Below are 57671 nucleotides of genomic sequence, written 5' to 3'. Positions count from 1 at the left end.
CGACGGCACGCTGCTGCCGCAGGGCGCGATCCAGCTGCGCAACGACTACGGGACGGTCGGCTTCGGCGGCGCCGCGCCGCCGCGCGGCGATCGCACGCATCGCTATATTTTCCGGCTGCATGCGCTGAAGGTGCCGCATCTGCCGGTCAGCGCGGAAACCACCAACGCGGTCGCGCGCTTCATGACGCATCTGAACGAAATCGACTCGACGACCCACACGGGCCTCTACGAACTCAAATGACGCGAGCGCGGCGCCGGCGTCCTGGCAACGGTGGCGCCGCGCCGACCGATGCGCCCGCAGCGGCCAGCGCGTGAGCCGCGCACAGGCGCGGCAACATCTCCGACAAATCGAACAATCGATGCACGCACCCTCCCCGCGCACGGATGGCCCGACGCCCTCCACTCCCCGCTTCGAAGGCAAGGAACTGGGCCTGCCGGTTCCGCAACGCTATTGGGCGATGCTCGTCATCGCGCTGTCGCTGACGCTCGCGGTGCTCGACAGCGCGATCGCCAACGTCGCGCTGCCGACGATCGCGCGCAACCTCAATGCGAGCGCCGCCGCGTCGATCTGGGTCGTCAACGCGTATCAGCTCGCGATCACGATCTCGCTGCTGCCAATGGCGTCGCTCGGCGACCGCATCGGCTATAGGCGCATTTATCTGTCGGGTCTGATCCTGTTCACGGTCGCGTCGCTCGGCTGCGCGCTGTCGAACTCGCTTGCGACGCTCGCGCTCGCGCGCGTGGTCCAGGGCTTCGGCGCGGCCGGCATCATGAGCGTGAACACCGCGATCGTGCGCATGATCTATCCCCCGGCGCAGCTCGGGCGCGGCGTCTCGATCAATGCGATGGTGGTGGCGGTGTCGTCGGCGGTCGGGCCGACGGTCGCGTCGGGCGTGCTCGCGATCGCGACGTGGCCGTGGCTGTTCGCGATCAACGTGCCGATCGGGATCGCGGCGATCGTCGGCGGCTTCAAGGCGCTGCCGATGAACCCCGGCCACGAATCGCCGTATGACTATCTGAGCGCGGTGATGAACGCGATCGTCTTCGGCCTGCTGATTTTCGCTGTCGATGGCCTCGGCCACGGCCAGCGCTTCGGCTACGTGACGCTCGAAGCACTCGGCGCTCTGGTGGTCGGCTACTTCTTCGTGCGCCGGCAACTGACGCGGCCCGCCCCGCTGCTGCCGATCGACCTGCTGCGTATTCCGGTGTTCGCGCTGTCGGTCGGCACCTCGGTCTGCTCGTTCTGCGCGCAGATGCTCGCGTTCGTGTCGCTACCGTTCCTGCTGCAGGAAACGCTCGGTATGTCGCAGGTCGAAACCGGTCTTCTGATGACGCCGTGGCCCGCGATCATCATCATCGCGGCGCCGATCGCAGGGGTCCTGTCGGACAGGATATCGTCCGGCTGGCTCGGCGGCGTCGGGCTCGCCGCGATGACGGTCGGCCTGCTGCTGCTCGCGACGCTCGGGCCTCACCCCGACGCACTGCAGATTTCGTGGCGCATGGCGCTGTGCGGCGCGGGCTTCGGTATCTTCCAGTCGCCGAACAATCGCACGATGCTGTCGTCCGCGCCGCGCGAACGCAGCGGCGGCGCGAGCGGCATGCTCGGCACCGCGCGCCTGACCGGGCAAACGCTCGGCGCGGCGCTGGTCGCGCTGATCTTCGGCGTCGCCCCGCAAAGCGGGACGGTCATCGCGCTGTATGTGGCCGCGGGGTTTTCGGCGGTCGCGGCGGTCGTCAGCACGATGCGGGTCGTGCAGAAGGCGACGCAGCCGGCTTGAGGGTTGTGGCCGCGTTGTGGCCGTTGGACGTGCAACGCATCCACGAAAAAGGGCGCGCATCGCACGACGCGATGCACGCCCTTTTTGCTTCGATCTTCGTTGTCACTTCATTCACGACGTGACCGGCCCACGCGTCGCCCGCCCGCGCGGGCCGCGACTGTCCGCTCAAGACGATGCCGTCACGTCAGCGAGCTTTACCGCTTTCGCCGTCACCGAAGAGGCGGTCGCGACGTGGCGCAGATCGTCGAGGAAGGTATCGCGCCAAACGGACAGATTGTTCTCGCGCATCGGCTCCATCATGTCCGCATGACGCGCCTGACGCTCGGCGAGCGGCATCGACAGCGCGCGTTCGAGCGCTTCGGCCATCTGCGACAGATCGAACGGATTGACGACGAGCGCGCCCGGCAGCTGCTCGGCCGCGCCCGCGAATTGCGATAGCACGAGCACGCCCGGATCGGCCGGGTCCTGCGACGCGACGTACTCCTTGGCCACCAGGTTCATCCCGTCGCGCAGCGGCGTCACATAGCCGACCTGCGACTGGCGGAATAGCGCCATCAGCAGATTGCGCTCGTACTTGCGGTTCAGATACTGGATCGGCGTCCAGTCGAGCTGCGCGAACCGGCCGTTGATGCGGCCCGCTTCGCCTTCGAGCGTCTGGCGGATGCGCTGATAGGTCTGCACGTCGGCGCGGGTCGGCGGCGCGATCTGCACGAGCGACACGCGGCCGTGCCAGCCGGGCGCGTTCTGCAACAGCCGCTCGAATGCCTGGAAGCGCTCGACCAGCCCCTTCGAATAATCGAGCCGGTCGACGCTCATGATCAGCTTGCGCCCGCGCATGCCGTCGCGCAGGCTGCGCACCGCCTTGCGGTCGGTGAACTGCTCCGCGGCTTTGGCGATCGCATCGGGATAGATGCCGATCGGGTACGCGCCGACCTTCAGGAAGCGGTTATACGCGTGCACCATGCCGTCTTCGCTCGACGTGCCGTGGTGACCGCGCTCGATATAGTCGACGAACGACTGGCGATCCGCTTCGGTTTGAAAACCGATCACGTCGTAGCTGCACATCGCCTTGACGATCTCCTCGTGCGGCGGAATCGTGCGCAGTACCTCGGGCACCGGAAACGGAATGTGCAGGAAGAAGCCGATCGGGTTCTTCACGCCGAGATCGCGCAGGCAACGCGCGAACGGCAGCAGATGGTAGTCGTGCACCCAGATGATGTCGCTGGGCTTGAGCAGTTCCTTCAACTGCTTCGCGAGCGTCGCGTTGACCCGCTGGTAGCCCGCGTAGTCCTCGCGGTCGTAGCGGGACAGGTCGTTGCGATAGTGGAAGGTCGGCCACAACGTGGTATTCGAAAACCCGCGGTAGTACTCGTCGTAATCGCGCTTGGTGAGGCCCACCGTCGCGTAGGTGACGTTGCCCTGCTTCTCGATCACGGGCGCGGATGGCTCACTGACCGTTTCGCCGCTCCAGCCGAACCAGACGCCGCCGGTTTCCTTCAGTGCGTCCAGCACGCCGATCGCGAGCCCGCCCGCTGCCGGACGCGCTTCCTGAATCGGTGCGACACGATTCGATACCACGATCAATCTGCTCATTAGTGCTCCATTGTTTCGTTGTATGCGGAATTGCGCCAAAACGGTGCATGCAAGCAGCGTGCCGATATTTGAGATATCGGAAATAAAGTTGTATGGAAATGTGACAAACGAGCTAATCCCCGCAATCATCGCTAATTGCGAAGAAAATTTTTCTGTTAAATCAGACCAAAGCGAAGGTCTTTCTTACCGGCAACGCAGCCGCCGGAACACCCGCCGGGTACTGCGCTGCGTCAGGCGTCCTGTTCCGAGCCCAGATCGCGCTGGTATTCGAGGCCTTCCTGACGCACCCCGCCCTGGTTGTGCTCGCCGTCGGGCGGCGTATGCGGGGCGATCCGGTTCTGCGCGGCCGGGTCCGGCGACTCCGCCGGCTCGGTCTTGACATCGGCCGGCCGTGGCCCGCGCTTGGAGTGCCGCGCGGAACGTCGCAATGCGGGGTGTCTCATGATCGTGCCTCCGGGGGAAGCCCGCCGCTTGTTGCGGCATCCCTACAGTCTAGGGGGCGAAACCGTAAATTGCCGGTAAAACATGCGCCGGCTTTGTAACAAGTACAGCAATGCACTGCGCCGGACCGGGGCCACGGTCCGCTGCAGTGCGGAGATGTTTGTATCGAGTGCGCGGCTGTATGACGGCATCGAGGGTCGCATCAGCATTGCAGCGCTCGCGACTGACGATCGGCGGCCTGAGGCGTCTGCGTTGGCTGCGGCGGCGGATCGCCGATCGGCGGCGTGACCGGTTCCACGGGTTCGACCGGATCGGGGGTCGGGCCGGGGATCGTGTCGGGTTCGGCCGGGTCCGGCGGCGTGGTGGGAGGCTCGACCGGTTCGGGCCGGTGAGCGTGCAACGGCCCGGACGGCGGGGAAACGGCAGCGTAATGCGGCAGGTGCGGCGGCAGGTGCGGCATGTCGGTGACCTCGTTTTGCGTTCCACTGGAGCGCAGCAAGGCCTGTGCCGTTCGGATCGCCCGCCCGCAAGCGCGGGCGGGCGATCGCTGATGATGCAGACGACGCGCGAACGAGCGCGGATCAGGCGTCCGCGCCGCCGAGCGCGCGTGATTCGTCGGTGGGATCGCCGTCGTCGCGCGCATCGTTGCCGTACTCGACGAGCCGGTTGTACAGCGTCTTCAGGCTGATGCCGAGAATCTCCGCGGCGCGCGTCTTCACGCCGCCGCATTGCTCGAGCGTCGCCAGGATCAGCTGACGGTCGGCTTCCGCGAGCGAAGTGCCGAACGGGATCGTGATCGCGGTGCCGGTCGCGGGCTTCGAAAGCGTGATCTGCAACGGCACGGTCGCCGTGGCATCCGAATCCGCGCTCGACATGATGTGCGCGCGCTGCACGTAGTTCTTCAGCTCGCGCACATTGCCTGGCCACGGATACGACAGCAGCATTTCCTTCACCGCGACCGGGAAATGCTTCTTCGTGCCGTGACGCTCGTTGAGCTCATCGAGGAACGATTGCGCGAGCAGCTCCACGTCCTTGCCGCGATCGCGCAGCGGCGGCAGGCTGATCGGAAACACGTTCAGCCGGTGGTAAAGGTCCAGCCGCAGCTTGCCTTCGAGCACCGCCTGCTCGGGATCGCGATTGGTGGCCGCGATCAGACGCACATCGGTTTCGATTTCCTTGGTCGTGCCGACACGCATGAACATGCCGGTCTCGAGCACGCGCAGCAGCTTCACCTGCAGCTCGATCGGCATCTCGGTGATTTCGTCGAGGAACAGCGTGCCGCCGTTCGCGCGCTCGAAATAGCCCTTGTGCTGCCGATCCGCGCCGGTGAACGAACCGCGCTCGTGGCCGAACATTTCCGACTCGATCAGATTCGGCGAAATCGCCCCGCAATTGACCGCGAGGAACGCGTGCTTGCGGCGCAGGCTCAGCTCGTGCAGCGTCTGCGCGGCGACTTCCTTGCCGGTGCCCGATTCCCCGACCAGCATCACCGAGGCCGCCGTCGGCGCGACGCGGCTGATCTGGTCGTAGACCTCCTGCATCGCCGGCGAATTGCCGAGCATCAAACCGAAGCGGCCCATGCGGCGCAACTCGCCGCGCAGCGTGCCGATCTCGGCCTTCAGGTCGCCGGGGCGCGGCAGGCGCGACAGGATCGCCTTCACGCGCTGCATGTTGATCGGTTTCACGAGGTAGTCGGCCGCGCCCATTTTCAGCGCGCTGACCGCCGACTCGACCGTTGCGTGACCCGTGATCACGATCACTTCGACGCCGGAGCGCGGATCGAGATCTTCGAACAGATCGACCCCGCTGCCGTCGGGCAGCTTCAGGTCGGTGAATACGACGTCCGGCACCTGCCGGATCAGTTGAATACGCGCTTCGCGCAGATCGCCCGCGGTGGCGGTGGTCAGCCCGTCTTCCCCAATGATGGCGGAAAGCGCCTCGCGGGTACCTGCGTCGTCATCGACAATCAGTACATGTGGCATCGCGTTTCGAAAGCCTGCAAGCGTGGGTCAGAAAATATGCGGATCATCCCCATGGGCATGCCGCTGGATCGAGTCGGCTGCATGACGCGGATTCGAGTTGTGTCCCGCGCCGCCGACCATTTGATGAAAAATTGCAACAATGACGGCAAAATGCCCGCCGATTACCGCATCATTGTTGTCTATTTACCTATTATACGGGTTTATAGAATCCATTTAACAATCGCTTCCAAGCGCCGACCGCCGAGCTGGCTCCACCCCTGCCGACCCTGGGATTCGAGCGCCGTGCTTCAGCCACGCGGAAATGGCCATGCGCGGTGTTCGCCGTCAGCCTGCCCTGAACCGTTGGTGCTCTGGGACGCGGGCGCGAACTCGGTCGACGAGGTTGCCGGCGCCGCGACCGCACCACCCTCGTTTTCCCAGCGGCTCAGCTCGCGGGCCGGGGAAATCTGGCCGGTGCGTTTGTGTTGCACGTAGCGAACCGCCAGAAAGCCGCCGAGTGCCATCAATGCGCCAAAAAAACCAATCGTGGGTCGTGTCATCATGAACTCCTTGGATCGTGATGCGGATGAGTGCCGGCCGTGCCAGACGAGCCCCGCGCCTTCCAGCGGGCCGAGGCGAGCGTCGCTCGCCGCGCCGCCTCTATCGTGCGACCAGCACGCCGAGCAGAAATCCGGCGCCCGCCGCGAGCGCGAGCGAGCGCCACGGGTTACGGCGCACATAGTGCTCGGTGCTGACCGCCGCCTCGCGATAGCGGCGATGCACGTTGCGTTGCGCATCGCCGAGCGCCGATTGCAGCGTTTCCACATGCGTGCCGAGCCGGTCGCGCAACGCATCGACGCTTTCGCCCGGCACGTTGGCGGCGAGCCGCAGCATTTCCTCCGAGTCCCTCAGCAGCACCCGAAGATCCTCGACGATCTTCTGTCCGCCGAGTGCAAGTTGTTGCGTGGTGTCGGTCATCGTTCACTCCTCGTCTGATTCGGCGTTCGTGGCCGCGCGATGCGGGTTGCCGGGTTGCCGACCTACGCTCGCCAGCGCCGCCGCGGCGTAGCCGTCAAAAGCTCGCACGACTCGGTCAAACGGTCAATGATGCAATGCATGTGCCCGGTATATTTACCGCTTCAGCGCGCTGAAAAAGGCCAATTTCGAGCACTTTCGACCGATTGCGCGCACGACTGCCGCAGCGGCTGCCGGTTCGATTGCCGGAATCCGTGTCGAAGTGGTTAAATCGTCTTTTATGAGATAGTGGCTGTACGGTCTCCCGCATTCAAGGCCTGCGCGCCGCATCACGAACTTCATTTGCACAGGACTCCCCCTTTTATGGCGTCAATCGATCTGGACTCGCCCACCGTGTCCGCCGGCGGCAATGCTTCGCCACAAGCGAAGCAGCGCGTCGGGGACGCCGTCGCGGGACTGAAATCGTACGGGCTGCTGTACGGCTCGTCGCCGGTGATGCTCGATCTGTACGAGCAGATCGAACGCGTCGCCGATACCGACGCGACTGCGCTGATCATCGGCGAGTCGGGCACCGGCAAGGAGCTGATCGCCCGCACCATCCACGAGCGCAGCGGCCGCAAGGACGGCGCTTTCGTCGCCGTGAACTGCGGCGCGATTCCCGATGAGCTGATCGAAGCCGAGCTGTTCGGCCACGAAAAAGGCAGCTTCACCGGCGCGGTCCAGGGCCGCATCGGCTACTTCGAACATGCGAACGGCGGCACGCTGTTTCTCGACGAAATCACCGAGATGGCGCCGGTGCGCCAGGTCAAGCTGCTGCGCGCGCTCGAAACCGGCACGTTCTATCGGGTCGGCGGCAACGAGCTGATCAGCGGCAACGTGCGCGTGATCGCCGCGACCAATCGCGACCCGGCGGTGGCCGTCAAGGAAAACGGCTTGCGCGAGGATCTGATGTACCGGCTCGCGGTGTTTCCGCTGCGCGCGCCGCCGCTGCGCGAGCGCGAAAACGATCGCGAGCTGCTTGCGCAATACTTCCTCGCGCAGTTGAATCAGCAGGAATCCACCAACAAGAGCTTCAGCAAACGCTCGATCGAAACGCTGCGTTCGTGGTCCTGGCCGGGCAACGTGCGCGAGTTGAAGAACGCCGTGTATCGCGCGTTTATTCTCGCGGAGAAGACCGTCGAATTGCCGCATCCGCATCTTGCGTCGCGAGTCAAGAAAGCGGTCACGCAAGGCGACGCGATGAGCGTGTGGATCGGCACGCCGCTCGCCGACGCGCAGAAGCAGATCATTCTCGGCACCCTCAAGTACTGCGGCGGCGACAAGCGGCGCGCGGCCAAAGCGCTCGGCGTGAGCCTCAAAACGCTGTACAACCGGCTGAGCGCATACGGCGACGAAGGCGGCGAAGACGAAGCCGACTCGTAGGCACGCTGCAACATAGGCCGTTCGCCGCTGGCGGCGGCCTCCCAAATACCTGGCAGAGCCAGGCAAGCCATTCCGCCCATGCAGCAGAATACATCGCGGCGCACGATGTTTTGCAATTTCTTGCATTTTTTCGCTGCCAATTACAAAACGCATCCTGCACAATGCGGCAGCGTAATAAACGACGTGTCCTTCGTTTACACGCGCGACGCGTGAACGCAGGCACCTGTACGGGCAGGGACGGGAGAAATGCAAAAGAACATGGTGTGGGCCGACAACGCGAAGTCCGTTGTCGCAGCCAAACGCCCCCACGTAACAGCGCTGCTCGCGCTGGCGCTGGCGGTGTCGTCCGCATTGAGCGGCTGTAGCTCGTTGTACTCGGAAGGCGCGGTTGCGGGCGCCGGTATCGCGGGTGCCGCGGTCGCGGGCAAGGTCACCAGCAATGCGGCGGTCGCGACCGGTATCGGTCTTGGCGCGGTCGCCGCCGCGCGCGCCGGCGTGCAGTACTCGGAGCGCGTGGTCCACACGAATACGCAGAACAGCATCGCGCAGGCGGCCGGTCCGCTCGAGGTCGGCGCGGTCGCTCCCTGGAGCATCACCCACTCTTTCCCGATCGAAGACGACGAGCACGGCCGCGTGACCGTCAGCCGCCTGATCAGCACCGGCGCGCTCGACTGCAAGGAAATCGTCTTTTCCGTCGATCAGAACGCAACACGCGACAAGCCCGCTAGCAGCGCGTTTTACATCGCGTCGGTTTGCCGTGACGGTAAGGACTGGCGTTGGGCATCGGCCGAACCCGCCACCGAGCGCTGGGGTGCGCTGCAATGATATTGCGTTCGCCTGGCGTTCCGATGGGTGATCGGCTACGGCTCATCGCGGCCGGCGCGCTATGCGTCGGCGCGAGCCTGCTGGCGAGCGGCTGCGCGTCGATCGGCGCCGCGAGCGGCGCGGCGGCGGGTGTCGCTTCGGGCATCGTGACCAGCAATCCGGCCGTCGCGCTCGGCGTCGGCGTGGCGGTGCAGGCTGCCACCGACGAAGCGGTCGCGCGCTACATGCGCAGCATGCACAAGGATCAGCAGGATCTGATGGCGGCGCTGGTCGGGACGATGGCGGTCGGCGAAACGAAACCGTGGTCGGTCAAGCACACGTTGCCGATCGAAAACGGTCACGGCCAGGTGCGCGTGACGCGCGCGGTCAACTCGGCGCTCGCGCTGTGCAAAGACTTCGTGTTCTCGGTGCAGGACGGCGACGGCCCGAACGCGCCCGAGAGGTGGTTCACGGCGAGCGCGTGCCAGCAGGACAAGGGCTGGAAGTGGGCGACGGCCGAGCCGGCGGTCGCACGCTGGGGCAACCTGCAATAAAAAAAGCGGCGAAGTTTTCCTCGCCGCCTTTTTGTCTGAACCGCGGTCGCTTCCGCGGCAACCCGGGCTCAAGACTCCACGTCTTCCAGACTGAAGATTTCCGTCTGATCGTTATACGAAAAGATCTCGCCGTAACGGCCCCAGTTGATGACCGCGTCGAGCGTCTCTTCCGCCGCGCTGTCCGACAGGAAGTCTTCCAACTCCTGCTCGAAGCGCACGCGCGGCGCGCGATGCCCCGGCCGCTCGTTCAACACCTTCTTGATCCGCGCCGCGAGCGGCACGTGCCGCAGCAGATGCTCGGCGAACATCATCTTCCGTTCCTGGGTACCGAACTCGGAGAACACGCGCGCCGGCGGCGTCAGGAAAATGTCGCCCTCGCGCACGTCGGCGAAACCGAGGTGCTGCAGCACTTCGGCGATCGGGAACAGATCGTCGACCTCCAGATGCAGCGAGCGCGCGATTTCCGGCATGTCCGCGCGGCCGTGATACGGCGCGGCGGCGAGCGTCTCGATCAGACCGGCCATCAGGTTGGTCGACACGTGCGGCAGCCAGCTACCGAGCTCGAGCCCCTTCTTGGTCTTCTCGTCGGTCTGGCGCGCGGTCATCTTCGCGTAGATCTCGTCGACGAGACGACGGAACGCCGGGTCCAGACGATTGCGCGGATGCTTGAACGGCACCTTGATCTCGGCGATCACGCGGCCCGGGTTCGACGACAGCACCAGAATGCGGTCGCACATGAACACCGCTTCCTCGATGTTGTGCGTGACGATCAGCACCGCCTTGATCGGCATGCGGCCCTGCGTCCACAGATCGAGCAGGTCGGTACGCAGCGTTTCGGCGGTCAGCACGTCGAGTGCGGAAAACGGCTCGTCCATCAGCAGCAGTGTCGGATCGACGACGAGCGCACGCGCGAAGCCGACGCGCTGACGCATGCCGCCCGACAGCTCGCGCGGATACGCGTTTTCGAAGCCGTCGAGACCGATCAGGTCGATCGCCGCGAGCGCGCGAGTGCGCCGCTCCGACGCGCCGACGCCTTGTGCCTCGAGACCCGCTTCCACGTTCTGCAGCACGGTCAGCCACGGAAACAGCGCGAAGGTCTGGAACACCATCGCTACGCCCTTGGCCGGGCCTTCGAGCGGCTTGCCCATGTACGTGACTTCGCCGTCGGTCGGCTCGATCAGGCCGGCGATGATACGCAACAGCGTCGACTTGCCCGAGCCCGAACGGCCGAGCAGACCGACGATCTCGCCCTCGCGCAGCGACAGATTCGCGTCGTCGAGGACGAGCAGTTCACCCTGAGTCTTGTTGAAGCCGCGGCACACGTCCTTGACGCGCAGGATTTCCTCGCCGAGGCGCGGGGGCTTCGGCGGCGTCTGGATCGGCGCGGCGGTCATAGCAGCTTTAGGATTTTGCATCGCGTTAAGCCTTCATTTCTCAATCTAGACGGAGCTTGCCTTCGGCGTAGGCGTACATCGGACGCCACAGCAGACGGTTGAACAGGGTCACGAACAGGGACATCACGGCGATGCCCACGATGATCTTCGGATAGTCGCCCGCCGCGGTGGTCTGCGCGATATAGGCGCCGAGGCCATGCGCGGCGACCTTGGTATCGCCCCACTGCACGAACTCGGCGACGATGCTCGCGTTCCACGCACCGCCCGACGCGGTGATCGCGCCCGTCACGTAGTACGGAAAAATGCCCGGCAGCATCGCCTGACGCCACCACTGCCAGCCGCGAATGTGAAAATTCTTGGCCGCCTCGCGGTAGTCGTTCGGATACGAGCTTGCACCGGCAATCACGTTGAACAGGATATACCACTGCGTGCCGAGCACGATCAGCGGTGACAGCCAGATGTCCGGATTCAGGTGAAAGCGCACGATGACGATCACGAACACCGGGAACAGCAGGTTCGCCGGGAACGCCGCGAGGAACTGCGCGAGCGGCTGCACCTTTTCCGCGAGCGCCGGGCGCAGGCCGATCAGCACGCCGACCGGCACCCAGATCACGGAGGCGATCGCGATCAGCACCGCCACGCGCAGCAGCGTGATCAGGCCGAGCACGAACACGTGGCCGATCTCGTCGAGCGTGACGCCGGTGCGCACATACAGAAACACGCGGTACACCACGTAGACCGTGGCGAGCAGCACGATCGCCGCCCAGATGATGTCGCCGAGCTTGGAGTTCTTCTCGCGCTGCGGGATGTGAAAGCGCGGCGCGCTGAACGCGGGCAACTGGAAGCGCACGCGCGCCGCGCGCGCGAACATCCAGCCGAGCGGCACCAGCAGCCGGTGAATCAGACGCGTGCGGCGGATCAGGTCGAGCAGCCACGATTCCGGCGCATCGCCCGAACTCGTGGTCTCCATGCGGAACTTGTCGGCCCACGCGACGAGCGGACGGAACAGCAGCTGGTCATAGGCGAGGATCACGACCGTCATCGCGAGGATGACCCAGCCGATCGCGTGCAGATTCTTGTCGCTGATCGCCTGCGCGAGGTAGGCGCCGATGCCCGGCAGCGTAATCGTGTTGTTGCCGACCGTGATCGCTTCGGAAGCCACGACGAAGAACCAGCCGCCCGACATCGACATCATCATGTTCCAGATCAGGCCCGGCATCGAGAACGGCACTTCGAGCTTCCAGAAGCGCTGCCACGACGTCAGGTGAAAGCCGCGCGACACCTCATCGAGGTCGCGCGGCACCGTGCGCAGCGACTGGTAGAAGCTGAACGTCATGTTCCACGCCTGGCTCGTGAAGATCGCGAAGATCGCGGCGAGCTCGGCGCCGAGCACGCGGCCCGGGAACATCGCGAGGAAGAAGGTGACCGTAAACGAGATGTAGCCGAGCACCGGCACCGACTGCAGGATGTCGAGAATCGGCACCAGCACGAGGCCGGCGCGGCGGCTCTTGGCGGCCAGCGTGCCGTAGACCAGCGTGAAGATCAGCGAGGCGACCATCGCCGCGAGCATGCGCAGCGTGGTGCGCATCGCGTACTCGGGCAGGTTGGCCGGATCGAGCGAGATCGCCTGGGTCTTTAGCGTCGACATCGGCGCGAGCGTCTCGTGAAAGCCGATCGACGCCATCGCGATCAGGCAGATGATCAGCGGGAACGCGACGAAGTCCCAGCGGTTGGGCAACACCCGCCATGCCGACGCATTGGCGGTGCGCTTCAGGTTGAAGCTGAAATCCATCAGATGCCCTCCCTCTTGAAACAGGCATTCGAACGCTCGAAGGAGGCCGCGGCTCCGCGGCGGTCTATGGGTCGGTCCGGAAAGCGGAAATCAGGCATGGCAAAACGCGCGTGCGTGGTAAATCGTTAGCGTTGGAGACACATGGGCCGGCAATGGGCAGTTACGTGGACGCGTCGCCCACGACCACAACCATCACGCCGAACTCCTGTCGCCGCGTGCGCCGCCCGAGGGCTGGCGGGCTTTCCTCGTTTTGGACGGCACGACACTACACCATCCTATGTTTCAGGCACAACCTTTCGCCGCAAATCGCGAGACGGCGTCGCACGCCCGTGGCGTAAGGCTTCAGCAAGCCCCGGCCCGCGTCAACGCGCCGCACTGTACCCTGCTCGCGCGTACTTCGGCGTGACACGTCGCGAGGCTGTCTCGCGGCGTGGCGCGCAAGCCACATCGGCGCGTCGCCGCAGCCGCCGCCACTCATTCGCTCCATCTGCCCGCACAGCTATCAAGAATCCCGCGCGGCTGCCGTTAAGAATCTAATCGGCGCGGCATATGCAGACAGCATCCCAGCAATAACGGTGGCAACGTGCTTCGCGACGGTTAAAATCGGGAAACGACGTACCTGTTTATCAGCGATTCATTCCGGGCATGGCGACGGCGCAGCGCGCGTCGCTCGTGACGGAACGAAACCGCAGCTGACGCAGATAACGACACAGCGTTGAGAGCGCGCTGCCCACCAACAAGCAAGTTGCATGTCACAGCCAGACGGATCAGAGGGTCGATGAACAGGACAACCTTGCGCCAGGTAGCCGGGCCGGTCAGCTTCGTGCTGATCGTCCTCGTCTGCTGGTTCGTGGCTGGCATGGTCGCGGACCGGATGGTACAGCAAGAGCTGGACGCGGCGTTGCACACGCAGCGGCAAATGTCCACCTCGATCGTCGACAACATGGCTGAAGTGATTGCCAGCGACCTCGCGATGTCCCGCGCCATCCCCGCAACCATGGCCGAAATGGACGTGGTCCAGCGTGCCCTCGTGCGATCGCAGAATTATGCCGTGAACGGCGAGGCGGCGGAACCCGCGTTGCGGGCCGCGTTGCTGAAGGACCCGCAGATGGCCGCGGTCAGCAGGTTCCTGCATGAAGCGCAAGGCTTCTCCGGGCTCGACCAGGTCTGGATCGTCAACGCGAACGGCATCTGCGTCGCCTCCAGCAACACGATGTCGAACCCCGAGGGCGCGCAGCAATCGTTCGTCGGCATGGATATGCGCGCGCGCGGCTATCTGACGAGCGCACTGCTCGGCGCGTTCGCTGAAGCCTACGGCGTCGGTCGCGCGAGCGGCGAGCCGGGCATCTTCATCGCCGCGCCGGTGTACTCGGACGGCCTGCTGGTCGGCGCGGTGGTCGCCAAGGTCGGCATCGCGCGATTGCGCCACTGGGTCGCGCACGCGGGCACCTTCGTCTCCGACGAGAACGGCGTCATCATCATGGCGCACAACAGCGCGCTCGAAGGCCACGCATTGCCGAACTCGCGCGTCACGCAGATGAGCCCAGCCGAGCGGCGCATCATCTACCGCCGCGAGACCTTCCCCGACATGCTGATCCGCGAAGACACGCAAGTGCGTGAGCAGGCGCCGTGGGTGCCGGCCTCGGTCGCCGCGCAGCTGTTCGGCATGATCGAGCAACCGGCCCCGGCGCTCTATCAGAACCGCGGTGGCCTGAACTCCGGACTCTCCGCGCATCTGGTCGATCCGCTCGCCGCGTGGCCGGAACTGCTGCGCAACCACAAGCGCGACCATCTGCTGGTGTTCCTGACGCTGTCCGGCACCGTCGCGCTCGCGTGGGTGATCACCGTGTCCTACGTGCGCGAGCGGCGCCACCATCGCGCGACCCGCGATCTCGCCGAGCAGTTGCAGTCGGCCAATACGCTGCTGTCGGCCGAGGCGCGGCACGATGCGTTGACCGGCGCGCTGTCGCGGCGCTATTTCCTCGACCTGCTGCGCCACGAGATCGATCGCGCGCACGCGGGCCGCGAGCCGCTGTGCATGGCGATCGCCGATCTCGACCACTTCAAGCAGATCAACGACCGCTTCGGCCACGCCGCCGGCGACCGCGCGCTCGAACATTTCGTCGATACGTGTCGCGCCGAGCTGCGCAGCTCCGACGCGATCGGCCGGCTCGGCGGCGAAGAGTTCGGCCTGCTGCTGCCGGCCACCGATCTGGCAGGCGGGCGCGAGGTGGTCGAGCGTCTGCGGCTGCGGCTGAAAGCGATACCCTCGCCGAAGCTGCCGGCCGCGGCGGGGCTGAGCGTGAGCATCGGCATCACCGAGCTGTCGCCCGACGATCTGCCCGAGCGCCTGATGAGCCGAGCCGATACCGCGCTGTACGCGGCGAAAACCGGCGGGCGCGACCGCACCGAAGCGCTGCCGCCCGACGATACCGCACCGTCTGCGCGCACGGCGGTGAACGCATGGTGAATGCCCGACGCTAGCCGGAGTACTCAGCGCGACGGTATCGCCCTCTCCGCTTAGCCGACCCACGCCAACACCCTGCCCGCGCTAAAACGACGCCGAGCTTCCCGCAACGAAGCAGGTATCATCAATCCTGATATCGGAGTGTCACTACCGCACTAACGGGAGATTCGCATGAAGGGAAATCTGGTGATCGTCTGTCGCGATCAGGACGCTGAGGCATTCGACCATCTGCTCGCCGAATACGGCGCGTTCCAGACGCGTCTGTCGTCGACCGCGTGGTATCTGAAACTGGAGGTCGCGCCGGAATTGATTCAGGAGGAAATACTCGCGCGGCTCGGCAAATATACGACGCACTATATTTTCGAGGCGGAATCGGTGACGTGGAATACCGTCGATAGCGAAACGGCGAATGCGTTGAATACGCTGTTTTCGGACTGACCCCTCGCCGCTCGCGATGCCGACGCCCCGCGCGCGCATCGCGACTCCAATACCCCGCTCCTACCACGCATTTTCCGAGGCCGTCGCGACCCGCGGCAGCACTTCGAACGGAAAGCTCATCAACACCCGCAAACCGCGGCCGTCGTGATTGCCGATTTCCCATTCACCGCCCGCGCGCCGCACCAGCCGCTCGACGATCGCAAGGCCCAGCCCGCTGTGGCCGTTGCCGCCGCGCGCCGGATCGAGCCGCACGAACGGCCGGCTCGCGCTGATCAGATCCTGGGCGGCGATGCCCTTGCCGTTGTCGCTAACGGATAGCGTAAAGCCCTGCGGTGTGCGCGCAGTCGCGACGACCACCGGCGGCGCGCCATACGCATGCGCGTTGTCGATCAGGTTCGACAGGATCCGGTCGAGCGTGGCGGCGGGCAGCTGAAACGACGGCCCGGCGTTCAGCTCCGTGTGTACGATCGGCGCGCCGCTGGCCACCGCCCGATAACTGCGCACGACACGCTCGCACTGTGCATCGACTTCCACGGGTTCGCTGCGGTCCGCTCCGTCGTGCGCGAACAGCAGGAACTGCTCGACGATATGCGTCATCGAATCGACGTCGCGCACGACCCCGTCGCGCGTCTTCGCGTCGTCCATCATTTCGGCGCGCAGCCGCAGACGTGCGAGCGGCGTCTTCAGGTCATGCGCGACACCGGCCAGCATCACCGCGCGATCGTTCTCGGTGCGCGCGACTTCCTGCACCATCTGATTGAAGCCATGCGTGAGTTGCCGCAACTCGCGCGGCCCGCGCTCCGGCACCGGCGGCACCGGCAGCCCGCGGCCGAAGCGCGCGACCGCCTGCGCGAGCAAGCGCAGTGGCCGCTGGAGAGCCCAGGCGGCGAACAGCGCCGCCATCACCGCGAACGAGAAAATAATGACGAGCCACGACACCGTGCGGTCGAGCGAGCGCGGCATGCGCAGCGGTTGAACCGGCACGACGATCCAGTTTCGATCAGTCGCGGCGCGCACCCATAGCGTGGGCGGTCCGCCGGGCGGACTGATGCGCACCTGGGTGTCGGCCGGCATGCGGTCGCGCACGTCCTCGACGAAACGCTCGAGCGGCGGCGGCATGTTCGCGCTGGCTGCCGGTACATCCGGGCTGGCCGGGTCGACCAGCTTCACGCGCGACGGCAACGGTTGATCCGGTGTGCGGGCGACGTGCTGACGCACCGCGTCGACGAGGAAGGTCGCTTCCTCGACCGCGTAGCGCGTTTGCAGTTGCGAACGTTCGAGCCGCATCAGCGCGTACCACGCGAAATGCGACAACATCAGCACCGCGACGACGAGCAGTGCGAGCCGCCCGAACAGCGAATCAATGGGCCGACGCATGCTGCTCGCCGTCCGGCACGAACACGTAACCGCGGCCGCGCACAGTCTGGATGAAGCGCGGTGTGGATGGATCGGTTTCGAGAATGCGACGCAGGCGCCACACCTGCACGTCGATGCCGCGGTCGGTGCCGTCGTACTCGGGACCGTGCAGCAGTTCCAGCAGGCGCTCGCGCGTGAGCGTGCGCATGGGGTGATTGACGAAGATCTTCAGCAGAGCGAACTCGCTGCCCGACAGCGTGAGCGGCTTGTCTTCGAGATGCAGCGTGCGTGACTGGAAATCCAGCGTGAAGCGGCCGAAGCTGAACGGCTCGCGCTGCTCGGGCGCGGCCGCCGACGGCAGCGTGCGGCGCCGCCGCAGCACCGCCTGCACGCGCGCGAGCAGTTCGCGCGGATTGAACGGCTTGCCGAGGTAGTCGTCCGCGCCGAGTTCGAGGCCGACGATACGGTCGACGTCGTCGGCGCGCGCGGTCAGCATGATGACAGGGATATCGTCGCCCGATGCGCGCAGCTTGCGCAGCGCGGTGAGGCCGTCCACGCCGGGCATCATCAGGTCCAGCACGATGAGGTCGGGGCGCTCGCGCTCGAGGCGCCGTTCGAGTGAGCCCGCGTCGTGCAGCACCGAAACTTCGATGCCCTGACGGGCCAGATAGTCGCGCAGCAGATCGCGCAATTCGACGTCGTCGTCGACGACCAGGATTTGAGTAGCCATGAAATGAAGTTTAACGCGCGGCAGAAAGGGATTTCGTTTTCCAAACGGTCTGAAGGGTTACCGGGTGTTACGGTGAAAGCCGCGCGTAATTGCTGGTAATAGCGGCGTCCTGGCGCGTAACACAGCGGCGCACGCGGTTCTCTACGCTGTGCCTTACCGAGTGCAGGCAGTCCAAAGACCGGTTGCATCGTCGGCTATTCCATTACAAGGAGCCTCATATGTCCACCAAAAAGATGTCGCGCGTTCTCGCCGTTGCTGCCACCGCTCTCGCCATCGGCGTGGGCGCCGCTTATGCCGCTCAACCCGCCGCTCAACCCGCCGAGCAGGCGCACGGCGGCCCCGGCGGCTGGCACGGCCACTTCATGAAGGAATTGACCCAACTCCACGATCAGCTGAAGCTGAACGCCGATCAGGAAAAGCTGTGGCAAAGCGCGCTCGATACGATGAAGCAGAATCACGAAGCGATGCGCGCGAACCACAAGCAGGCTCACGACCAGTTCAAGGCCGCGCAGCAGCAGCCGATCCTCGATCTGAACGCGATGGCCGCGACGCATCAGCAGATCGAGCAGAAGGACGCGCAACTGCGTCAGCAAACCACCGACGCATGGCTCAAGTTCTATAACGGCCTGAACGACCAGCAGAAGACCACTGTCAGCACGGCGATCAAGCAGCGCTTCTCGCGGATGGAACAGCGTCACGAGAAGATGCGCGAGCGTTGGGAGCATCACCAAGGCGCGGCGTCGGCGCCGGCCGCTAATCAGTAAGCGGCGCGTTGCATCCGCGAGGCGTGCCAGGGAGGGCGCCTCGCAAATAGAAAAAACGCCACGGAAGAGGTTTTCCGTGGCGTTGTCGTTTGGCGCTGCTCGCGGCTCGGTCCGCGGTCCGCGGGCCGCGCGAACCAACCGTTCGGATCAGCCGTTCAACTGGCCGAGATCGAACAGCAGCACTTCCGCGTCGGCGCCCTTTTCGAGCGTCACCGTGTCGACGTCGCTGAGCTTCGCGGCATCGCCCGCTTCGAGCACCGTGCCGTTCACGCTCAGCGTGCCGCGCGCGACGTGCAGATAGGCGAGACGCCCCGCCGGTATTGCGAAGGTCGCGTGTTCGGCGCCGTCGAACAGTCCCGCGTAGATCGACGCGTCCGCATGGATCGTCACCGAGCCGTCGTGGCCGTCGGGCGACGCGATCACGCGCAGGCGGCCGCGCTTGCTGTCGGCGTCGAAGCGCTTTTCCTCGTAGCCGGGCTGATCGCCCGCGCGGCGCGGAATGATCCAGATCTGCAGCAGATGCGCGGGTTCGTCGCGCGACGCGTTGAACTCGCTGTGCTGCACGCCGGTGCCCGCACTCATGCGCTGCACGTCGCCCGGACGGATCGTAGAGCCGTTGCCCATGCTGTCGCGATGCGCTAGCGCGCCCTCGAGCACGTACGTGACGATCTCCATGTCACGATGCCCATGCGCGCCGAAACCTTGGCCGCCGGCGATGCGGTCTTCGTTGATCACGCGCAGCGGTCCGAAGTGCACATGCTCGGGGTCGCGGTAATCGGCAAACGAGAAGCTGTGATACGAGTCGAGCCAGCCGTGGTTGGCGTGACCGCGTTCTGCGGAGCGGCGAATCTCGATCATGGAAAGTCTCCCGGTAAGTACTCAATCAGAGCGATGCGAGGAATGTAGGGGCTGCGTGCCCACTAAACAATCGTGCGCGACCGCACCGCAGCGTTCCATCGCTGCATGCAATCGCACGCACGGCGCGGCCGGCGAGGTGACCACGCGGAAAGGCGGGCGCCCGGCTGCCCGGCGCCCGGCTGCCCGGCGCCCGCAAAACCGCGCCGGCGTCGCGCACGCACCACGCGCTGCGCGGCGTCTTGCCGCTCGCTGCCGCCCCGCACTGGCAGCTTGCCGCTCTTCGGGTAAAATACCGCGCTTTTCAAGCCGCGTGGACGTCCAGCGGGACGTGCAGGCCGCGCCGGCAAGCCTCGCCGGGCCGGCCGCAACCGGTGCGCGACGGACTCCTACTCGGCGCCACACCCGCGCGAGGGCACGTCCGGCAAGCACCGCACGCACCGGAACAGCGCACCACGTCGGACGAACCGCCCGCGCAAGAACGACGAGCGCGCGGCGACAATCCCTGCGGCACGGCAATTTTGACCGCCTAGAATAGCGACCGTCGGCACTCGGCCGGCGCTCGTCGGGTCGAGTCATCACGACGATCAGTTTGGTTCAGGAGAAACATGAAGAAGTTCGCACTGTGCGTGGCTCTGGCAGTCATGGCCACCGGCGCGATGGCGAAAGAATGGAAAACGGTGCGCATCGGGGTCGACGCCAGTTATCCGCCATTCGAATCGAAGGCGCCTAATGGCGACATCGTCGGGTTCGATGCCGACCTGGCCCGCGCGCTGTGCGCGAAGATGAACGTGCAGTGCGTATGGGCCGCACAGGATCTGGACGGCCTCATTCCGGCGCTGAAAGCTCGCAAGTTCGACGCGATCGTCTCCTCGCTCAGCGTCACCGACAAGCGCCGCGAGCAGATCGACTTCTCCGACAAGATGTTCGACGCGCCCGCCCGCATGATCGCGAAGACCGGTTCTCCGCTTCTGCCCACCCCTGAATCGCTGAAAGGCAAGCGCGTCGGCGTCGAGCAGGGCTCGACGCAGGAACAGTACGCGAAGGTCTGGTGGGAACCGAAGGGCGTGGTCGTCGTGCCGTACCAGAATCAGGACCAGGTGTACGCGGATCTCGCATCGGGCCGTCTCGACGCCGCGCTGCAGGACGAAGTGCAGGCCGACGCCGGCTTTCTGAAGACACCGCGCGGCAACGGCTTCGGTTGGGCCGGTCCGGAAGTGAAAGATCCGAAGACGATCGGCGAAGGCACCGCGATCGGTCTGCGCAAGAGCGATGCCGAGCTAAAGGCGAAGTTCAATCAGGCGCTCGCCGAGGTTCATCGGGACGGCACGTTCAAAAAGCTCGAGAAGCAGTACTTCGACTTCGACATTTATCCTGGCCGTTGAGCAAAACAGGCAGGATACTGAGTGGTAAGCCGGCTCGGGCCGGTGGCGATGGCAGTGCAAGTGGCACCGAAGGTGACAACCGAAGGTGGCAATACCAGGCAGTAGATTCAAGACAATCCGAGACGAAAGTCCCAAAAGCGCGCTGCAGGAGCCACCAACGTTTCTGCGGCATGATTTGCACAGCGGCACGCTGTGCGCCGCGGATCACGGCGAGCCAGGCGCTCGACCCCGACGCGGCGCATCGCGGGCCGCGTCTTTCGCGGTGCGCGAGAAACGCATCGTCGAGGACTTCCTATGTTCCTTCAAGGCTACGGCCCGCTACTCCTCAGCGGCACCTGGCAAACCGTCAAGCTGGCGGTGTTCTCGCTCGCGCTCGCGTTCGTGCTCGGCCTGCTCGGCGCGGCGGCGAAATTGTCGAAGAACCGTCTGTCGAACGGCATCGGCACCGTCTACACGACGCTCGTGCGCGGCGTGCCCGATCTCGTGCTGATGCTGCTGCTGTTCTATAGCATCCAGATCTGGCTTAACAACCTGACCGACGCGATGGGCTGGGACCAGATCGACATCGACCCGTTCGTGGCCGGCGTCGCGGTGCTCGGCTTCATCTACGGCGCGTACTTCACCGAGACGTTCCGCGGCGCGTTTCTCGCGGTGCCGCGCGGCCAGCTCGAAGCGGGCGCGGCCTACGGCATGACGAGCTGGCAGGTGTTCTCGCGCGTGATGTTCCCGCAGATGATGCGCTTCGCGCTGCCGGGCATCGGCAACAACTGGCAGGTGATGGTCAAGGCGACCGCGCTCGTGTCGATCATCGGTCTCGCCGACGTCGTCAAGGCCTCGCAGGACGCCGGCAAGGGCACCCTGCGGTTCTTCTTCTTCACCCTGCTCGCGGGGGCGATCTATCTCGTCATCACCACAGTGTCGAACTTCGTGCTGATGTACCTCGAAAAGCGTTACTCGACCGGCGTGCGAAAGGCGGATCTATGATCGAGATCATTCAGCAATACTGGCGCAACTATCTTTTCACCGATGGCTATCGCTTCACCGGTGTCGCAATCACGTTGTGGCTGCTGGTCGTGTCGATCGGCCTCGGCTTCTGCCTGTCGGTGCCGCTCGCGGTCGCGCGCGTGTCGAAGAAGAAATGGCTCGCGGGCCTCGTGTGGCTCTATACCTATATCTTCCGCGGCACGCCGCTCTATGTGCAACTGCTGCTGTGCTACACGGGTCTCTACAGCCTCGAGATCATCCGCAACAACGCGCTGACCAACGCGTTCTTCCGCGACGGCATGCACTGCACGCTGCTCGCGTTCACGCTGAACACCTGCGCGTATACGACCGAAATCTTCGCGGGCGCGATCAAGGCGACGCCTTACGGCGAGATCGAAGCGGCGCGCGCGTACGGCATGTCGTCGTTCACGCTGTACCGGCGCGTGATTCTGCCGTCGGCGCTGCGCCGCGCACTGCCCTACTACAGCAACGAAGTGATCCTCATGTTGCACGCGACCACGGTCGCGTTCACGGCCACGGTGCCGGACATCCTGAAGATCGCGCGCGACGTGAACTCCGCGACGTATCAGTCGTTCAACGCGTTCGGCATCGCCGCGCTGCTGTATCTGTGTATTTCTTTCGCGCTCGTGTGGCTGTTCCGCCGCGCCGAGCGTCGCTGGCTCGCTTACCTGCGGCCGCAAGGCAAGTAACTGCGCGTCCATAGACAAGCAAGCTCGTTAAGGATCCTGATGAACTCCAAGAAGCAGAAGCTCTTCGTCGACGAGCTTCACAAAAAGTACGGCGACAACGAAGTCCTCAAGGGCGTGTCGCTGAAAGCCAATGCCGGCGACGTGATCAGCGTGATCGGTTCGTCCGGCTCCGGCAAGAGCACGATGCTTCGCTGCATCAACTTTCTCGAACAGCCGAACGCGGGGCGCATTTTCGTCGACGGCGAGGAAGTGCGCACGCAGACCGCCAAAGACGGCGCGCTGCGCGTGTCGGACCCGAAACAGTTGCAGCGCGTGCGCACCAAGCTTTCGATGGTGTTCCAGCACTTCAACCTGTGGTCCCACATGAACGTGCTCGAGAACATCATCGAGGCGCCGGTGCACGTACTCGGTCTGAAGCGCAAGGAAGCCGAGGACCGCGCGCGCGAATATCTGGAGAAGGTCGGCCTCGCGCCGCGTCTCGAGAAGCAGTATCCGTCGCATCTGTCGGGCGGCCAGCAGCAGCGCGTGGCGATTGCGCGGGCGCTGGCGATGCACCCGGATGTGATGCTGTTCGACGAACCGACCTCGGCGCTCGACCCAGAGCTCGTCGGGGAAGTGCTGAAGGTGATGCAAAAGCTCGCCGAGGAAGGCCGCACGATGATCGTCGTCACACACGAAATGGGCTTCGCGCGCAACGTGTCGAACCATGTGATGTTCCTGCATCAGGGCCGCGTCGAGGAAGAAGGCCATCCCGACGAAGTGTTCAAAAACACGAAAAGCGAGCGTCTGAAGCAATTCCTGTCGGGCAGTCTCAAGTAATAAAAATTGCCCGCGACTTACGATGCGAATAACATCGAAAATGTAGTCAATGTAGTTTTACAAGGCGCTTACGAGCGCCTTTTTCATTCTTACCGCGTCCTTCGCCCCGGCCATTCGAACGACGAAAAAGCGCGGAAAATCCCACAAAACGGGCTATTCCGGCCTGGTTTTCGCCCTAACCTGCCACTTTTGACTCGTCAATAGTGACAATCCTTAATGCGCCCCCTTCCGAGCCGCGCTTCCCTTGCCGGACAAGGCTCTGCGCCATTTTCCGAGGGGTTCCTCCGGGTTCCCCCGCACATTCGTATTGCAATTTGGCGACACCGCCTGTGGACGGTACTAATTTCTTCTCCCAGTTAAAGTTATTTTTGATAAATTGGTAACCAAAGTAGCAAAACAAAGTTGATTAAAAGTAGTTTCACTTCAAAACACAGAGGAGAACCGGTCGGCGTGGGATCGGCATGACGCAAAGATAGCTCGACGCTACATGTCATGGCAGGAGCACCCCTATCCCCCCGCCACTCTCCCCTGGTACCGCTTTCTGTTCGGCGCTGATCGCGTCCGAACACCACTCGCAGTACTGGGTTTCTTTTTTTGACAGGGTATGGAGGAGAAGATGAAGAAAGCTTTGCTCGTCGCTGCGCTGATGTCGGCCGGCGTTGTTGCACACGCTCAGAGCAGCGTCACGCTGTATGGCCGTTTGGATGCAGGTCTCGAGTACATGTCGGGCGTCCCGACCGGCGCTAACGCCAACGGCGCGGCCAACACCAGCTCGAACCGCTTCAAGGCGGAAAGCGGCGACTGGGGCACCAGCCTGTGGGGCATGAAGGGTGTCGAGGACATCGGCGCTGGCAACAAGATTCTGTTCCAGTTGGAAGGCTCGTTCAACACGATGACGGGCGCGGGTCCTGGTGGCGGTGGTCTCTTCAATCGCTGGGCAACGGTCGGCATTTCGAACGACCAGTTCGGTACGTTCACGATGGGCCGCATGCTCTTCATCTCGAACGGCGTGTGGGACTTCGACCCGTTCGGTCAGTCCAACTGGTCGTCGGCATCGCTCGTGCGTGGCCGCAACTGGCCGCAGTCGAGCAACAACTTCGCGTACCAGTCGCCGAAGATCGCGGGCTTTGACTTCTACGGTCAATACGCGCTGTCGAACGCGACGAGCTGGAACGGTAACGGCACGACGCCGCAAGGTCGCGAAGCTGGCGCGCAGGTCACCTACACGACCTCGCTGTTCCAGATCCGCGGTCTGTACGACGAAATTCGCAACCCGACGACCGGCGGTTTGTGGGGTGGCCCGGTCGCCAACAACGGCATCAATACGGCTAACACGAGCAACGGCGTATTCGCGGCATCGCGCGAGTACTCAGCTCTGGTGAACGTGTTCCTCGGCCAGTTCAAGATTCAGGCCGCATACCAGGCAGTCCGCTCGGCAGGTGCGACGAACGTTGCTCCTGGTCAGCCGACCACCCTGGATCACGAATGGGGCGGTGTGACGTGGCAGGCAACGCCGGCTGCAGCGCTGATCGCGGCCGTCTATCACGTGAACGGCAACAACGGCGCGGGCAATGCGACGATCTACACGGTCGGCGGTTCGTACAACCTGTCGAAGCGCACGCTGCTCGACCTGCAGGCGGCAACGGTGCGCAACAGCCGCAATGCTAACTTCGGTCTAAACGCGAACAATGCGGGCTTCGCCGCTGCAACGGACAACCCGCTGCAAGGCCGCCAGCAAACCGGCGTGTACGCAGGCATCCAGCACTCGTTCTAATCGAACGGTGCGCCCCGAGGGTCACACCTCGGGGTGTAACACAGGTTTCTTCAAGAGAATCTTTTTCACGCTGCTGCGAGAGGCGCGTATCGGTGCAATATCCGCAAGGGTATTGCACCGTTTTTTCTTCGGCGGCCGAATTTGAGTTCTTGCGCGCACCGGGCCGGTGCGTGCTTGCGCGGCTTTAGACGGCCGCTTCGTTCTCTTCGCCGGTACGGATGCGGATCACGCGCTCGACATCCGCGACGAAGATCTTGCCGTCGCCGATCTTGCCGGTGCGCGCCGCGCCGATGATCGCGTCGATGACCTGATCGCACTGGCTGTCCGCGACCACGACTTCGATCTTCACTTTCGGCAGAAAGTCGACCACGTACTCCGCACCACGATACAGCTCGGTATGCCCTTTCTGGCGGCCGAACCCCTTGACCTCGGTAACGGTCAGGCCGGTGAGGCCGACTTCCGCGAGCGCCTCGCGCACTTCGTCGAGTTTGAACGGTTTGATGACTGCGGTGATGCGCTTCATGGCGACCTCGTCTCTTGATGGGAAGAGTGAAAAGGGAAAGATGATTTTTATTCTACGCCGCGCCGGATGCATTGCGGCATCCGCGCGCGGGTGCCGTCTTTCACTCCACCGGTTCGGTGTAGCGCGACGTGATCGGATAGCGCCAGTCGCGGCCGAACGCACGATGCGTGACGCGGATGCCGATCGGCGCCTGACGGCGCTTATACTCGTTGATCTTGATCAGGCGCGTGACCCGTTTCACGTCGTCGACCCGATAACCCGCCGCGATAATTTCCGCAAGCGAACGGTCCTCCTCCATGTACATGCGCATGATCGCGTCGAGTACTTCGTATTCGGGCAGGCTGTCCTGGTCGGTCTGGTTCTCGCGCAGCTCGGCGGACGGCGCACGCGTCAGGATCCGCTCGGGAATCACGTCGCGCTTCGCAAACGTCGTGGCCGCGTTGCGATAGCGGCACAGCCGGTACACGAGCGTCTTCGCGATGTCCTTGATCACCGCGAAGCCGCCGGCCATGTCGCCGTACAGCGTGCAGTAGCCGACCGCCATCTCGCTCTTGTTGCCGGTGGTCAGCACGATCGAGCCGAATTTGTTCGACAGCGCCATCAGCAGCGTGCCGCGAATGCGCGCCTGAATGTTCTCTTCGGTCGCGTCTTCGGCGCGGCCCGCGAACTCTTCGGCGAGCGACGCGCGAAACGCATCGAACATCGGCGCGATCGCGATCTCGTCGTAACGCACGCCGACGCGGCGCGCCATCTCGGCGGCGTCGGTCGTGGAAATGTCGGCCGTGTAGCGCGACGGCATCATCACCGCGCGCACCTTGTCGGCGCCGAGCGCGTCGCACGCAACGGCCAGCACGAGCGCCGAATCGACGCCGCCCGACAAACCGATCAGCGCGCCCGGAAAACCGTTCTTGCCGATGTAGTCGCGCACGCCCATCACGAGCGCCGCGTACACCTGCGCTTCGATCGACTGCTCCGGCGCGATCGCGGCCGGCAGCGGCTTGCCGTCCTCGAACTCGACGATCGCCGTGGCTTCCTCGAACTGCGCGAGCTTCGCGACGAGTGCGCCCTGCGCGTCGAGCACGAACGAACCACCGTCGAACACGAGTTCGTCCTGCCCGCCGACCATATTCACGTAGACCATCGGAATGCCGGTCTCGCGAATGCGCGCGCGCAAGATCTCGAAGCGCACCGCCTCCTTGTTCAGGTGATACGGCGAGCCGTTCGGAATCAGCAGCACCTGCGCGCCCGCGGCCTTCGCCATCTGCGCGGCCGACGCATGCCATGCGTCCTCGCAGATCACGACGCCGTACTTGATCCCATCGAGTTCGAACACGAACGGCTGCGGGTCCGCGGCGAAGTAGCGCTTTTCGTCGAACACCTCGGTGTTGGGCAGATCCTGCTTACGATAGGTGCCCTTCAATTCGCCGTCGACGATCAGAGACGCCGCGTTGAAGGTATCGACCGGCGGCACGCCGCGCTCGATCGGCGCGTTTGCATTAACATGGCCGTTCGCCGCGTTGTGCACGAGCTTGTGCGCGAGGTTGTCCGACCCGTCGCGCAGCGGATGACCGACGATCACATGCAGACCGGTGAACGGCTTCAACTGCGCGGCGAGATCGGCCAACGCGGCCGCGCTCGCGGTATAGAACGCGGGGCGCAGCAGCAGGTCTTCGGGCGGATAACCCGACAACGCGAGTTCAGGCGCGACCAGCAGCTTCGCACCATCCCTGTGCGCGGCGCGCGCGGCGGCGACGATCTTCGCGACGTTGCCGGCGAAGTCGCCGACGGTGACATTGATTTGAGCAAGAGCGATTCGGGTCTTCATGGCAGGATCGACAGGCAAGCCTTCACGGCTCGCGGTACCGCGGCTCGATGGCTCGACGGAATTGAACAAACCGGATAAACGAACTCAACGAACGACGTGGCAGCTTCAGCTTCAGCTTCATCGCGCCGCGCCGGTCATTGCAAACAGTCACTCAGATTGAACCAGCAACGTATCGATTATCGCACGGGCATTCTGGCATCGCCCTCCGAGGTGGACGCCGCCGAGTGGAACGCCCTCCTTGCCGCGCAGCCGCAGCCCACGCCGTTTTTGCGGCACGAGTTTCTGAGCGCGCTGAACGCGACCCAATGCGCGGTTCCCGACACCGGTTGGGCGCCGCAATTCGTCACGCTGACCGACGCGCGCACGGGCCAGCTCGCGGCGGCGGCCCCCGTCTATCTGAAGGGTCACTCATACGGCGAGTACGTGTTCGACTGGGCCTGGGCCGACGCGTACAAGCGCAACGGCCTGCCCTACTACCCGAAGCTGCTATGCGCGGTGCCGTTCACGCCGGTGCAGGGCAACCGCCTGCTATCGGCGAACGAGCACGCGTTGCGCCATCTCGCGGCCACCTTGATGGCGTTCGCCGAGCAGGCCGAGGTGTCGTCGCTGCATGTGCTGTTTCCGACGCAGAGCGAAGCCGACGCGCTCACCGATATCGGCATGATGCAACGCGAAGGCGTGCAGTTTCACTGGCTCAACGACGGCTATCGCGACTTCGACGACTTCCTGTCGACGCTCGAACAGAAGAAGCGCAAGAACATTCGCGCCGAACGTCGCAAGGTGCACGAGGCCGGCATCACCATGCGGCGCATCCGCGGCGAAGACATCAAGGATGCCGACTGGCGCTTCTTCAGCAAGTGCTATCGGCAAACCTATCGCGAGCATTTTTCGAGTCCGTATCTGAACCTCGATTTCTTCCGGATGATCGGCGCGTCGATGCCGGAGAATCTGCTGCTGGTGATCGCCGAATATGAAGGCAAGCCGATCGCGAGCTCGCTCGTCGTCTATCAGCGCGACGACAAAACCGGCGGCACCTTGTATGGCCGCTACTGGGGCGCGCTCGAACACGTGCCGTGCTTGCACTTCGAAACCGCGTACTATCAGCCGCTCGAATTCTGCATCGAAGAAAAGCTCGGCGCATTCGAGGGCGGCGCGCAGGGCGAGCACAAGATGGCGCGCGGCTTTCTGCCGACGGTCACGCGCTCCACGCATTGGCTCGCGCATCCGGCGTTCGCCGATGCGGTCGGCCATTTCCTCGACAACGAAAAGAACAGCATTCACGCATACGTGGACGAGCTGCGCGAACACAATCCGTTCAAAGGCTAGAAGCGCGGTTATGGCGTGGTTTCTCTATCTGCTCGAATGCTCGGACGGCAGCGTCTATACCGGCATCGCGACCGATGTCGCCGCCCGCTTCGACAAACACGTGAGCGGCACGGGCGCGCGTTATACGCGCTCGCGCAAGCCGGTGCGGGTGCTGGCGTCGTTCGAGCTGGCGGACCGCTCGAGCGCGTCGAGCGCCGAGTATTGGGTCAAGCGGCTCACGGCCGCCGATAAGCGGGCGCTCGCGGCCGGGGTGTTCACGCTGCAGTCGGTGTTGCCGGCGGTGGCAGTGAACGACGCCGCTGACGACGGCGCGAGCTCCGACGGCTGAGTCGCGCTACCCCCTCGCCTCGCGCATCCTCTCCGTCAGCAGCCGATGCACGCGCGCGAGCTCGCCCACCACATCCGCTTCCAGCGACGTCAACCGCTCGCGCGCGGGCAACTCGAGCCGTACCGGCCGCAACGTGCGGTTCAGCGCGGCCTCGATCGCCTCGCTCATCGCCACGACCCATTCGTCGAGTTCGCTATGCATGTCGCGACGGTTCGCGGTGAGGCGCAACTGCGTAGCGGTGCCGGCCATCCGCCGCAGCAGACTCAGCACGGTCAGCGTGACGGTGTCGGCCATCGAGTCCTCGAGCTTTTCCAGCCGCACGCGGCCGATCGCTTCTTCCGCGTTGTTGCTGGTGAGACCCGCGGCGCGGCGCAATTGCTCGATCTCCTTGCCGCTGTGCCGCGGCGCTTCGAGCGACGCGCGCAGATACGCGAGATTCGCGCGCACCGCGTCGCCGAGATAGACGCGCAGGTCGAGCTTCTCGCGCGTCGGCCACAGAAGGAAGGTCGCGAGCAGCGCGAGCACGCAACCGAGCACGTTGTTGCCGAGCCGCGTCAGCGCGAACGACAGTTCGTTGGCGCCCGGCGTCGCGAAGTCGGCGACGAGCACGAAGGTCGGCGTCAGGAACAGCACGAACAGGCTGTAGCTGACGGGGCGCAGCGCCATCGTCGCCATCACGAGCGGGAACACCGCAAGCGAGATGCCGAGCGGCGAATGAATCGCGTAGCCGATCGCCGCCGCGAGCACGCCGCCGACGATACTGCCCGCCGCGCGTTCGATGCTGCGCGGCCAGGTCGCGGCGATCGACGGCTGCAGGATCAGAAGAGTGGCCATCGTCGCCCAATAGCCGAACGGCAGACCGAGCGCCCGAATCACGACGAAGCCCGCGGTCGTCGTCACGCCGACACGCGCAGCGTGGCGCAAGCCGACCGACTGCCACGACAGGTTCGCCTTCAGCGTCGACCATGCGCGCGCCGTATAACGTGCGACGCATGCGCTCCACGGCTCCGCATGCACCTCACGCGGCGCGAAATCGACGAGCTCGAAACCGGATTGCAGCTTCACCGGTTCGAGCAGCGCGCTTTCGAGCCGATGCGCGAGACGTCGCAGACGCGCTTGCGGCTCCGCGAGACGTTCCCAACGCGCGTCGCCGGTAGCGCTGCCGATGTCGCTCAGCACTTCGCCGATCGCATTGAGCAGGCGCACCGCGCGTTGCGTGCGGCGCGGATCGTCGGGCACCTTCTCGCCCGCGCCCGACACCGCGATCAGATAAGCGAACAACGCTTCGCCATCGGTCAGCAAACCGAGCAGCGTGTCGTAGACGGCCGCGCCGCCTGCTTTCGATGCGGGCACGTTCGCGAGCGCGTCGCGCGAGCGTTCGAGCGACGCGCGCGCATCGGCACGAAAGCGCGCGGCATGCGTGGCCCACTCACGCGGCGCGGCCCGTGCGCCGACGAGCCGTGCGCTATCGAACGATATATCGGCGAGGCGCAGATACACCGCGCGCAGCGACGCGCGGCTCGCGCCGAACGGATGGATGCGCCACACGGTCAGGCTCAGCACGATCGCGAACAGACAGCCGAGCAGATAGACGCCGAGAAACTCGACACCGGCTCGCGCGTCGTGCATCGGCCGATCGACCATCACGACGCAGGCGGTCGCCGCGAGGATCGTCACCTGCGACGTGGCCGCGCCCCAGATGCGGCCGAACGCGCCGAGCGTCGTGAACGCGAGCACCGCGAGCGCGGCCCAAGCGGTGCCCGACGCGGATGCGAACGCGGCGATGCCGCCGCACAGCGTCGACAGCAGCGCGAAGCCCATCATCGACATGAAGCGCGCGCGGTTCGAGCCGGCCGCATCGGCGAGGCAGGTCCAGAACGCGCCGATCGCGGCCCACGCGAACACCGGATCGTGCAGCACGTTGCCGAGCGCGAGCATCGCCGTCGATGCGCACGCGGCCCTCAAGCCCTCCGACAGATTCGCCTCGCTCGCCGCGAACGACACCATCCAGACCGGCCGCTTGCGATAGATCGCGGTGACGACCGAATTCAGCCGGGTCGACCAGCGCGGCGATGTCGAGTGGGACTTGCTGCGGTTCATCATCCGGACAGTGCTTGTTGAAGTGATGGAAACGCGCGTCGATGCCGTGAGTTCGCGCGCGAGGTCGTGCGGCGAATGATAAGGGTTTACACCTAAATATAAAAATGCGTTCCGTTCATCGAAGCGATGCGTTCAGGTTATGCGCGCCGCAAAGCGCATAAAAAAACCGCGCGGTCCTTGCGGACTGGCGCGGTTTTCGTACTGCATGCAGCGAGCGGATGAACCGTGGTGCGCTTACTTCTTGTAGTTCGCCACGCCTTCGCTGATTTCCTTGTGGGCGGCATCGACGTCGGCCCAGCCTTCGACCTTGACCCACTTGCCCTTCTCGAGCGCCTTGTATTGCTCGAAGAAGTGCTTGATCTGGTCCTTCAGGTAAGCAGGCACATCGTCGACCGACTTCAGGTTCGCCGTCATCGGGCAGATCTTGTCGTGCGGCACGGCGATCAGCTTCGCGTCGACGCCCGATTCATCGGTCATCTGCAGCATGCCGAGCGCGCGGGCACGCACGACCGAGCCTGCCAGCAGCGGGAACGGCGTGATCACCAGCACATCGACCGGGTCGCCGTCGCCCGACAGCGTCTGCGGAATGAAGCCGTAGTTGGCCGGATAGCGCATGCCGGTGCCGATGAAACGGTCGACGACGAGCAGGCCCAGCTCCTTGTCGGCTTCGTACTTCACCGGGTCGCTTTGCGCCGGGATTTCGATGATGACGTTGAAATCGTGCGGAAGGTCTTTGCCTGCGGGAACGTGATTGAAGCTCATGAGCGCTCTCTGAAGGGGATGGAAATCGGAAGGCGGCGAACGGCGCGCGGGCTGCGGATGCGGTGCGAACTGCGTGCGAACCGCGAACGCCAGGCCCTGAAGCCCTCTCGCCCCGAACGACGGGGCCGCGCACCGGACCGTACGGAATGCGCCATTATAGCCAATCGGCAGGTGGCATCCGCGGTCGGATCGGCGCGATAATCGTCTGGCGAGTCTCGCTTCGCGTCTCTACCGTTTTGTGTCTCCCCTTCGAACCCGCGCCGCCGCACGCCGGCCGCACGTCATCAAGGAGCATGCATGGAAGAAGCACGGCATTTCATCGGCGGCGAGTGGTGCGCCGCTTCCGGCGGCGAATCGATCGCCGTACTCGATCCATCGGACGGCCAGCCGTTCACGCGCATCGCGCGCGGCACCGAGGCCGATATCGACACCGCCGTGCACGCGGCGCGCCGCGCGTTCGACGGAGCCTGGGGCGCGCTCGCCGCCGCCGAGCGCGGCCGCGTGCTGTACCGGCTGTCGCTGCTGGTGGCCGCGCGCCAGGAAGACCTCGCACAGCTCGAAGCGCGCGACACCGGCAAGCCGCTCAAGCAGGCGCGCGCCGACGCCGCTGCCCTCACCCGCTACTTCGAGTTCTACGCCGGCGCGGCCGACAAACTGCACGGCGAGACCCTGCCCTACCAATCCGGCTACACGGTGCTGACGATCCGCGAGCCGCACGGCGTGACCGGCCACATCGTGCCGTGGAATTACCCGATGCAGATCTTTGGGCGCAGCGTCGGCGCGGCGCTCGCGACCGGCAATGCGTGCGTGGTCAAACCGGCCGAGGACGCGTGCCTTTCCGTACTGCGTGTCGCCGAACTCGCCGCCGAAGCCGGCCTGCCGGCCGGTGCGCTGAACATCGTCACCGGCTACGGCCACGAAGCGGGCGCCGCGCTCGCGCGTCATCCGGGCATCGATCACATCTCGTTCACTGGCTCGCCAGACACCGGCAAGCTCGTCACGCAGATGGCCGCCGAAAACCACGTCCCCGTCACGCTCGAACTCGGCGGCAAGTCTCCGCAAATCGTCTTCGCCGACGCCGATCTCGACGCCGCGCTGCCGGTGCTGATTTCCGCGATCGTGCAGAACGCCGGGCAAACCTGCTCGGCGGGCAGTCGCGTGCTGATCGAGCAGGCCATTTACGAGCCGCTGCTCGACCGGCTCAGCAGCGCCTTTCAGGCACTGCGCGTCGGGCCGTCGAAAGCCGACCTCGACTGCGGGCCGCTGATCAGCGCGAAACAGCAGCAGCGCGTGTGGGACTTCCTGTCGGACGCGCAACACGACGGCATCGCAATGGCCGCGCACGGCGAAGTGATTCCCGAAGCGCCTGAAAGCGGCTTCTACCAAGCCCCGACCTTGCTGCGCGACGTCCCCGCGAGCCACCGCCTCGCGCGCGACGAAGTGTTCGGCCCGGTGCTCGCCGCGATGTCGTTCCGCGACGAAGCCGAAGCGCTCGCGCTCGCGAACGGCACGCAGTTCGGGCTCGTCGCCGGTATCTGGACACGCGATGGCGCGCGCCAGATGCGGCTCGCGCGACGCGTGCGCTCGGGCCAGGTATTCATCAACAACTATGGTGCGGGCGGCGGCGTCGAGTTGCCGTTCGGCGGCGTCAGGCATTCGGGGCATGGCCGCGAGAAAGGCTTCGAGGCACTGTATGGCTTTACGGTGCTGAAGACGATCGCGATCCGCCACGGCTAGCGAATCCGGCAGGGCTCGCTCGCGATCAGCGCGACCAGCGCGTTACATGCAGCAACGCATCGCTCTATCCATCACAAACAACGGAGACATCATGCGGTTGACAGGTAAAACGGCCATCGTCACGGGCGGCGGTTCGGGTTTCGGCGAAGGCATCGCGAAGACCTTTGCGCGCGAAGGCGCGAACGTCGTGGTCAACGACCTCAACGGGCCGGCCGCCGAACGCGTCGCGAGCGAGATCGCGATTACGGGCGGAAAAGCGATCGCGGTGCCCGGCAACGTCGCGCATCGCGACGACTGGCGCACGCTGCGCGAAGCCGCGCTCGAAGACTTCGGCAGCGTGCAGATCGTCGTCAATAACGCGGGCACTACGCATCGCAACAAGCCGGTGCTCGAAGTGACCGAGGCCGAGTTCGACCGGGTCTATGCGGTGAACGTAAAGAGCATCTACTGGAGCGTGCAGGAGTTCGTGCCGTATTTCCGCGAGCAAGGCGGCGGCAGCTTCATCAATATCGCGTCGACGGCGGGCGTGCGGCCGCGGCCGGGGCTCGTCTGGTACAACGGCAGCAAGGGCGCGGTGATCGTCGCCAGCAAGTCGCTCGCCGTCGAACTCGGGCCGCAGCGGATTCGCGTGAACTGCGTGAATCCGGTAATCGGTGAGACCGCGCTGCTGTCCGAGTTCATGGGGGTCGAGGATACGCCGCAGAATCGGCAGAAGTTCCTCGCGGGGATACCGCTCGGGCGGTTTTCGACGCCGCAGGATATTGCGAATGCGGCGCTGTATCTGGCTTCGGATGAGGCGGAGTTCATTACCGGCGTGTGCCTCGAAGTGGATGGCGGGCGCTGCGTGTAGTGATGGGTCTGACGCTGCGCACGCGCTGCGTGCGCATTCAGTGTTTTCCCCCAATATCGATTCGTCGTGCAAATGGCCTGGTGCGGATAGAATCGACCGGCGGGTGGCATTTCAATTCCATAACAAGAGGAGACACAGTCATGGCTAGTCCTGCAGATCCGCTCCACCATCCCGGCGCTGGCGCGCCGCCTTCGACCTTCGAAGAGGCGACTTATCGCAAGGTTACCTGGCGGCTCGCGCCGCTGTTGATGCTGTGCTACATCGTTGCGTATCTGGACCGTGTGAACGTTGGCTTCGCGAAGCTGGGGATGAGCACGGATCTTGGCTTGAGCGATGCGGTGTACGGCTTCGGCGCGGGGATTTTCTTTATCGGCTATTTCATCTTCGAAGTGCCGAGCAACGTGATTCTGCATAAGGTCGGCGCGCGTGTCTGGATCGCGCGGATCATGGTTTCGTGGGGCGTGATATCGATGCTGACGATGTTCGTCACCACGCCGACGATGTTTTACGTGATGCGCTTTTTGCTCGGGCTTGCCGAAGCGGGGTTCTTTCCTGGGATTATTTTGTACCTCACCTACTGGTATCCGGCGCATCGGCGTGGGCGGATGACGACCTGGTTTATGACGGCGATTGCGCTGTCTGGGGTGATCGGCGGGCCGGTGTCGGGGTACATCCTGAAGAACTTCAATGGCGTGAACGGGTGGCACGGGTGGCAGTGGCTGTTTCTGCTCGAAGGGATACCTTCGGTGCTCGTTGGGATCATCGTGTTCGTGGTGCTCGACGATCGGATTTCGAACGCCAGGTGGCTTACCCGGGAAGAGCAACAGTTGCTCGAGAGTCAGGTGTCGGCCGAGGAAGCGACCAAGCACGATATGCCGATTCGGCAGGTACTCACTAACGGACGGGTGTTGATGTTCAGCCTCACCTACTTCTCGTTTGTGATGGGGCTTTATGGGGTGAGTTTCTGGTTGCCGACGATCATCAAATCGACCGGCGTTACCGATGCGTTTTTGATCGGCTTGCTGTCGGCGGTGCCGTTTGCGGCGGCTGTCGTGGCGATGGTGTTCGTTGCGCGGAGTGCGGACCGGTCGAGGGAACGGCGGTGGCATATTGCGGTGCCGGCGTTTCTTGGTGCTGTGGGGCTCGTGCTTTCCGTCGTTTGGACGCATAACACCGTGCTTGCTATGACCGGATTGACGCTGGCTACGATGGGCATCCTCACTACCCTGCCGTTGTTCTGGAGTTTGCCTACGGCGATTCTTGCTGGGACCGGGGCGGCCGCGGGGATCGCGATGATTAATTCCATTGGGAACCTGGCGGGGTTCCTTAGTCCTTATGCTGTGGGGTGGTTGAAAGAGGTTACCGCGGCTAATGACTCAGGGATGTATATGCTCGCGGCGTTCATGGTGCTCGGCGGTTTGCTTGCTATTAGTGTGCCGGCGAGGATGGTTAATAGATGAAACAGACTCGCAGATGAGCAAAGCCCTGGCGGTCTTTCTGCGCCAGGGCTTTTTGTTGCCATGGGTGCGAGCTTCCAACCATCGAATGGCCTGCCAGATCAGTCGTCATCGTCCCCGTGATGACGGTGCTCCGAGCCCCTGTGCCAGCCATGGTCATGGCGCCAGTGCCTGTCACGGTCGTCGTTGTACTGGTACCCATAGCCGTAACCGTAGCCATAGGCCGGAGCAGGCACGTACGTCACGGGTGGCGCCTCGTAGACCACCGGAGGCGGCGCGACATAAACCGGCCCCGGCGCGCCAAGATAAACACCAAAGTCGACATGAGCCAGCGCAGCGCTGGAAGCGCACGCAGCGCAAACGCCTGCAATCCACAAAATGAAGCTGCGCTTCATGTTTCTCTCCCTGTTCGCTGGCATCGGTTGTTGATGCGATTTAGCGATATCGATTGTATGTGTAGCTCTGGTTGGCAAATAAACGTGAAGTGTCAGTCTGGTAACCGTTTGTAAGGCCTCGTGCCCTCCAGTTCTCTGCGTGCTTACGAAGCACTCAGAGAATCGCCATAGACATGCACCCGCTCACCAGCCTGAACGGGAGGCTGATTGTCGTAGTTGAAGTTTCGATAACTGCCATCCTGCATCCTGACCTGCACCTGGTAGGTGGCAGCTTTGCGTACCGCATGTTCGATGCCGTTACCGGCAAGGCCGCCGCCCACCGCACCCGCTATCGTCGCCAGAACACGGCCGCGACCTTGACCAACCTGGTTGCCCAGCAGCCCGCCCGCCACCGCACCGCCTACCGCACCGAGTCCGGTGGTCGGCTCCTGCGTTTGGACCGCGTTGACCGCGACGACTTCACCTGCATCAGGGTCGACGGCAACGGGTCGAGATGGCGGCTGCGTGACATCACGGTAACTATCGTCATGCGCGTATCTGGGCGCGGGCGACGACGCACTGCTGTGGTGGGGATGAACATGGGATTCGCTCACCGTGTTGGTCCGCGTGCCTTGTTGCTCCGCATACGGTTTAGCCGAGTCGAGCGGCGTGCTGGCCGGCTTCACCGCAACCGATGCAGTTTGCGACGGCGGCGGTGTTAGCGCTCGGGATGTGGGAAGCAGACCGGTCATTGCGGCAATGCCGGTGCCGCTGGCGAGAATCACAGCAACGGCAGCTCCGGCGACGAGAGGATGAATGCGGCTGCGCGCGGATGAATCGGAAGGCAGGTTGGTGGTCATTGCTGGCTCCGTGGTATGTGCCTGCAAGAACGCCGATGCCATCGAGTCGGTGGACCCGGCTATTGTGAGATGTGTAAGCAGTTGTAGTTCGCCGGGACACGCTGGCATCCAAATCGACTTATAGAAAAAACAATGGCCGGTCTCCCGGCCATGATCGATTGGGCCCGCGAAAACTTCCGCGTCAATCCTTTTCCGCGCTCCGTCCCGACTGCGACTGCGCCGCTGGCATCCTCCGGTAAATGGTGTTGCGCGACACGCCAAGCGCACGCGCCGCCGCCGAAACGTTGCCGCCGTACCGCGCCAGCGTCATCGCGACGACTGATGCGGCGACATCCTGCAGCCGCGCGCCGTCGCGCACCGACGCTTCGCCTGTGGCAAGCGCGTCCGCATTCGCAACGTCGGCGACGGCCGATACGCCAGAGTCACCTTGACCTGCGTCGTCGCCGCCACAACCCGCACCACGAACATCCTCCAAAAAATCATCCGGCAAATGCTCCCACCGGATCACCCCGTTCTCTTCCACCATCGCCGCCGCAGTCCGCAGCAGATTAGCCAGTTGCCGGCAGTTACCCGGCCACGCATGCCGCCCGAACGCCGCCATCACATCAGCCGCAACGCTAAGCGCCTGTCGCCCCCCGCTTTCCACTGATTCCCACTGCAGCATCTTTTGAACGACGACCGCCAGATCGCTCCGCTCACGCAACGCCGGCAACCGAACCGCAAGCCCGTTGATCCGATAGTAGAGATCCTCACGAAACTGATTCCGCGCAATCATCTCGCGCAAGTTGCGGTGTGTCGCGCAAATAACGGAGACATCGACAGGAACCGACAGCATCGCCCCAAGCGGCGTCACCATCCGCTCCTGCAAAACACGCAGCAACCGCACCTGCAACGAATACGGCATATCCCCAATCTCATCGAGAAACAGCGTGCCTCCATTCGCTTGCATCAGCCTGCCGATCGCCCCTTTGCGCCGCGCGCCGGTAAACGCCCCCTCTTCATACCCGAACAGCTCGGATTCGATCAGCGACTCTGGAATCGAAGCGCAGTTGACCGCAATAAACGGCCCATCACGTCGCGGCGAATCGTTGTGAATCGCCTGCGCGAGCAACTCCTTGCCGGTACCGGTCTCGCCGGTGATCAGAATCGGAATATCCTTGCCGAGCACCTTGCGAACCTTCGCAATCAGTGCGGACACACGAGCATCACCGGTATCGAGATCGCTCAGCCGCGATAGTCCCGCGGCCGGTTGACGCGCCTTCGCACACACCGGTCGCGGTGCGGCTGCACGCTGCACCTCAACGGCCCCGCGCTCCAGCCCAAACGCCGCCCGCCTGAACTGCCCACGTGCGCAAACCACCGCACCGTTGTGCAGATTCAGCATCAGATGCGGCGCAACGCCATGCGTCAAACGGTCGATCAGTTGCGCATACGAGATCTGAAACAGCGACGACAGCGTATGCGCGCGCAACGCAGCGAGCGACAAGCCCAACTGAAATTGCGCACTCCGGTTCGCGGACAGAAAGCGACCATCATCGGTAAACGCAATGATCCCTTCCATCAGCGTGCCGAGAAACTCCGGCCGGCCGTGAAAAGACACTTGCAGCACGTCGCGAAACGCAGTCGAGAACAGATGGTTTTCGATCATCTGCACCGACATCTTCGCGAGCGCCATCGTGTGCTGGTGATAGCTGCGGTGGTCGCCCGTCACGTCGAGCACGCCGATCAGATCTCCATACGGATCGAGAATCGGCACACTCGAACAGGTCAGGAAGCGGTTCGCCGCCAAATAGTGCTGATCGCCATGAACGACCATCGCACACCCCTCGGCGAGCGAGGTACCGATCGCGTTGGTCCCTTGACGATCCTCGGCCCAGTTCGCGCCAGGCCGCAGCGCCACTTTTTCCGCGCGATGCAAAAAGTCGTCGTCGCCGATCGAATGCAGGATCAACCCTTCGGCGTTGGTCAACACGATCATGCTTTGCGTATTGACGATCTGCTCGCGCAGCGTCTCCATGACCGGCATCGCATGCGCGCACAGCACCTGGTTCTGCTCGCGCTTCAACGCGAGGCCAGTATCGGACAGGATGTCGTAATCCGGCCGGAACGATGCGCGCAGGCCGAACGTCTCGGAGCGTTCGTGCGCTTTCTGGATCGCCGGGGCAGGCCACGCTTTGGAGCGGTTAGCCGCCGCCGGGCTGACCGGATGAACGTCGTCGCGCATTGTCTCCTCCTGAATGCGCCCGGGTCGTGCCAGACGCTTTGATGCATGTCGACAGAATACTCCGTTTGCCAGTCCGCCCGACGCCCGCCGTGACCCCGCGCGGGCCCGCATCGTTGATCTGCATCAGCGTCGGCCGAATCTGCGGCGATTCTGAACAACCGCTGCCCGCGCATCTGTTCCGAAACGGAACACTTCCGCTTAATAGCCCAGCCCGATCCCTGAAATTTCGCATGTCGATGCATTGGTATGGTTCCTGCCTGATGTGGTCCCGCGCAGTCACCCGATCACCATCACAAAACGGAGACAAGTGATGAATCCATTTGACCTGAAAGCTCTTGGCATCGACATCGAGTATCCCTATCGCCAGCGTTATGAAAACTACATCGGCGGCAAGTGGGTGCCGCCGGTCGGCGGCGACTATTTCGACAACGTGTCGCCGATCAACGGGCAGCCGTTTTGCCGCGTGCCTCGCTCGGCCGCCGCGGACATCGACCTCGCGATCGACGCCGCGCACGCGGCGCGCCGCAAATGGGCGAAGACGTCGGTGACGGAGCGCGCGAACCTGCTGCTCGCGGTGGCCGAGCGCATGGAAAAGAACCTGAAGCTGCTCGCGGTCGCGGAGACAATCGATAACGGCAAGCCGCTGCGCGAAACCATGGCCGCGGACCTTCCGCTCGCGGTCGATCATTTCCGCTATTTCGCGGGCTGCATCCGCGCGCAGGAAGGCGGCATCTCCGAGATCGACGACAACACGGTCGCTTATCACTTTCACGAGCCGGCTGGCGTGGTGGGCCAGATCATCCCGTGGAATTTCCCGCTGCTGATGGCCGCCTGGAAGCTCGCGCCCGCCCTCGCGGCCGGCTGCTGCATCGTGATGAAACCCGCCGAACAGACGCCGGCTTCGGTACTCGTGCTGATCGAACTGATCGGCGATCTATTGCCTGCCGGGGTCATCAATATCGTCAACGGCTTCGGCAGGGAAGCGGGCGAAGCGCTCGCCACCAGCAAGCGCATCGCGAAGATCGCGTTCACCGGCTCGACGCCGGTCGGCAGGCGCATCCTGCACGCCGCCGCGGACAACCTGATTCCGTCGACGGTCGAACTCGGCGGCAAGAGCCCGAACATCTTCTTCGCCGACGTGCTCGATCGCGACGACGCATTCCTCGACAAGGCGCTAGAAGGTCTCGCGATGTTCGCGTTGAATCAGGGCGAGGTTTGCACGTGCCCATCGCGCGTGCTGGTTCAGGAGTCGATTTACGAGCGCTTCATCGAGAAGGCGATCGCCCGTGTGGAACGCATCAAGGCCGGCCATCCGCTGAACCTCGAAACGATGATCGGCGCGCAGGCCTCGCAGCAGCAGCTCGACAAGATCCTGTCGTATATCGACATCGGCCGGGACGAAGGGGCGCAGTGCCTCGTCGGTGGCGAGCGCGCCACGCCCGGCGCCGGTCTCGGCGAGGGCTTCTACGTGAAGCCGACAATGCTGTTCGGCAACAACGATATGCGCGTGTTCCAGGAGGAAATCTTCGGGCCGGTCGCTTCGGTGATGACGTTCAAGGACGAACAGCAAGCGATCGAACTCGCGAACGACACGTACTATGGCCTGGGCGCGGGCGTATGGACGCGCGATGGGACGCGCGCTTACAAGATGGGACGCGAGATCGAGGCGGGACGCGTTTGGACCAACTGCTATCACCTGTATCCGGCGCACGCGGCATTCGGTGGCTATAAGCAGTCGGGGATCGGGCGCGAAACGCACAAGATGGCGTTGTCGAATTATCAGCAGACGAAGTGTCTGCTGGTCAGCTATCAGGCGGAGGCGCTTGGGTTCTTCTGAGCGAAGGGCGCGCGTCGTTCGCTGACGACGCGCGCTCTACCCCCGCGTGCCCCAGACGTTGAGTAGTCGCGGGGGCAAGCAATTGCGCTGGCATCCCACCAGTCGTTCAGATCACGCCTTGTGCCAGCATTGCGTCGGCGACCCTCACAAAGCCGGCGATATTCGTCCCGTTCACATAGCTGACCGAACCGTCGTCGCGACGGCCATGTCGCAGGCAGACTTCATGAATGCTGCGCATGATGTCGTGCAGACGTGCATCGACTTCTTAGCGCGGCCAAGAGATGCGCATAGCGTTCTGACTCATTTCCAGACCCGACGTGGCGACACCGCCGGCGTTGCTGGCCTTGCCGGGGAATACGGAACGCCGTTGCTTTCGAAGCACTTCGCCCGACGAATCAAATTTATTGCCTAGTCACGCTAAAAATTCATCCAATTCCGATCGCCGCGGGCCATCTCCGTCCCGATACTTGTCGTTCGCACATAACAAGGAACGACGATGACGAACGGCAACGGCCGGCCAATGATCCGGCTCGCAGGCAATGGCACGGGCTGCGGCGCGATTCTGACTGCATCGTGAGCGTGCCAATTGCGAGAACTTGCTCACCCCCGTGAACACATCCTGGGTCTTTCCTCTGACGCACTACCCACATGGGGCAATGCGCCTGTGCTGGTGCCGCTCCGTCTGCGCGGCGCCGAAACCCTGGGCAAACTTTATCGATACACGCTCGATGTCGCGACGATCGAAAGTCCGACGCTCGGAGTGTGGCAAGCACAGGAACTCGTCGTGCCTGATCGCCTGATCGGCAAGGTCATCGACATTTCGATCGCTTTCGACGGCAACGGATTGTTCGGTCGTCATGGGTTGGTACGCGGCGACGTGGCACACGCGAGCGCCGGCCGCCGCACGATGTCGGGCCTCATCACAGGCATCAAACAGATGGGTACCGATGAACGGCGCGCCTATTACCGCCTCGTCGTCCGCCCCTGGCTGTGGCTGGCCACGAAGAACTGCGACAGCAGGATCTTCCAGGACGCCAGCGTGGTGGACATCACTGACCGGGTACTCAAGGAGCGATATCACTTCCCGGTCGTGATGGAACTCGGCGCGCCCGGCCTGCGCAACGGCTACCCGAAGCGGGACTATATCCGGCAGATGTGGGAATCCGACTTCGATTTCCTCACGCGGATCTGGAGAGAATGGGGAATCTACTACCTGTTCGACGGAATGACGCTGGTACTGTGCGATTCGCCCGGCTCGCACAAACGACACGACAACGCATACGACACGCTGCGCTACCATGCGCCCGACAGCAGGCACGTCGACGAGGAGCACGTTCACAAGCTCGAGGTATCGCATCAGATCACGCCAGGCAAGGTCAGCCTGATCGATTACGACTACACGCGCCCCGCCGCGCGCTTCGAGGGCGAGTACGAGAGCCACAGTGAGCAGGCCCACGACAACATCGAGCAATACGGTTGGGGCGACTATTCGCAGCCGCTTGCGGGTGCGACGGGACTGTCAGGTGAGCGGAGCGACTTCCGCGATGAAGCCGGGCACCTCGCGAGCGTGCGTGTCGATGCAATGCGCGGTCATCGTCTGCGGCTGAAGGGTCAAGGGAATCTGCGCGGTCTGACAACCGGGAAAACATTCTGGCTCGACAACCATCCGCTGCGGGAAGTCAACGCCGAGTACCTGGTCGTATCGACGACCCTCGATATCCGTAATGCACCGCAGAACACGCAGTCACCCGGCGCGGACACGAACGATGCGCTGCACCAGTGCGCGACCGACTTCGTGCTCCAACCCGCCAATACGTTCTTCAAAAACCGTCCGAAGAAAAAGCCGCGTTGCGCGGCGGAAACGGCAATCGTGGTCGGCCCCGAGGATCAGCCGATATGGGTCGATGGATATGCACGCGTGAAGGTGCGCTTTGCGTGGGAGCGGCTTGCCCCGAAGAACGACAGCGCCAGTTGCTGGGTGCGGGTGTCGTCGCCGTGGCAAGGCAACGGCTTCGGTGCGATCTATCCGCCGCGCATCGGTCAGGAGGTCACGGTCAGTTATCACGAAGGCGACCCGGACAAGCCTTACGTGTCGGACCGGATGGTCAACGGCCAGAATCAGCCGCCCTGGAGGCTGCCCGACAACCAGGCGCTCTCGGGCATCCTTAGCAGCGAGCTCAAGGCGGGCTGTGCGAGCCAGACCAATCACGTCGTACTGGATGACACGCCGGGCCAACTGCAGGCACAGATCGCCAGCGACCACGCCCAGTCGCGCCTCGTGCTGGGCTACAACACGCATGTCGTGCGCGACGCAGGCCGGCAGCAGGCACGCGGTGAAGGCTGGGAACTGGCGACGAACGCATGGGGTGTCGCGCGAGCCAACCGAGGCATGCTGATCACCACCGAGGCACGTCACGGCGCTAGCACCCCGGCAAAGGATGCCGGCGAGACCGTGGCGCGCCTCACTCAGGCGCGCGACACCCACGAGAACCTCGCGAGTCTCGCGCGGCGGCACGAGGCACAGGAACAGCAGACTAGTCAAAGCGAAGTCGCGCGGGCCATCAAGGCGCAGAACGACGCGATTCGCGGCGGCAAGGCAAGCGCGGAGCTTCCCTTTCCGCAACTGACCCAGCCCGACCTGGTGCTGGCCAGCGCGGCGGGTCTCGGTCTCACGGCAGCGCAAAGCACGCACGTGGCGAGTGCCGAACACATCGCGCTCAGCGCGGGCGGACACGTCAGCGTCGCGGCGGTGAAATCGCTGCTGGCGTCGGCGGTCAACGGCGTGCGGGTGTTTGCGCAACATCTCGGCATCCGGCTCAAGGCCGCATCGGGCAAGGTGCAGATCGACGCGCAAAACGACGACGTCGAGATCATCGCGCAACGTGTCGTCAACATCATCAGCAGAGCCGATTCGATCAATCTGATGGCCAGCAGGGAAATCGTCTTGCATGCTGGTAATACGAAAGTGGTCATCAATTCGGACGGGTACAAGGTCTATACGGGTGGCGAGCATCGGGTCCATGCGAGCGGTCATCGGACCGACGGGCCAGCGGCACGGCCTGTCAGTCTGCCCGTCACGCCAGAGAGTCCCGGCAGGCTTGCGGCGCATCATGTGCTGATCGAACACGATTCCGGCTTTGCGCTGCCGAACCAGCCGTACCGGATCACGCTCGACGATGGTCGGCTGATTCAGGGTGTGACCAACGCGCTTGGCGAGGCGAGTCTCGTCACCAGCAACATGCTTGCGTTCGCGACGGTAGAACTGCTTGCCGCGAGCGAGCCGGATAAAGTGATTGCGGTTAGCAGAGGCGCGGTGATCAGGGCGGCGAACGAGTCATTCGCTGGCGCTGTACCCAATGCCGAGAAACGCAGTGCCACGGTCGCAGGAAAGGCCGTGGCCTCTCCGAACGAGAGCGCGACGACGGAAGATAAACGACCCGAATTCGTCTCGTGCGATCCGATGAACTTCGGGCTGCGGTTTTATCACTTCGTCAACGGTGCGACCGAGGGTGACACGCCCGCCGGTATGTCGATGCGCAAGGGTGTCGAATACCCGGTGACCAAGGCTTATGCGGCTGCGATCAAGGCTGCGCTGCAGGGGATCGATTGGGGCGGGGTGGCGTGGCCGTTGACTGCCGATTCGATAAGAATGATTCAAAACGCGGTCATGCCGAAATTGGAAGACGCGCTTGGTGCCGGGCCCTTTGGATTACCACGACGCGATGCCGCTAGTCCGGAAACTAGTGATGGCATGCCACAGATCGTGATAGCCGATCCAGAGCGGACAACGCAGTACAACCTGCGACAGGACGTCAGTGCCGCGTTCATCGGGAAGTACTGGCTTATCGCCGTCAACGAGAGCGAGATCGCGCACATCGTCGAACTCAAGCACCAGCCGACCTTGCTGGATAACCGCCTCAAGGCATTTGCCGACACGCTGTATCACGAGTCTCGCCACTGCCAACAGTACTTTTGGATGTTTTCTTTGCTTCAGCACTTTCCAGACGACTACAAAGACCTGCCGAATGTCCAGAGGTTGTATTGGTCGACGATGCTAAAAGAAGCCTATACAGCGGCTGGAAACACGCCACTACCTGACGATCGCCGCGTTCACATCGGTCTGCACAGGATGCTTGTCTTCCACTACTACTGGCTGGTCTCTTACATGCGGGACATGCCCGGTTGGGAGTATCTCAGCCGAGATCTCCCGCTTGCCGAAAGGAAGGTATGTGACCTGCTGAACGTATCTCCTGAAACAGCACAAAAAATGGTGCAATTCGAAACCGGCTATAGGAGCCAACTTCATGAAGAAGATGCCTATGCCTGCGCGGAAGTGGTCCAGGCCTACTGGCAAAATCCTCGTGATCCTCTCGTTCGCAATCCCGGTACATGCACAGCTCAGTACACCGACGCCCTCAGGATCGTCGGGGCCAGGAGTTGAGATGAGACCGACTGTGACCGACGCCCAGCGCGATATGGCATTCAGCATTTTGACCACTGCAATAGCGATCCTGCGGGACGACCAGCCATTCGATCCCGCTCATACGATTTTCGGCCGCATTCTTGCGGCTGACCCTCTGCGCGGCAAAGGAGGTGGGACGGAGTATTCCTTCGTGAATCCGGCTTTCCCGCGGACGCAAATCATTCTCTATGTGGTACCCGATCCGCTTGCTCCCTCCGCCGACCGCACGAAAGTCAAGCAAGTCGTGACCCACTTCACGATTCGCTTCAGTCCACTATTGACCGACATTAACCGCTCGACGCTGGAAGATCTCCTGCAGCTCGATATCGGTTACTGGATCGACGGCAATGGCGAGCGACGGCCCGGCAATGATATGGGCACGGCTCCGCCGCAGATTCGGCTGCATAGCTATCGCTATCGTGCTTCGAATCTGCCAACGAGCCGATTTCCGGTGGACGTCGAATTTGCTTTCGGCGACCCAGACCCAAAGGACCCGGCGCCGGACGCACACAAAACGCCGGTCCTAATGGACGTTCTACTGAATCGTGACTATTCCGCGCTGAAACCGCGACGCCGTGAACAAAGCCCGTCTTGAGTGACCTGTTGAACGTCTCTGGAGAAACAGCACAAAAGATGGCGCAATTCGAAACCGGCTATAGGAGCCAACTTCATGAAGAAGACGCCTACGCTTGCGCGGAAGTGGTTCAGGCCTACTGGCGCAATCCTGGTGATCCTCTCGTTCGCAATCCCGGTACATGCACAGCTCAGTATGTCGATGCCCACAGGACCGTCAGCGCCAGAAACTGAGACGAGGGACACTGTGACCGACGAGCAGCGCGACATGGCCTTCAGAATATTGACCACGGCAATGGCGATCCTGCGGGACGACCAGCCCTTCGATCCCGCACATACGATATTCGGCCCGCATTCTTGCGGCGCGGCCTGAGCGCGGTGTGGTGGGTGTTACGGAGTATTCCTTCGTGAATCGGGTCTTGCCGGATACGCAAATCATCGTAGTTGCGATACCCGATCCGCTCGACCCCTCCCCCGACCGCGCAAAAGTGAAGCAAGTCGCGACGCACTTCACGATCCGCTTCAGTTCACTATTGACCGACGTTAACCGCTCGACACTGGAAGATCTCCTCCAGGTCGATATCGGTTACTGGATCGACGGCAATGGCGAGCGGCGGCCCGGCAACGATATGGGAACAGTACCGCCGCAGGTTCGTCTGCATCACTATCGCTATCGTGCCTCAGACCTGCCAACCAGCCGATTTCCTGTGGACGTCGAGTTTGCTTTCGGGGACCCCGACCCAAAGGACCCGGCGCCTGACGAATCCAAAACGCCGGTCCTGATGGACGTTCATCTTGATCGTGACTATTCCGCGCTGCGACCGCGCCACCGTGAACAGAATCCGTCGTGAACAGATGGTGGCAAAGGGCGTCGCGGGATGACCAAGAACAGGAGTGAACTGGCGCGGTCCCAAACCGTTTTGACAGCCATTTCAAAAGCAAAAGCGAGGCGCAAACCCGTTCTCCGGTGGATCTAGCCTCAGCTCCGAAAACTATCCCTCCCCAACCGTCTCGACATAGTTATCAACCGCGCTACTGACCGTCGGATGAAAACACGCATCGCCGATCAGATCGGTCAGCTCGAAGCGCCTGAGCTTGTCGCGAACCGGATCTTTCATCTCCGCAAAGTGCAGTGCAATCCCGCGCTCGTCGAGCGAGCGCGTCAGCTCCCGCAGCATGTCGGCCGAGGTGACGTCCACGCTCGTCACCGGTTCGGCCGCCACCACCACGCGCTTGACGGGTGCCGGCGAGTCGGCAACGGCTTCGAGCAGGCGCTCCTGAAACTGCTCGGCATTCGCAAAGAACAGCGGTGCATCCCAGCGAAACAGCACGAGTCCGGGGATTCGCTTCGCTTGCGGATAACGCTCCAGGTCGTGATAGCCGCGCAAACCCTCGACGCGACCGAGCACCGCGTAGTGTGGTCGCCAGCCGTCCCACAGAAACTCGATAATCGCGATCACCACCGCGAAGCCGATGCCTGGAATCGCGCCGAACACCGCGACGCCGGCAAAGCAGGCCATCGACAGCCAGAACTCCCATTGCTGGATGCGGAAAATCCGCTTCAGGTCCGTGATCTCGAACAGGCCGATCGCCGCCGCGATGACAACCGCGGCGAGCGCGCTGTTGGGCAGGTAGTGCATCAGGTTGGGCGCGACCAGCAGCAGCGCCGCGACCGCCAGCGCGCCGACCACGCCCGTCAGTTGCGTCTTCGCGCCCGCCGCTTCGGCGACCGGCGTGCGCGACGAACTGCTGCTGATCGGGAAACCGTGGAACAGGCCGGCCGCGAGATTGGCCACGCCGAGCCCGACCATCTCCTGATTGGGGTCGACGCGGCTGCGAAAACGTGCCGCGAAAGTCCGCGACAGCACGCTGGTATCCGCGAACGAAATCAGCGCGACCGCGCAACCGCCGAGCAGTATCTTCACCAGATCGGCGTCCGTGACCCACGGTAGCGCGAAGGTCGGCAGGCCTTGAGGGATCTTTCCGAGCACTTTCACGCCGACGCTATCGAGGTGTAATGCGGTCACGCATAACGTCGCGACGATCACGGCGATCAGGATGCCCGGCAGCTTCTCGAAGCGCTTGAGAAACAGGATCAGCACGAGGCTTCCCGCGCCCACCGCGAAGCTGTACCAGTTGGATTTGCCATCGGCGATGGCCTGCACGAGGCTCACGATGTCCCGCAATGGCCCGCGCTCTTCGATCGAAATGGCAAACAATTTGGGTAACTGACTGATCAGCACCGCGAGCGCGATGCCGTTCATATAGCCGTATCGAATGGGCTTAGACAGCAATTCTGTGATGAATCCTAGCCGCAGCAAGCCCATCACGATACAGAACACCCCGGACACGATCGCCATCATGCTGGCCGCCGCAATTGCGCGCGACGGGTCGCCCGCCGCCACTTGCACGACCACCGCCAGAATCGGAGCCGCAAGCGCGGAGTCGGGGCCGAGCACGAGAATCCGGCTCGGGCCGAACAGCGCGTACGCCAGCAACGGGACGATCGTCGCGTACAGGCCGAACACGCCGGGGACCCCCGATGCCTCCGCGTAAGCGATCCCGACTGGTACCAGCATCGTGGTCAGTACCAGTCCGGCCGTCAGATCGCTCGGCAGCCAGCTCAAGCGGTACGCCTTGAGCACCGTCAGTCCCGGCAGCCAGCGCATCCAGCGGTGCGCGCTGCTTGCAGTGGTCTGCTCTTTGTGAGGAACTGGCCTGTCCGCTTCCATTTTTGGAATGTTCGCAGTCGAGGACGCCGCGCCACGGATTGTGGGCGGCACTGTCATTCGTAGGATAGTCCAGACCTTTCATGGGCGACAGGGAGGAGGCACACCGATTGCGTATCAAGGCCGTTTGCGCCTCAGCAGCCACCCGACGCCCCCTGCCAGTGCCAGCACCGCCGCGCCATACACCGCGTTGCGATGCCGGTCGGTAAACAGCTCCCAGCAGTACGCGCGCGCTTCATCGTCAAAGCGGCCATGCGCGGTGTAGTGGCCGGGCACCGGCTCGTAGAGGTTCGCGGGCGCATCGGCGGGCAATGGTTCATCGGTCAGTTGCCCGTCGTAACCCGCACGCGCGAGATAGTGGTCGAGCAGCGTCGGCGCGATCCGGTTCGCGAGGATCGCCTTGACCGTCGACCACCCGACCCACACCTGCCGCCGCCGATGAGTGGCCGCAAAGTAGATCGCCCGCGCCGCCACTTCCGGCTGAAATACCGGCGCCACCGGCCGCGCCCTGCGCCCCGTGCGATTGAGCGCCCAGTCGAATTGCGGGGTATTGACCGCGGGCAGATCGACCATCGTCAGATGGATATCGACCCCGTCGTGCAGCAACTCGGAACGCAATGAATCGGTAAAGCCGCGCACAGCGAACTTCGCGCCGCAATAGATCGACTGCAACGGCACCGACCGGTACCCGAGCGCCGAGCCGACATTGACGATCGTCCCGTGCCCGCGCGCGCGCATCACGGGAAGCGCCGCGAGCATGCCGTTGACCTGCCCCAGATAGGTCACCTGCGTGCCGCGTTCGACATCGCGCGCACTGAGCGCGGACACCGGCGCAAACGCGGTCGCCATCGCGACGTTGACCCACACGTCGATGCCGCCCAGCTCGCGATTCACGCGCTGCGCGGCGCGCTCGATCGCATCTGCATCGGCGACGTCGGCGGGCAACGCGAGTGCGCGCACGCCATAGGTCGCGGCGATCTCCTCGGCGGCACGCGCGAGCCGTCGCGGCTCGCGCGCGATCAGCCCAACGTCATAGCCCTGCCGCGCGAACTCGGACGCGGTGGCGCGCCCCACGCCGGCACTTGCCCCTGTAATGACGACGACGCCCTTGCGCTCGACGTCGCCGCTGCGGGTGTCGGTTTGCACCGTCATAGCGTCGCTGGCCACTTTGAACACCTCCCAGGTTGCGCATCCGGTGAGGTGTGAAGCAAAGCGCAGTCCCGCCGATTCGAGCCGGACAGCGGCGCCGGAAAAACAAATGGCCGCAGCACGAGGCTGCGGCCATCCGGTAGCGGCTAAAGAGGCTTAACTCACGTCACGTTCATCGCCAACGCACTCTCGCGATAGTGCTCGCTCGCCTTGTCGGTGTCTCCAAGCTGCTCGTGCAGACGCGCGAGCGCGCGATGCGAACGGATCTTCAGCGTCTCGTTGTCGGCGAGCTTCAGCGCGCGTTCCAGGAACGATTGCGCCTTGCCCCACAACTGCTGATGCAGGCACAGACGCCCCAGCGCGAACATCAGGTCCGCGTCTTCCGGCCGATCCTTCTGCCACGCCTCGGCCTTCTGGATGAGCGGCAACGCATCGCCGCCGGCCGTGTCCGGATAGCGCCGCAACAGCCGCGCATCCCAGTTCTGCGCAAGCGCCTCCTCGACGATCTTGCGCGCCTCCTGCGGACGATTCAGCGCAACCAGCAGTTCGGCGGCGGTATCGGCGAGGCGCGGCGAATGACGCTCGGTCGCCGACAGCGAATGCCACAATTCGAGCAGCGCCTCAGCGTTGTGGCGACGATCGCGCAGCAAATTTTCCGCCGCCAGCTGACGCAGCCGCACCGCGACCGCCGGGTGGATCGCCTCGCGCTTCTCCAGCGTCTTGACGAGCTTCAGCACTTCGCCCCAGTTCTTCAATTGCTGCTGCGCGCGCAGCATGATCTGCTGCGCGTGGATGCGCCGCGCCCCTTGCGATTGCATCTCGGTCAGCGCATGGAGCGCGCCGTCGGCGTCGCGGCCGTCGGCGCGCATGTCGGCGGTGGCCATCAGGCGCGCGTCCTGCCACTCGGCTTCGTCGATCTGCGCGAGCCATTCGTCGCGCCGCCCGTACTCATGCATGCGATGCGCGGCGGTCGCCGCGATCAAACCGGCCGCGCCCTTGTTGTCGCCATTCGTGAGCGCGTCCTTGGCAGCCTTTTCCGCGCGCGAGAAACGTCCCGCGTACAGGTTGCCGATCGCGTCGCGCAACGCCGCGTGCGCCTTCGCGACACGCGCGCGCGCCCGGTACGCGGCGACGCGCTGCGGCATGCGCCAGATATTGCGGATGATGCGCAACAGCGCGTAGAGCAGGATGAACAGCACCACCAGCCCGACGATGAACAGATTCAGCGACATGTCGACGCGGTACGGCGGATAGATCAGCAGCACCTGCCCCGCGTCGAAGCGCCCGCCCACCGCGAGCATGACCGCGACGGCGAACAGCGCCGCGAGCCACAGAAGTCCCCGGATCGCCATGATTAACCCCGGTTCCGGTATTGATTGACGGCCTGCAGGCTCGTATCGAGGTTCGGCAGCTCGACCGCGGCCGAACCGGCGTCCACCTGCTTGACGAGATCGATGACCATCTGCGTGTCTTTCGACGAAGTGTCGAAGTAGCGCGTCAACGCGGACTGCGCCGCCTGCAGGTCGGACTTCAGCGTGGTCTGGTTGCGCGACAGCAGCGCGAGACGCGCCGATAGCAGACGCAGCTTCAGGTTCTGGCGCACGAAGTAGCCTTGATCCGGCGTAACCAGCATCGCGTCGGCGTTATCGATACGGCGCACCTGCACGAGGCTCGACAGCTGTTCGCCGATGCCGTGCGTGACCTCGTCGATCCACACTTCCCAGCGCGGCTTGCCGGTGGCCGCCGCCACCTTCGCGGTGTCGGCCCACGTGGCCGCGTGCGGCGTGGCACGCGGAATCGGTGCTTCACCCGAGAGCGGCAGGCCGCTCACGTGATCGATCGCGTTGTCGAGTTTGATCGCGAGGCCGGTCAGATCGGTGGAGGGTGCGGCCTTCAGCTTGTCGATGTCTTGCGCGATCGCCTTGCGCACGGCGAGCGCCTGCGGGCTATCGGACGCCGCGAGGCGCGTATCGGCGCTTTGCAATGCGAACAGCGCGAGCTGGGTATTGCCGGTCAGCTGCAACTGCTGGCTGGCCGCCGACAGCATCTGCCCGACTTCGGCGAGCGTCCAGTCGTCGCGATTGCGCGCGAGATCCGCGTACTGCTGTTGCAGCGCCTGCTGCGCGGCCTGCGCATCGGCGAGCTTGCCTTCGAGCTGCGCGACCTGCGCGTCCGATTGATGCACGGTGGCGAGCGCCTGGTCGATCTTGATGCGCAGCTCGTTGGTCTGCGTGTCGTTGGCCTGCTGACGCTGCGCGAGCTCCTGCTCGGTGCGCACCAGCTTGCGGTTCATCGCGAAGCCGCCCACGCCCACCGCGCACGCGATCACCACGATGACAAGCCACAGCAGCGGTCCGCTCGTGCTGCGGCGCTTTTGCGCTTCGTACGGCGTGAAGGGTTGATTCGGCGGCAAGGCGGTGCTTGCCGGCGGCTGAGGTGAGGCGTTCGTGGATGCGTTCGTTTCAGTCATGCGTGGTTGAGCCGGGTTGGACGATACCGGTTGGACGACGGGAGGCACGGCGGCCGCGGCCACGAGGGCGCGGACTATGCGCTCGTCGCCCGCGCCGGACACCGTAATCCTATCAAAACCCAATGCCCGCGCGGTCTGCGCGATGCGGGGATGCGGCGTGACGAGCGGCGCGTGTTTGAGCTGCTCGATCTCGCCGGCGGTTAGATGCTCGTGCGCGAGTTCCTGCAGATTGCGTACGCCTTCGGAGCTGGTCAGAAGCCATGCGTGCGGCGCGCCCGCGAGCAGTTCGTGCACGCGCGCCCAGGCGCCGATCGACGGCTCCGGCACGATGCGCCGGTACGCGGCGACCGTGTCGACTTCGGCGCCAGCTTCACGCAGGCGCTCGCTGAGCCATTCGCGGCCGCCGTCGCCGCGCACGATAAGGACGCGCTTGCCTTCGAGGCCCGCGGCGCCGAGTTGCGCCTCGATCGCCGCAAACAGGCCCTCGGAGTCGAAGCTCGTCGATTCGTCGTCGGCACCCGCCGCGGGGCTGATCACGCGATGCTCCGGCGCGCTGACGCCGTGGCGCGCGAGCGCATGCACGCTGCCCGGACCGACCACGCCGACCGGCAGCGCGTGCGGCCAGATATCGTGATGGCGCGCGAACGCGTGATCGACCGCGTTCGGCGACACGAATACGACCAGCGCGTAGCGTTCGAGCGACGCGAGCGCGGCGCACAACGGCGCGCCGTCGATGACGGGCGCGATATCGATCAGCGGGAAGTCGAGCGACGCGAGTCCGGCTGCTTCGAGCCGTTCGACGAGGTCGCTCGACTGGCCGGCCGGCCGCGTGATCACGACCGTGAACGGCGCCTTCCCGGGCGTGCCGGCGGCCATCACTCGCTGGCCGCCGCGCCGGGCGCAGCCGTGGGACCGCTCGCGGTGCTGAGCGCGCGGACGATCTCGCGCGCGCCTTGCTGCGCGAGCGACTGCGCCACTTCCTCGCCGAGCGCGAGCGCACCTTCGATGGTGGGCGCCGGCGCCGACGCCTGCGCGCTCAGTACGCGCTGGCCGTCCGGCGTCGCGACGATGCCGCGCAGATGCAGCGCGCCGTCGCCCCACGTTGCGTAGGCGGCGAGCGGCACCTCGCAGCTGCCGCCGAGAGCGCGCGACACCATCCGCTCCGCTTCGACGGCCGCCGCCGTGTGCTGATGATGCAGCGGCGCGAGCCATGCGGCGAGGTCCGCGCGATCGGCGCGAATCTCGATGCCGAGCGCGCCTTGGCCCGCCGCGGGCAGACTATCCTCGGGATCGAGCAGCGCGCGGATGCGCTCGGCGAGACCGAGACGCTTCAGCCCTGCCGCGGCCAGAATGATCGCCGCGTAGTCGCCGCGATCGAGCTTGGCGAGTCGGGTATCGAGATTGCCGCGCAACGGCCGCACGTCGAGATGCGGATAGCGCATGCGCAGCATCGCTTCACGGCGCAGGCTCGAGGTGCCGACCACGGCACCAGCCGGCAGCGCGGCGAGCGAGTCGTACTGATTTGACACGAGCGCGTCGCGCGGGTCCTCGCGCTCCATGATGGTGGATAGCGCGAAACCGGCGGGCAACTCCATCGGCACGTCTTTCAGCGAATGCACCGCAAGGTCGGCGCGGCCATCGGCGAGCGCGGCTTCGAGCTCTTTCACGAAGAGCCCCTTACCACCAACCTTCGACAGCGTGCGATCGAGAATCTGATCACCACGTGTCGTCATTCCGAGGATTTTTACGTCACAAGATGGATATAATTTGTGCAGCGCACATCGCACGTGCTCGGCTTGCCACATGGCAAGGCGGCTCTCTCGCGACGCAATCACAAGCGTGTGGGGTGGCGTGGAAAACGTCTCGGTGTTCATTAGCTTGCTGCTTGATGTCGGGATGGAATAACAATCAATGTTAGCACGCGCCCTTATTTGTGCCCTTGGGTTCCAAGGCACCGCGGGGCGCCGTGCGCAAGCGCTATCGATGGAGGAGACGGGCCTCGCGCCGCGCGGCGGCATGCGGGATGATGCAATGCGGCGAACACGCTGCGGCAATGCGTGCCGCGTGTTCGGTCTCTTCGCGGGCTGGCAGCCCGCGGCTCCCTTCTCCCTCGTCGGCGTCGCGCGATCGGCAGCGCTTGCGCGGTTCGTCGCACGCGCTGCGGCACGCGCGGCTCGCTTCGTAGCGGGTCGGCAGTCGCCGTTTGCAGTCCGCCGTCTCAAGTCTTTGTTGCAGTCGCATTAGCAGTCTGTCTTGTAGTCCGTTGCGCAGTCCCTGTTGCACGCAGTTCACGTTGTACTTGCTGGTTGCAGTTCGCAGTCGCAGTTCATCAATCAACAGACCCTGGCTTCCCCGAGGAAACTCATCGTGACGTCTTCCGGATCGGCGCGCCCCGCCCGCCGCAACACTGCCTCGCCCACCGCTCGCCCGGCCGACGCCGCGGCGCCCGACGTCCTGTCCAACGCTGCCGCGCAAGCCGCCAAGGCCTCGAAGGCCTCGCAAACCTCTGTGCCCGTCAAGCAGGACAAGGCGCCCAAAGCAACGAAATCCGGCAAGGCCGAAAAAGCCGCGACTTCGGCCACCGCCAGCAAGCCGGCCAAGGTCAAGATCAAGATCGAAGGGGACGCGACACCCCCGCGCGCCGCTAAAACGGAAAAGCTCGAGGCCGAGTCGCAAGCTGAGCCCGCCACCGCGCCCACCGTGAAGAACGGCGGCCGCACGCGCGAGGACAAGGACCACCCGCTGTTCCAGGACATCCGCTATCTCGGCCGGCTGCTCGGCGACGTGCTGCGCGAGCAGGAAGGCGACGCCGTATTCGACGTCGTCGAAACGATCCGGCAGAACGCGGTGCGCTTCCGTCGCGAGGACGATAGCGCCGCCGCGCAGACGCTCGACAAGAAGCTGCGCTCGCTGACGCCGGAGCAGACCGTCAGCGTCGTGCGCGCGTTCAGCTATTTTTCGCATCTCGCGAACATCGCCGAGGACCGCCACCGCAACCGTCGTCATCGCATTCACGCTCTCGCGGGCTCGGCCTCGCAGCCGGGCACGATCGCGCATGCGCTCGAGCGGCTCGTCGCGGCCGGTGCCGCCGCGACGCCGGTGCTGCAGCGGTTTTTCGATCACGCGCTGATCATGCCGGTGCTGACCGCGCACCCGACCGAGGTGCAGCGCAAGAGCATTCTCGACGCGCAGCACGACATCGCGCGGCTGCTCGCCGAGCGCGACCAGCCGCTGACGAATCGCGAGCGCGCGCACAACGAAGCGATGCTGCGCGCGCGCGTCACGTCGCTGTGGCAAACGCGGATGCTGCGCGACGCGCGTCTGACGGTCGCCGACGAAATCGAGAACGCGCTGTCGTACTACCGCAGCACCTTCCTCGAAGAAGTGCCGGCGCTGTACGCCGACATCGAGGAGGCGCTGAAGGAGCATGGCCTCGAAGCACGCCTGCCGCCGTTCTTCCAGATGGGCAGCTGGATCGGCGGCGATCGCGACGGTAATCCGAACGTCACCGCCGAAACGCTCGAAAACGCCATCACCCGTCAGGCCGCGGTGATCTTCGAGCACTACCTGGTGCAGGTGCACAAGCTCGGCGAGGAGCTTTCGATGTCGAATGTGCTCGTCGGCGTGAGCGATGCGCTCAACGAGCTTGCGGACATCTCGCCCGACCACTCGCCGCATCGCACCGACGAGCCGTATCGTCGCGCGCTGATCGGCATCTACACCCGCCTCGCGGCGAGCGCGCGCGTGCGTCTCGGCGAAGGCAGCGTGCCGCTGCGCAGCGCCGGCCGCGGCGTCGCGCCGATTCGCGCGACCCCTTACGACGACGCCGCCGACTTCGTGCGCGACCTGCACGTGCTGATCGACTCGCTCGCCGAGCATCACGGCGCGCCGCTCGCCGCGCCGCGTCTCGCACCGCTCGCTCGCGCGGCCGAAGTGTTCGGCTTCCATCTCGCGAGCATCGATCTGCGGCAAAGCTCGGACATCCACGAAGCGGTGATCGCCGAGCTGCTGAAGCGCGCCGGTGTCGAAGACGACTACGCGGGGTTGTCGGAAACGGACAAGCTGAACGTGCTGCTCGCCGAACTCGCGCAGCCGCGCGCGCTGCGCGTGCCCTACGCCGAGTACTCCGACCTCGTGAAGAGCGAGCTCGCGGTGCTCGAGGAAGCGCGCGTCACGCGCGAAAAATTCGGCGCGCGCGCGGTGCGCAACTACATCATTTCGCACACGGAGACCGTTTCCGATCTGGTCGAGGTGATGCTGCTGCAGAAGGAAACCGGCCTGTTGCGCGGGCGTCTCGCCGACGAGCACGACCCCGCGCGCGCGGGCCTGATGGTGATCCCGCTGTTCGAGACGATCCCCGATCTGCGCAACGCGCCGCACATCATGCGCGATCTGTTCGCGCTGCCTGGCATCGGCACGCTGATCGAACATCAGGGCAACGAGCAGGAGGTGATGCTCGGCTACTCGGACAGCAACAAGGACGGCGGCTTCCTGACATCGAACTGGGAGCTGTATCGCGCGGAGCTGGCGCTCGTGTCGCTGTTCAACGAACGCGGGGTGAAGCTGCGTCTGTTCCATGGACGCGGCGGCACCGTCGGCCGCGGCGGCGGCCCGACCTATCAGGCGATCCTGTCGCAGCCACCTGGCACCGTCGACGGTCAGATCCGTTTGACCGAGCAGGGCGAAGTGATCGCGAGCAAGTTCGCGAATCCGGAAATCGGCCGGCGCAATCTGGAAACCGTCGTGGCCGCGACGCTCGAAGCGTCGCTGCTGCCGCACGACCACACGTTGGCCGAACTGCCGGTGTATGAGGAAACGATGCAGCAGCTGTCCGATACGGCGATGGCCGCGTATCGCGCGCTCGTCTACGAAACCCCGGGCTTCAAGGAGTATTTCTTCGAGTCGACGCCGATCGCGGAGATCGCCGAGCTGAACATCGGCAGCCGCCCCGCGTCGCGCAAGCTGCAGGACCCCAAGCAGCGCAAGATCGAGGATCTGCGCGCGATTCCGTGGGGCTTCTCGTGGGGCCAATGCCGGCTGCTGCTGACGGGCTGGTACGGATTCGGCAGCGCGGTCACCGAGCATCTGG

Annotated in this window: 47 protein-coding genes and 1 pseudogene (2 of these 48 only partly in view); 24 read left to right on the top strand and 24 right to left on the bottom strand. The window is 64.3% G+C overall.

Translation table 11 applies throughout. The features are described from left to right. Nucleotides 1-241: the 3' portion of a YbhB/YbcL family Raf kinase inhibitor-like protein gene (locus AB3X95_RS32680; protein ID WP_176121218.1), read on the top strand. Its footprint begins 263 nt before the window's first position; the window shows 241 of its 504 coding nt (coding positions 264-504); the start codon falls outside the window, past its left edge; its stop codon occupies nt 239-241. A gap of 118 nt (nt 242-359) precedes the next feature. Then, nucleotides 360-1778, top strand: a complete 1419-nt coding sequence (locus tag AB3X95_RS32675; protein ID WP_217710686.1) for an MFS transporter — start codon at nt 360-362, stop codon at nt 1776-1778. Nucleotides 1779-1943: 165 nt separating this feature from the next. Here AB3X95_RS32675 and otsA read toward each other — a convergent pair whose 3' ends face one another. The 6 genes from otsA to AB3X95_RS32645 form a co-directional block, all read right to left on the bottom strand. After that, nucleotides 1944-3371 (bottom strand): alpha,alpha-trehalose-phosphate synthase (UDP-forming), encoded by a 1428-nt coding sequence (gene otsA / locus AB3X95_RS32670; RefSeq protein WP_176109236.1) that lies wholly within the window; start codon nt 3369-3371, stop codon nt 1944-1946. Between the two features lie 230 nt (nt 3372-3601). Continuing rightward, nucleotides 3602-3814: a hypothetical protein gene (locus AB3X95_RS32665; RefSeq protein WP_013088803.1), complete on the bottom strand. Its 213-nt coding sequence runs from the start codon at nt 3812-3814 to the stop codon at nt 3602-3604. Between the two features lie 200 nt (nt 3815-4014). After that, complete coding sequence (locus tag AB3X95_RS32660) at nt 4015-4272, bottom strand: hypothetical protein (protein WP_368623472.1); 258 nt, start codon at nt 4270-4272, stop codon at nt 4015-4017. A 121-nt stretch (nt 4273-4393) separates the two neighbouring features. After that, nucleotides 4394-5794, bottom strand: coding sequence for a sigma-54 dependent transcriptional regulator (locus tag AB3X95_RS32655; protein WP_176121217.1), 1401 nt, complete (start codon nt 5792-5794; stop codon nt 4394-4396). Nucleotides 5795-6081: 287 nt separating this feature from the next. After that, nucleotides 6082-6333, bottom strand: coding sequence for a hypothetical protein (locus AB3X95_RS32650; RefSeq protein ID WP_176370076.1), 252 nt, complete (start codon nt 6331-6333; stop codon nt 6082-6084). A gap of 100 nt (nt 6334-6433) precedes the next feature. Beyond that, complete coding sequence (locus tag AB3X95_RS32645) at nt 6434-6751, bottom strand: YqjD family protein (RefSeq protein WP_176121215.1); 318 nt, start codon at nt 6749-6751, stop codon at nt 6434-6436. Nucleotides 6752-7111: 360 nt separating this feature from the next. On the opposite strand from AB3X95_RS32645, the gene AB3X95_RS32640 reads away from it, so the two are divergent. The 3 genes from AB3X95_RS32640 to AB3X95_RS32630 all read left to right on the top strand — a co-directional run bounded on the left by AB3X95_RS32640 (nt 7112) and on the right by AB3X95_RS32630 (nt 9528). Further along, the gene (locus AB3X95_RS32640) at nt 7112-8170 is read left to right on the top strand and encodes a sigma-54-dependent Fis family transcriptional regulator (protein WP_176380734.1); all 1059 of its coding nucleotides are present in this window, start codon (nt 7112-7114) and stop codon (nt 8168-8170) included. A gap of 246 nt (nt 8171-8416) precedes the next feature. Continuing rightward, on the top strand, nt 8417-8995 hold the full coding sequence (locus AB3X95_RS32635) for a hypothetical protein (RefSeq protein ID WP_368623454.1): 579 nt from the start codon (nt 8417-8419) through the stop codon (nt 8993-8995). A gap of 23 nt (nt 8996-9018) precedes the next feature. Then, nucleotides 9019-9528: a hypothetical protein gene (locus AB3X95_RS32630; RefSeq protein WP_255209158.1), complete on the top strand. Its 510-nt coding sequence runs from the start codon at nt 9019-9021 to the stop codon at nt 9526-9528. A 68-nt stretch (nt 9529-9596) separates the two neighbouring features. On the opposite strand, the gene AB3X95_RS32625 is transcribed toward AB3X95_RS32630, so the two are convergent. Both AB3X95_RS32625 and AB3X95_RS32620 read right to left on the bottom strand, forming a co-directional pair. Then, nucleotides 9597-10943, bottom strand: a complete 1347-nt coding sequence (locus AB3X95_RS32625; RefSeq protein ID WP_176109243.1) for an AAA-associated domain-containing protein — start codon at nt 10941-10943, stop codon at nt 9597-9599. 19 nt (nt 10944-10962) lie between these two features. Next, nucleotides 10963-12714 carry an ABC transporter permease gene (locus AB3X95_RS32620; protein WP_368623453.1) on the bottom strand — a complete coding sequence of 584 codons (1752 nt, stop codon included), beginning with the start codon at nt 12712-12714 and terminating at the stop codon, nt 10963-10965. A gap of 778 nt (nt 12715-13492) precedes the next feature. On the opposite strand from AB3X95_RS32620, the gene AB3X95_RS32615 reads away from it, so the two are divergent. After that, on the top strand, nt 13493-15184 hold the full coding sequence (locus AB3X95_RS32615) for a sensor domain-containing diguanylate cyclase (protein ID WP_176367049.1): 1692 nt from the start codon (nt 13493-13495) through the stop codon (nt 15182-15184). Nucleotides 15185-15352: 168 nt separating this feature from the next. Beyond that, entirely contained in the window at nt 15353-15619 is a 267-nt protein-coding gene (locus AB3X95_RS32610) for a hypothetical protein (protein ID WP_013088792.1), read from the top strand. Between the two features lie 60 nt (nt 15620-15679). Here the strand turns inward: AB3X95_RS32610 and AB3X95_RS32605 are convergent, their stop codons facing one another. Next, complete coding sequence (locus AB3X95_RS32605; RefSeq protein WP_176109246.1) at nt 15680-16996, bottom strand: ATP-binding protein; 1317 nt, start codon at nt 16994-16996, stop codon at nt 15680-15682. Next, the gene (locus tag AB3X95_RS32600) at nt 16980-17705 is read right to left on the bottom strand and encodes a response regulator (RefSeq protein ID WP_018419780.1); all 726 of its coding nucleotides are present in this window, start codon (nt 17703-17705) and stop codon (nt 16980-16982) included. The genes AB3X95_RS32605 and AB3X95_RS32600 overlap by 17 nt, the downstream gene beginning before the upstream one ends. Nucleotides 17706-17923: 218 nt before the next feature. Here AB3X95_RS32600 and AB3X95_RS32595 point away from each other — a divergent pair, with 218 nt between their 5' ends. Then, nucleotides 17924-18469, top strand: coding sequence for a periplasmic heavy metal sensor (locus tag AB3X95_RS32595; RefSeq protein ID WP_176121209.1), 546 nt, complete (start codon nt 17924-17926; stop codon nt 18467-18469). A gap of 147 nt (nt 18470-18616) precedes the next feature. Here AB3X95_RS32595 and AB3X95_RS32590 read toward each other — a convergent pair whose 3' ends face one another. Next, complete coding sequence (locus AB3X95_RS32590) at nt 18617-19327, bottom strand: pirin family protein (protein ID WP_368623452.1); 711 nt, start codon at nt 19325-19327, stop codon at nt 18617-18619. Nucleotides 19328-19932: 605 nt separating this feature from the next. Between AB3X95_RS32590 and AB3X95_RS32585 the strand changes: the two genes are divergently transcribed. The 5 genes from AB3X95_RS32585 to AB3X95_RS32565 all read left to right on the top strand — a co-directional run bounded on the left by AB3X95_RS32585 (nt 19933) and on the right by AB3X95_RS32565 (nt 24996). Beyond that, complete coding sequence (locus AB3X95_RS32585) at nt 19933-20709, top strand: ABC transporter substrate-binding protein (protein ID WP_368623451.1); 777 nt, start codon at nt 19933-19935, stop codon at nt 20707-20709. 294 nt (nt 20710-21003) lie between these two features. Next, on the top strand, nt 21004-21693 hold the full coding sequence (locus tag AB3X95_RS32580) for an ABC transporter permease (protein WP_176109249.1): 690 nt from the start codon (nt 21004-21006) through the stop codon (nt 21691-21693). Then, nucleotides 21690-22403 carry an ABC transporter permease gene (locus AB3X95_RS32575; RefSeq protein ID WP_176121206.1) on the top strand — a complete coding sequence of 238 codons (714 nt, stop codon included), beginning with the start codon at nt 21690-21692 and terminating at the stop codon, nt 22401-22403. The genes AB3X95_RS32580 and AB3X95_RS32575 overlap by 4 nt, the downstream gene beginning before the upstream one ends. Before the next feature lie 39 nt (nt 22404-22442). Next, complete coding sequence (locus AB3X95_RS32570; RefSeq protein WP_008918159.1) at nt 22443-23222, top strand: ABC transporter ATP-binding protein; 780 nt, start codon at nt 22443-22445, stop codon at nt 23220-23222. Between the two features lie 616 nt (nt 23223-23838). Then, nucleotides 23839-24996, top strand: a complete 1158-nt coding sequence (locus AB3X95_RS32565; protein WP_176121205.1) for a porin — start codon at nt 23839-23841, stop codon at nt 24994-24996. Nucleotides 24997-25180: 184 nt separating this feature from the next. On the opposite strand, the gene glnK is transcribed toward AB3X95_RS32565, so the two are convergent. After that, nucleotides 25181-25519: a P-II family nitrogen regulator gene (glnK, locus tag AB3X95_RS32560; RefSeq protein WP_013088783.1), complete on the bottom strand. Its 339-nt coding sequence runs from the start codon at nt 25517-25519 to the stop codon at nt 25181-25183. Between the two features lie 100 nt (nt 25520-25619). Then, complete coding sequence (locus AB3X95_RS32555) at nt 25620-27344, bottom strand: NAD+ synthase (RefSeq protein WP_368623450.1); 1725 nt, start codon at nt 27342-27344, stop codon at nt 25620-25622. A 156-nt stretch (nt 27345-27500) separates the two neighbouring features. Between AB3X95_RS32555 and AB3X95_RS32550 the strand changes: the two genes are divergently transcribed. Together AB3X95_RS32550 and AB3X95_RS32545 are read left to right on the top strand one after the other, a co-directional pair. Then, nucleotides 27501-28670 (top strand): GNAT family N-acetyltransferase, encoded by a 1170-nt coding sequence (locus tag AB3X95_RS32550; protein ID WP_176367046.1) that lies wholly within the window; start codon nt 27501-27503, stop codon nt 28668-28670. A 10-nt stretch (nt 28671-28680) separates the two neighbouring features. Further along, a complete protein-coding gene (locus AB3X95_RS32545; protein ID WP_176121203.1) occupies nt 28681-28998 on the top strand; it encodes a GIY-YIG nuclease family protein in 318 nt (105 codons plus the stop codon). Between the two features lie 6 nt (nt 28999-29004). Here AB3X95_RS32545 and AB3X95_RS32540 read toward each other — a convergent pair whose 3' ends face one another. Next, complete coding sequence (locus AB3X95_RS32540; RefSeq protein ID WP_368623449.1) at nt 29005-31101, bottom strand: FUSC family protein; 2097 nt, start codon at nt 31099-31101, stop codon at nt 29005-29007. 231 nt (nt 31102-31332) lie between these two features. Beyond that, complete coding sequence (gene ppa, locus AB3X95_RS32535) at nt 31333-31860, bottom strand: inorganic diphosphatase (RefSeq protein ID WP_013088778.1); 528 nt, start codon at nt 31858-31860, stop codon at nt 31333-31335. A gap of 297 nt (nt 31861-32157) precedes the next feature. Between ppa and AB3X95_RS32530 the strand changes: the two genes are divergently transcribed. From AB3X95_RS32530 to AB3X95_RS32520, 3 genes are all read left to right on the top strand, one after another. Continuing rightward, the gene (locus AB3X95_RS32530) at nt 32158-33597 is read left to right on the top strand and encodes an aldehyde dehydrogenase family protein (protein ID WP_176121201.1); all 1440 of its coding nucleotides are present in this window, start codon (nt 32158-32160) and stop codon (nt 33595-33597) included. A 91-nt stretch (nt 33598-33688) separates the two neighbouring features. Beyond that, the gene (locus AB3X95_RS32525) at nt 33689-34447 is read left to right on the top strand and encodes an SDR family oxidoreductase (RefSeq protein ID WP_176121200.1); all 759 of its coding nucleotides are present in this window, start codon (nt 33689-33691) and stop codon (nt 34445-34447) included. Nucleotides 34448-34587: 140 nt separating this feature from the next. Beyond that, complete coding sequence (locus tag AB3X95_RS32520) at nt 34588-35907, top strand: MFS transporter (protein WP_176121199.1); 1320 nt, start codon at nt 34588-34590, stop codon at nt 35905-35907. A gap of 98 nt (nt 35908-36005) precedes the next feature. Here AB3X95_RS32520 and AB3X95_RS32515 read toward each other — a convergent pair whose 3' ends face one another. From AB3X95_RS32515 to AB3X95_RS32505, 3 genes are all read right to left on the bottom strand, one after another. Next, on the bottom strand, nt 36006-36299 hold the full coding sequence (locus tag AB3X95_RS32515) for a hypothetical protein (protein WP_368623448.1): 294 nt from the start codon (nt 36297-36299) through the stop codon (nt 36006-36008). A gap of 143 nt (nt 36300-36442) precedes the next feature. Further along, nucleotides 36443-37138: a glycine zipper 2TM domain-containing protein gene (locus AB3X95_RS32510; protein WP_368623447.1), complete on the bottom strand. Its 696-nt coding sequence runs from the start codon at nt 37136-37138 to the stop codon at nt 36443-36445. A 181-nt stretch (nt 37139-37319) separates the two neighbouring features. Next, the gene (locus AB3X95_RS32505) at nt 37320-39362 is read right to left on the bottom strand and encodes a sigma-54-dependent Fis family transcriptional regulator (protein ID WP_368623446.1); all 2043 of its coding nucleotides are present in this window, start codon (nt 39360-39362) and stop codon (nt 37320-37322) included. Nucleotides 39363-39672: 310 nt separating this feature from the next. On the opposite strand from AB3X95_RS32505, the gene AB3X95_RS32500 reads away from it, so the two are divergent. Further along, a complete protein-coding gene (locus AB3X95_RS32500) occupies nt 39673-41199 on the top strand; it encodes an aldehyde dehydrogenase family protein (RefSeq protein WP_368623445.1) in 1527 nt (508 codons plus the stop codon). A 106-nt stretch (nt 41200-41305) separates the two neighbouring features. Here AB3X95_RS32500 and AB3X95_RS32495 read toward each other — a convergent pair. After that, a pseudogene (locus AB3X95_RS32495) lies at nt 41306-41551 on the bottom strand (glutamate dehydrogenase); the annotation flags it as partial. Nucleotides 41552-41863: 312 nt separating this feature from the next. Here AB3X95_RS32495 and AB3X95_RS32490 point away from each other — a divergent pair. From AB3X95_RS32490 to AB3X95_RS32475, 4 genes are all read left to right on the top strand, one after another. After that, nucleotides 41864-45640 (top strand): type VI secretion system Vgr family protein, encoded by a 3777-nt coding sequence (locus tag AB3X95_RS32490; protein ID WP_368623444.1) that lies wholly within the window; start codon nt 41864-41866, stop codon nt 45638-45640. Nucleotides 45641-45653: 13 nt separating this feature from the next. Beyond that, nucleotides 45654-46256, top strand: a complete 603-nt coding sequence (locus tag AB3X95_RS32485) for a hypothetical protein (RefSeq protein WP_309235061.1) — start codon at nt 45654-45656, stop codon at nt 46254-46256. A 75-nt stretch (nt 46257-46331) separates the two neighbouring features. Further along, nucleotides 46332-46607 (top strand): hypothetical protein, encoded by a 276-nt coding sequence (locus AB3X95_RS32480; RefSeq protein WP_368623443.1) that lies wholly within the window; start codon nt 46332-46334, stop codon nt 46605-46607. 34 nt (nt 46608-46641) lie between these two features. Beyond that, complete coding sequence (locus AB3X95_RS32475; RefSeq protein WP_368623442.1) at nt 46642-47085, top strand: hypothetical protein; 444 nt, start codon at nt 46642-46644, stop codon at nt 47083-47085. Nucleotides 47086-47226: 141 nt separating this feature from the next. Here AB3X95_RS32475 and AB3X95_RS32470 read toward each other — a convergent pair whose 3' ends face one another. The 5 genes from AB3X95_RS32470 to hemC form a co-directional block, all read right to left on the bottom strand. Then, nucleotides 47227-48966 carry a SulP family inorganic anion transporter gene (locus AB3X95_RS32470; RefSeq protein ID WP_368623441.1) on the bottom strand — a complete coding sequence of 580 codons (1740 nt, stop codon included), beginning with the start codon at nt 48964-48966 and terminating at the stop codon, nt 47227-47229. Between the two features lie 114 nt (nt 48967-49080). After that, entirely contained in the window at nt 49081-50115 is a 1035-nt protein-coding gene (locus tag AB3X95_RS32465; protein WP_368623471.1) for an SDR family oxidoreductase, read from the bottom strand. 158 nt (nt 50116-50273) lie between these two features. Next, on the bottom strand, nt 50274-51464 hold the full coding sequence (locus AB3X95_RS32460; RefSeq protein ID WP_176109267.1) for a heme biosynthesis protein HemY: 1191 nt from the start codon (nt 51462-51464) through the stop codon (nt 50274-50276). A gap of 2 nt (nt 51465-51466) precedes the next feature. Further along, nucleotides 51467-53458 carry a fused uroporphyrinogen-III synthase HemD/membrane protein HemX gene (hemDX, locus tag AB3X95_RS32455; protein WP_368623440.1) on the bottom strand — a complete coding sequence of 664 codons (1992 nt, stop codon included), beginning with the start codon at nt 53456-53458 and terminating at the stop codon, nt 51467-51469. After that, nucleotides 53458-54456 (bottom strand): hydroxymethylbilane synthase, encoded by a 999-nt coding sequence (gene hemC / locus AB3X95_RS32450; RefSeq protein ID WP_368623439.1) that lies wholly within the window; start codon nt 54454-54456, stop codon nt 53458-53460. The genes hemDX and hemC overlap by 1 nt, the downstream gene beginning before the upstream one ends. Nucleotides 54457-54949: 493 nt before the next feature. Between hemC and ppc the strand changes: the two genes are divergently transcribed. Next, nucleotides 54950-57671 carry the 5' portion of a phosphoenolpyruvate carboxylase gene (gene ppc, locus AB3X95_RS32445; protein WP_368623438.1) on the top strand. The gene runs 437 nt beyond the window's last position, so 2722 of the gene's 3159 nt are visible here — the first part of the coding sequence; the start codon lies at nt 54950-54952; the stop codon falls past the right edge of the window.

The organism is Paraburkholderia sp. BR13444, from assembly GCF_040948755.1.
Taxonomy (GTDB): domain Bacteria; phylum Pseudomonadota; class Gammaproteobacteria; order Burkholderiales; family Burkholderiaceae; genus Paraburkholderia; species Paraburkholderia youngii.
This window is presented reverse-complemented; position numbering and strand designations above follow the sequence as displayed.

Bases quoted from the DNA above. Each gene is read 5' to 3' on its own strand.
- AB3X95_RS32675 (WP_217710686.1), top strand. From the start codon at position 360: ATGCACGCACCCTCCCCGCGCACGGATGGCCCGACGCCCTCCACTCCC.
- otsA (WP_176109236.1), bottom strand. From the start codon at position 3,371: ATGAGCAGATTGATCGTGGTATCGAATCGTGTCGCACCGATTCAGGAA.
- AB3X95_RS32665 (WP_013088803.1), bottom strand. From the start codon at position 3,814: ATGAGACACCCCGCATTGCGACGTTCCGCGCGGCACTCCAAGCGCGGG.
- AB3X95_RS32660 (WP_368623472.1), bottom strand. From the start codon at position 4,272: ATGCCGCACCTGCCGCCGCACCTGCCGCATTACGCTGCCGTTTCCCCG.
- AB3X95_RS32655 (WP_176121217.1), bottom strand. From the start codon at position 5,794: ATGCCACATGTACTGATTGTCGATGACGACGCAGGTACCCGCGAGGCG.
- AB3X95_RS32650 (WP_176370076.1), bottom strand. From the start codon at position 6,333: ATGACACGACCCACGATTGGTTTTTTTGGCGCATTGATGGCACTCGGC.
- AB3X95_RS32645 (WP_176121215.1), bottom strand. From the start codon at position 6,751: ATGACCGACACCACGCAACAACTTGCACTCGGCGGACAGAAGATCGTC.
- AB3X95_RS32640 (WP_176380734.1), top strand. From the start codon at position 7,112: ATGGCGTCAATCGATCTGGACTCGCCCACCGTGTCCGCCGGCGGCAAT.
- AB3X95_RS32635 (WP_368623454.1), top strand. From the start codon at position 8,417: ATGCAAAAGAACATGGTGTGGGCCGACAACGCGAAGTCCGTTGTCGCA.
- AB3X95_RS32630 (WP_255209158.1), top strand. From the start codon at position 9,019: ATGGGTGATCGGCTACGGCTCATCGCGGCCGGCGCGCTATGCGTCGGC.
- AB3X95_RS32625 (WP_176109243.1), bottom strand. From the start codon at position 10,943: ATGCAAAATCCTAAAGCTGCTATGACCGCCGCGCCGATCCAGACGCCG.
- AB3X95_RS32620 (WP_368623453.1), bottom strand. From the start codon at position 12,714: ATGGATTTCAGCTTCAACCTGAAGCGCACCGCCAATGCGTCGGCATGG.
- AB3X95_RS32615 (WP_176367049.1), top strand. From the start codon at position 13,493: ATGAACAGGACAACCTTGCGCCAGGTAGCCGGGCCGGTCAGCTTCGTG.
- AB3X95_RS32610 (WP_013088792.1), top strand. From the start codon at position 15,353: ATGAAGGGAAATCTGGTGATCGTCTGTCGCGATCAGGACGCTGAGGCA.
- AB3X95_RS32605 (WP_176109246.1), bottom strand. From the start codon at position 16,996: ATGCGTCGGCCCATTGATTCGCTGTTCGGGCGGCTCGCACTGCTCGTC.
- AB3X95_RS32600 (WP_018419780.1), bottom strand. From the start codon at position 17,705: ATGGCTACTCAAATCCTGGTCGTCGACGACGACGTCGAATTGCGCGAT.
- AB3X95_RS32595 (WP_176121209.1), top strand. From the start codon at position 17,924: ATGTCCACCAAAAAGATGTCGCGCGTTCTCGCCGTTGCTGCCACCGCT.
- AB3X95_RS32590 (WP_368623452.1), bottom strand. From the start codon at position 19,327: ATGATCGAGATTCGCCGCTCCGCAGAACGCGGTCACGCCAACCACGGC.
- AB3X95_RS32585 (WP_368623451.1), top strand. From the start codon at position 19,933: ATGAAGAAGTTCGCACTGTGCGTGGCTCTGGCAGTCATGGCCACCGGC.
- AB3X95_RS32580 (WP_176109249.1), top strand. From the start codon at position 21,004: ATGTTCCTTCAAGGCTACGGCCCGCTACTCCTCAGCGGCACCTGGCAA.
- AB3X95_RS32575 (WP_176121206.1), top strand. From the start codon at position 21,690: ATGATCGAGATCATTCAGCAATACTGGCGCAACTATCTTTTCACCGAT.
- AB3X95_RS32570 (WP_008918159.1), top strand. From the start codon at position 22,443: ATGAACTCCAAGAAGCAGAAGCTCTTCGTCGACGAGCTTCACAAAAAG.
- AB3X95_RS32565 (WP_176121205.1), top strand. From the start codon at position 23,839: ATGAAGAAAGCTTTGCTCGTCGCTGCGCTGATGTCGGCCGGCGTTGTT.
- glnK (WP_013088783.1), bottom strand. From the start codon at position 25,519: ATGAAGCGCATCACCGCAGTCATCAAACCGTTCAAACTCGACGAAGTG.
- AB3X95_RS32555 (WP_368623450.1), bottom strand. From the start codon at position 27,344: ATGAAGACCCGAATCGCTCTTGCTCAAATCAATGTCACCGTCGGCGAC.
- AB3X95_RS32545 (WP_176121203.1), top strand. From the start codon at position 28,681: ATGGCGTGGTTTCTCTATCTGCTCGAATGCTCGGACGGCAGCGTCTAT.
- AB3X95_RS32540 (WP_368623449.1), bottom strand. From the start codon at position 31,101: ATGATGAACCGCAGCAAGTCCCACTCGACATCGCCGCGCTGGTCGACC.
- ppa (WP_013088778.1), bottom strand. From the start codon at position 31,860: ATGAGCTTCAATCACGTTCCCGCAGGCAAAGACCTTCCGCACGATTTC.
- AB3X95_RS32530 (WP_176121201.1), top strand. From the start codon at position 32,158: ATGGAAGAAGCACGGCATTTCATCGGCGGCGAGTGGTGCGCCGCTTCC.
- AB3X95_RS32525 (WP_176121200.1), top strand. From the start codon at position 33,689: ATGCGGTTGACAGGTAAAACGGCCATCGTCACGGGCGGCGGTTCGGGT.
- AB3X95_RS32520 (WP_176121199.1), top strand. From the start codon at position 34,588: ATGGCTAGTCCTGCAGATCCGCTCCACCATCCCGGCGCTGGCGCGCCG.
- AB3X95_RS32515 (WP_368623448.1), bottom strand. From the start codon at position 36,299: ATGAAGCGCAGCTTCATTTTGTGGATTGCAGGCGTTTGCGCTGCGTGC.
- AB3X95_RS32510 (WP_368623447.1), bottom strand. From the start codon at position 37,138: ATGACCACCAACCTGCCTTCCGATTCATCCGCGCGCAGCCGCATTCAT.
- AB3X95_RS32505 (WP_368623446.1), bottom strand. From the start codon at position 39,362: ATGCGCGACGACGTTCATCCGGTCAGCCCGGCGGCGGCTAACCGCTCC.
- AB3X95_RS32500 (WP_368623445.1), top strand. From the start codon at position 39,673: ATGAATCCATTTGACCTGAAAGCTCTTGGCATCGACATCGAGTATCCC.
- AB3X95_RS32480 (WP_368623443.1), top strand. From the start codon at position 46,332: ATGAAGAAGACGCCTACGCTTGCGCGGAAGTGGTTCAGGCCTACTGGC.
- AB3X95_RS32470 (WP_368623441.1), bottom strand. From the start codon at position 48,966: ATGGAAGCGGACAGGCCAGTTCCTCACAAAGAGCAGACCACTGCAAGC.
- AB3X95_RS32465 (WP_368623471.1), bottom strand. From the start codon at position 50,115: ATGACGGTGCAAACCGACACCCGCAGCGGCGACGTCGAGCGCAAGGGC.
- AB3X95_RS32460 (WP_176109267.1), bottom strand. From the start codon at position 51,464: ATGGCGATCCGGGGACTTCTGTGGCTCGCGGCGCTGTTCGCCGTCGCG.
- hemDX (WP_368623440.1), bottom strand. From the start codon at position 53,458: ATGGCCGCCGGCACGCCCGGGAAGGCGCCGTTCACGGTCGTGATCACG.
- hemC (WP_368623439.1), bottom strand. From the start codon at position 54,456: ATGAACACCGAGACGTTTTCCACGCCACCCCACACGCTTGTGATTGCG.